The sequence below is a fragment of the Dissulfurimicrobium sp. genome (assembly GCF_049968175.1).
Classification (GTDB): domain Bacteria; phylum Desulfobacterota; class Dissulfuribacteria; order Dissulfuribacterales; family Sh68; genus Dissulfurimicrobium; species Dissulfurimicrobium hydrothermale.
In genome coordinates, this window is sequence record NZ_JBMFRG010000005.1 from 1 (window position 1) to 47,055 (window position 47,055).

Sequence of the window (47,055 nt, forward strand, 5' to 3'; positions counted from 1 at the left end):
TGGAGATTAAAGGCCACGCAGCGCCTCTCAGGATCGCCAGGATCGTCCTTTCTCGGGCGTTCAATGTCCGTGACAATAGTCGAGATCTTTTTTCTTATGACTGCAGGCGGATCGGTAATAAAGATGGAGTTTTCATAACTCTTGCTCATCTTTCTACCATCAAGGCCAGGCAGTTTTGGAACAGCGGTCAGAAGGGCGTCAGGCTCCGGGAACACCTCTCCATAGAGATAATTGAACCTCCTCGCGATCTCCCTGGTCAATTCCACATGAGGAAGCTGATCCACCCCGACTGGGACCTTGTGTGCCTTGTATATGATTATATCCGCCGCCTGAAGAACAGGATATCCAAGGAAACCGAAGGTCGAAAGGTCCTTATCTGTCAGCTGCTCACGCTGTTCCTTATAGGTTGGATTGCGCTCAAGCCACGGGACCGGGGTGATCATGGATAGAAGGAGGTATAGCTCAGCATGTTCTTTTATATCCGACTGTAAAAAGATGGTGGATTTATCAGGATCTATGCCGACAGAGAGCCAGTCAAGGACCATCTCGCCTATATTGCCATATATGGCGCTGGGATCTTCATAGTTCGTCGTAAGAGCGTGCCAATCAGCTACAAAAAAATAACACTCATAAGTCCGCTGAAGCCTTTTCCAATTCTCAAGCACCCCGTGCAGATGCCCGATATGAAGCCTGCCCGACGGCCTCATGCCGCTAAGCACCCTTTGCATAACAGTCCTCAACTAGATATAGGTATTTAGGGTATCACGCCCAGGAACAATCTGTTCAAATAGATGATCAGCGGGACTATAATGCGCCCTGTGACCCCTGTAAAGACAAGGATAAGTATGAGAATAAAGCCGTAGCGTTCAAACTGCTCATACCAGATTGCAAGTTTAAGGGGCAAGAGCCCTATCAGCACCTTGCTCCCATCCAAAGGCGGGATAGGGATCAGATTGAATATCGCAAGCCCTATGTTTATCTGGACGCTCACATAGGCCATATACACAAGGGGCCGGGCAAAATACAGAGAAGGGCCCCATATCCCTTGCAGAAAACCAGCCGTCTCCCTTAAAAGCAAGGCGCTAAGGGCTGCAAGGATCAGGTTGGCCGCAGGCCCTGCCAGCGAGACCCAGATCATGTCTCTTCTTGGCGACTTGAAATAGCGCGGATCAACCGGCACAGGCCTTGCCCAGCCTATGGTCTGGGTCATAAAGAAGACAAGGGTCCCGACCGGATCCAGGTGGCGGATGGGGTTGAAGGTAAGACGCCCCTGCATCTTGGCCGTCGGGTCCCCAAGGCGGTATGCCACCCATCCGTGGGCCATTTCATGCACTGTTACGGCCAGGAGTATGGGTGGGACAAGTATGGCGAGTTTTTGTATGATATTACTAAGATCCATAGGCAGATAATATAATCGGAATAATCCGGAATCGCTAGGCCGTTCCAGATGAATTGGTGTTGTATTTGATGTCTAAATCAGCACCAAATAAATGGGGTGGCAACAAATAATTAACAGGCATCAGCAATTTTCTGCCATTCTCCTGTGTACAGATGTAATACATCAATGACAGGAGATGCACTATGAATACAGCAATATCTGTTAGGCTTCCCAAATATCTCGTCGATCAGCTCGACAGCATAGCCAAAGAAACTGAGAGGCCGCGCTCCTTTATTATCCAGAAAGCGCTAGAGTCATACATTGAAGATTTTGCCGATCTTCAGATCGCACTCGATCGGCTCTACGACAAGGGTGATGCTATCATTTCCGGCAAAGAACTGAGGGAGTCACTTGGCTTATAACGTTGTCTACAAGAAGTCGGTACATCGCGATCTCAAGAAGTTGTCAAAAGCTGAGGCCAGCCGCATCCTTGACCAAATAGAACAAGGGCTTACGAAGAAACCTGAATCGCATCCGGTACTCAAAGGTCAATTTGCCGGGCTACGCAAGTATCGTATTGGTGACTATAGGGTAATTTATGCCCTTGTGGGCGCAGATATTCTTGTTCTCCAAAGGGGTTAAACAAAAACCCGCCCATGGAGTTTCCCGCGAGCGGGGTGGATAGGTGATGAAATGAAAATAAAAAAAGGCGGGGTAAAACCCCGCCTTTTCAGGTTGTTGCTCGAACGATGCGCTTCTCCCCCCTCATTGAGGGGGGCACAGGGGGGAGTTCCCTCAGCGCATCCTACGTTACTATGGAAGTAGAGTGGATGAGCCTTCGCCAGCAAGCATGGTCTGGGCGGCACCGATCAGGTTTGAGTCAACATAGCTGAAGACCAGCATGTTGTTTTTATCAGTATGACCAGGGGTTCCATTATACTGAACGTCATTTGTGCACGGATCATTTCTATCTGTGCATAGGTCAGCTGCTGTTGGCAGATAAAATCTAACAAACCCATCTATGAAGTTCGTTGGAAGACCCTGAAGTTTGCTGGGGTCAATCGTATTTAGCTCAGCGTTTTTGGCGTAGAAGTTTACAGATTTTCTGTTCTCATTATTATCATAGATTACCAGAGGATAGATAGCACCCGCTGGATTGTCGGGATTGTTCCACTGACCCTTGCTCATATCACCTACCGACCAGATTTTAATGGCTGTTGTTGCCTGGTATGCCGGGTCAATCCAGTAGCGGATATCAACTCTGTTGCCTGGTGCGCTGCCATTGGCTGCACTTATTACTTCAAATGCGGTGGTGCCAGGATTTATCATATCAGTCGTCTTAAGGGGCAGTACCGGTACGTAGATGGCGTCACGGGTAGTTGAGTCAACCATGAATGCGTTGGCTGAAATCTTAGCAGCAGTACTAGTGACAGTAAAGGCGATATAGCCCTCCGTATTTGCAAGTCCGATACCTGACTCATTCTGCCAGTTAAAGAGATACATATCATTTGATGTCATGGTGAAGCAACGATTAGTTATGTGCATGCTGTTGAAGTTAAAGAAGGCCCAGCAAACTGTTTGCGGGTTGCCTGCAGTGGTACCATCTGCCAATGTAATACCTACTACTGTATTTACATTTGATCCATTGTGTATCACTAACGGCACAAGCGCACCTGCCTCATACGTACCAAGCGTTATGGCCCCCGCCTGGCTTGACCACATTGCAAGCATCAATGCTGCAACAAGACTGAGTGAGAGAGAAAAAATCTTTTTCATCCTGAAATCCTCCTTGTTTTGTTTGTTTTTGACTTGTTTGAGAAACTTTTTTGAATCTTAGACCAAAAATCGAAATCTTACAACCTGTTAAACCTGTAAACCTTCGGACCTGCCTGTATCGGCCTGCACTCCCTCTTACCACCTCCTTTCATCGCTTTTCACCGCTTTCAATCCGTTTAAGATCTTTCATGATCCCTTCAGCGTGATGATACCAGTCTCCGTCTATTACAACCCAGACGTCTTTGGCGTCTGTATTAAACACATGCGAACCCATCGCAGGTATGATATAGCCGATCTTGACGTCAACCGTCGCCCTGTCACCCTCGATCTTTGCGCCGGTGACTTCGGCGGACTTATAGATAAGCCCGGCCTTTCTCACGTATGCACTTATGGGCTGGGCCCCTGTCTTTGAGACCTCTTCGTATTGATATGCAGAGACGTAATCACCCGCTGCCACTGCAGCCCAGTAGGACCTGGCCCTTGAAAGGAGACGTTCTTCAGAGGTCTTTTGTTGAAGACCAGCGCATGCCGAGAGGCAGACCCCTATCGCCAGGAGGCAGGTAAGCAGGTAAATTCTCGTCTTTCGGGCGTCGGTCGTCATCTTTGTGTTTTTTAATGTATTCACGTCGTGTTTGTTTTACGCCTTGATCGACACTGATACTGATTAATATTATTCGGTTGTCTGAACCCTTTAGTTTAAAATCGGGGGCCTTTCAGCCTGAATAACTGTAAAACCGTAATACAGCCACAAAACTATGTCAAACAAAACACGCTGTCAATATCTTTCTGATAGACCAGCAAAAAATCATCAACAACATCCCGACCCATTTATTGCCGGCGCGATTGCTTGTTTAGTTAAGTTATTATACAGGAACCTTTGAGTTGTCAATAAAAAATTGAGCAACCAAAGGCCCTTGACGCAATCTCAGCATCTTTACTATTTTAATACCATGTTTTTTTGTGTTGTCTAGGTGTAAAATAAAATCAAATATTGGACACGGGTGCGCGGAGCGCGATATCCCGAGTTTGTTACAGCGGTGGCCGATGAAGGAATCGAAACTTGCAGCGCCGTCCCCCGGCAGGCCTGTGGTCCTCGTGGCGGACGACGACCGGAGCCTGAGGGAGTTTCTTGAGATACTCCTTCAAAAAGATGGTTATGACGTGGTCCTTGCTGCTTCGGGTGATGAGGCCCTTGGGATATTGAAAGACAGGGCCGACGTCTCGGTGGTCTTGAGCGACATCCGCATGCCTGGCATGGACGGCGTTGCGCTCCTTCGGGAGGTCAAGAAGGTGCGGCCGCAGACGCCGGTCATCCTCATCACGGCCTTCGGTTCCATGGACTCGGCCGTCTCGGCCATGAAAGAGGGCGCCCTGGACTACATTACCAAGCCCTTCCGCATAGACGAGATACGCAAGGTGATAAGGCAGGCCGTTTCGTTCAACGCAGGCAATAAGGGCGGCACTGTTTCGGGGGGCGCAGAGGCTGTGGGGGCATATCTGCCTGAAAAGGCCCCGAAGGCGGCAAGGTGTGACCGGATGCTTGCCGCAAGCCCGGCCATGCTCAAGATCTTTGAACTCATACCAAGGGTTGCATCGAGCCCGTCGAGTGTCCTCATAACCGGGGAGAGCGGCACGGGAAAGGAGCTTGTAGCCAGGGCCATCCATAACCTTGGAAACCGGGCCGGGATGCCCTTTGTGGTGGTGAATGCGAGCGGTATACCTGAGAACCTCCTTGAGAGCGAGCTCTTTGGCCATGAAAGGGGGGCGTTTACAGGGGCGCTCGCGGCAAGGCGTGGTCTCTTTGCACAGGCCGATAAGGGTACGATCTTCCTGGACGAGATAGGTGAGCTCTCAATGGCGCTTCAGGCTAAGCTCCTGCGGGTCGTGCAGGAAAAGACCTTTACGCCCCTTGGCGGCGAGCGCGAGGTCCGGGTGGATGTGAGGATCATATCCGCCACGAACAGGGACCTCGAAGAAGAGGTCATGGCAAGGCGTTTCAGGGAAGACCTGTACTTCAGGCTGAATGTCATCCATATCCACATGCCCCCCTTGAGGGAACGCCAGGAGGACATCCCCATTCTTGTGCAATATTTTCTGGACAAGTACTCCAAAGAACAGGGCAAAGAGGTACAGGGCATCTCAAGCTATGCCATGGAGGCCCTGACAGGCTACCATTTCCCTGGAAACGTGCGGGAGCTTGAAAACATCATCGAGCGCAGCGTTACGCTTGCGGCCTCGAATCTCATCCTGCCGGACAGCCTCTCCATATCGAGATTTAAAGAGGGGGGCAAAAGAGACCCTGATACAAAAGATGCTGACACCCTGCAAATCGACCCTGATATTCCTGACGAAGGGCTGGATATGGAGGCCTTTCTGGCCGGGATCGAGAGGAGGCTCCTTTTGAAGGCCATTAAGAGGGCGAACGGCGTGAAGACCGAGGCCGCGGCCCTCCTTGGCATGAATTTCCGCGCCTTCAGGTACAGGCTGGCAAAACATGGCCTCTAGCGGACAGGCCCCGATTGAACCGCGCTGGTTTTACTGGCTCATTGCTGTAAGGGTGCTCCTGATCGTCTTTGCCGCCCTGATAGGCTATTTCATGCCTGGGCAGTTCGCCGGAGGGCAGGGTCGTCTCTGGGGGGTCATGCTGACAGGCGCGGCCCTTTTCCTTACCCTCTTTTATAACCTCTGGTACAGGGCTGGCAGGGGCGGAAAGTGGCTCTTCAAGGCCCAGATCGCGTTGGACGCCCTGATGGTGGGGCTTGCCATATTCTTGACGGGCCGGACCTCAAGCCCGTTCACCTTTCTCTATCCGCTGGTCATAGTCTCGGCCTGCCTAGTCGAGGGCAGGGTCGGAGGGACCATGGCTGCCCTCTTGAGCACCGTCTTTTACGCCATGGCATCCCTGTGGGGTGTCAGCGGGGAAAGGGATATTATTGACGCCGCACTTACCTTTTTTATCCACATGGCGGCCTTCAATCTTACGGCGTTTCTAGGGATACTCCTTGTCCAGCGCCTGATGCGCGCCGAGGCCAGGCTTTCAAGGGCGGTTGTTGACCTGAAGAGGATAGAAGAGGTCCACCGCCACCTGGCCGACAGCCTGAGCTTGGGCCTTATAGTTGTAGATGAAAACGGGTTTGTGCTTACCGTCAACCGCTCAGCCGTGCAGATACTCGGTAAAGACGTGCAGGACCGTCTCGGCGCGCCGCTTTCGGAGGTCTGGCCTGAGGGCGCGAAGAGGCTTTTCGACGACAAGGGCGCGGCTGTGAGGGGCGGGAGGCTTGAACTCGGGCACAAAGGGCCTGACGGCCAGGCGAAGATAGTGGGTATGTCGCCTTTCCCTCTCCTGGGTGACGGTGGGAGGCTGTTGGGCTTTGGCCTCATATTTCAGGACATCACAGGTGAAAAGGCCAGGGAAGAGGCGCTGAGGCGTATGGATCGCCTCGCCGCACTGGGCGGGATGGCGGCAGGGCTTGCGCACGAGATCCGGAACCCGCTTGCATCTCTTTCCGGGGCGGTGGAATTTTTAAGGGAACAGGGCCTTGTGCACCCGGACGGCGAACGGCTCTTTGACATAATAGCAAGGGAGGCGGAGCGGCTGAACGGACTTACCAGGTCATTTCTGCTCTATGCAAGGCCCGAGGGCAGGGAGAGCGCCAGTATAAATGTGCGGCGGGAGTTTGAATCGAGCCTCGCCCTGATAGGGCAGAGCCGGGCAGCGCCAGGGATCAAGGGGTCAAAAAACCCGGGGGTTGAGATTGAGATCGACATCCCGGATGACCTCGTGATGGATATTGATCCAGGTCAGTTCAGGCAGGTCATACTCAATATCATCTTGAACGCACATCAGGCTATACAGGGCAAGGGAGGCAGGATCAAGGTCAAGGCCATGGAGGAGGACGGCGTTGTCATGATAACCATCGAAGACAATGGCTGCGGTATTAAAAAGGATGACCTCATCCGGATATTCGACCCGTTTTTCACCACAAGGCCGGACGGAACAGGCCTCGGGCTTGCGATAGTCCACAGGCTCGTTCAGGGATGGGGCGGAGAGATAGGTGTTCAATCGGAAGAGGGCAAGGGGGCGAGATTCACCCTGTGCATACCAAAAAAGGCATGATAAGATAAAAATTATGCTATAATTTAAAATGTTGGAGGCGATATTATGCTTACTATTCATAAAAAAATTATAAAGGGCAGGCCTGCCGGGGTAATTATTTCATGGAAGGATTATAGAAATGGAAGAATTGTTGGGGTTGGATCTGGATAACGAGGTGACAGAAGACCTTAGACAGGCAAAAATGGATAGAGACAAGGGTAAAAAAGAGGCCTACATAGAACTTGATTCTCTATGAGATATAAACATATAGGCCCTAGAGGGGATGTATATAAAACTTAAAGGAGGCGTGCTGCAATGGATATAACCGATTACAAGGCCGATGAGGGCTTCATGTTCGAGATCATAAACGCCGTCCCGTCCGGTATATTCGTTACAGACCTTGAGCACAATATCCAGATCATCAACAAGGGCGCGGCAGCCATGGTGGGGCGTACGCCAGGGGACTGTTTTGACCGCAAGTGCAGCGAGATATTTGATACCCCCATGTGCGGCACGGACAAGTGCGCCTGCCTTGTCGCAACGGTCACAGATGATGTCTGTCACGGCCAGACGGTGCTCCGCCATGACGGAAAAGAGATCCCCATAGAATATGCGGCCAGGCCTTTAAAAAACCACGAAGGCAAGGTGGTGGGCTGTGTCGAGCACTTCATCGATATCTCGGACCGCCTGGAAAAGGAACACCTGATCCAGCGGCAGCAGGAGGAGATTATAAAGAAGCGCGAGGAAGACATCCGCCACCTACAGGATGAGATACTCGAGCTTTCCACGCCGGTGATAGAACTCTGGGAAGGTGTACTGGCCCTGCCGCTTATCGGGACACTAGATAGCCACAGGGCGCGTCTCGCCATGGAGCGTCTCCTGGAGGTCATCGAGCGCACAAGGTCCCCATTTGTCATCATTGATATAACAGGGGTGCCGACCGTGGATACGGAGGTTGCGAACCGGCTCCTGCAGACGGTGGACGCCGTGCGCCTGATGGGCAGTGAGGCCATACTTACAGGCATCTCCCCGCACATAGCCCTTACCATGGCGCACCTTGGCGTGAATATGTCCAACATTACGGTACGTAGCCGTATGAGCGACGCCCTTCATCTGGCCATAGTTGAGATACAAAAGAAGATGAGCTCCATAGACCTGGTCACCAATGGAAAGCTTGGGCGGGGTTAGCACGCAATGGAGCCGTTTTCAATCTTTTCGCTGGGTGACTGCCTTCTGGTTTCGGTCCAGGAGGAGATTGACGACCGGAGTATAAAGTCCCTTACCGGGCTCCTTGGCGAACGTGTGGCTGAAAAAAATGCAAGGGCTGTGATAATCGATCTCCATGACGTCGAGATAGTTGATACCTTTCTTGCCGAACACCTGGCAGGGCTTGTCTCGTTCCTCAGTCTTCTTAGGGCAAAGGTCATGGTGGCCGGGCTTCAGGCGCCGGTGATCCTCGCCCTTATCGACTTTGATATCAGGTTGAAAGGGGTGGGATTTGCACTTGATGTCGAACAGGCGCTTGCAAAACTGAACAGGTGACGGCGGCATATGCTTAGGTCCTTTCCATATTTAGTATAGTCTGCTGATGTTCGGGCTGGATATAGAGAAAGAGACCTGCGCCGTGGTTGATCATGCCCATGGGCTGAGCCTGATCCGGGCGGAGGCGAGGGGGTTTTTCAAGATATTGGGCATAAGGGAACCGGTGCGGACGGAGATATTTACCATTATAAACGAGCTTGGGCAGAATATCCTGAGACATGCTGGAGGCGGCGGCGAGATATGCCTGAGCGTTCTGAAAACGGGCAAAAGGACCGGCATTAGGATTGTAGCTAGGGATTCGGGCCCAGGGATAATTGACCTCGAAAAGGCCCTTGAACCGGGTTTTTCAGAGGACAAGGGCCTTGGTCTCGGGATGTCCGCCATCGGCAACCTCTCTGACGACGTCCGCATCTCGACACTGCTTCCGCACGGTACACAGGTGGAGGTCATAAAGTGGATCATCTGAAGACGCCGCCTGTATGGGCTGAAATCAGGATAACAGGGCCTGAAGATGTGGTCATCGCAAGGCAGCTTGCGGCCGTGGCTGCGGATCGGTTGTCTTTCTCTGGGGCAAGGATAAAAGAGGCTGTGCTTGTGGCGAGCGAACTTGCGCAAAATCATCTTGAACACCATACCAGAAACGGCCTGATCCGCATAAGCGGCCTGGTCCTTAACAGTACCCCGCAACTTGGCATAGCAAGCCTTGACGAAGGCCCTGGGATCCAGGATGTAAAGGAGGCCATGAAGGATGGTTTCAGCACATCAGGCGGGCTCGGGGTCGGGCTTGGGACGGTAAGGCGCCTTTCTGACAGGTTTTACATCTGCTCGACGATGGTCGGGACCTCTCCATGTCCTGACCTCGGTGTTGATTTTCGTTTCGGTACGGTGGCGATTGCGGTTCTCTTTGACCATGCGACCAAGACCTGCCTGGATGTCTGCCCGCTGAATGAAGAGACCAATGACTTTGCAGGGTCGCAGATACAAAAAATAGACGAGGTCGATGTCTCGGCACTGATCCGTCCTTATCCAGGCGAGACATATTCTGGTGACGCATTTTACTGCCAGGACGACGGCTGTTTCTGCCGCATGGCGCTTATCGATGCGACGGGGCATGGGATATCCGCTGCCAGGACGGCTCAGACGGTCATAGACGTCCTGGCAGCGCTTCCGTTGAATATTGGGCTGGATAGGGTCCTTGAGGCTGCCGGCGAGGCCCTTGCTGGCTCAGACGGGGCGTCTGTCCACGTCCTGGTGCTTGACCGAGGTCTTTCAAAGGTTGCTGCTGCGGGCATAGGCAATGTGAATTGCACATTATATCTGGACGGCATAAGGCGCGGGCTGACATCAAGACCGGGCGTGCTCGGAAACGGCCGTTTGGCTCGAAAGGGATTTGAGATATACAATTTCAGTTCACAGGTACTTTGCTTCATGCATTCGGACGGGGTCAGGCCCATGCCGGATCTCCCTCCGGAGATTGCGCTCAAGCCCATCCCGTCCGGCATATGGGCGCATCTTTTTTTCAATCCCGAATCATCCTCTGAGGATGACGCATCGCTGGCGGTATGGAAGTGGCGACGAACAAAGACAAAGACATAGACAAGATAGACAAGAGGCTCCATGTCCTTACGCTCGTCGTGAAGAGACAGGACGATATCCCAAAGGTTCGCATGAAGGCCAAATTGCTTTGCCGGATGTGTGGTCTGGACCGGGTGGCGACAGCACAGGTCGGGACGTCAGCGTCGGAGATGGCCCGCCTCATCGTTAGGATGTCGGGTGGAGGGATCGTTACTTTTAGGATCGTCTGTTGCAAGATCGGACCCCCTATAGGCCAGGACCAGGGTGGGATAGAGCTTTTTTTCGAGGGGAAAAGGGCTTGCGATCCATCGGCCTTCAGCGACGGGACGTGTCCGCTTGACATAGAAGATCTGGGCAAGCTGCGCGCCGTCTCCGGCCTCAAGCGCGTTCTTGATTATGTGGAGATCCAATCAGGCGTCCATGGGGCGCCGCTCAAGGTCAAGGCGATAAAATGGGGGATAAGACGGCCGTGGGAGGAGATAAGTCAGAAAGAGGTCTCCCTCAGAAATGAACTTTTCAGAGACACTGAGGAGTCTTATATTGAGAACCTGAGGCTCAAACATGAAGAGGTCTTGAGGCTTCTTGAACAGACCACCGTTCAAAACAGGGAGTTGGATAGGATGAATTCGGAGCTCCTGCAGCTCGGCCAGGACCTTGAAATAATGGCCAGGGAACACGCCACCATCCAGATGGCCCTGAGGATAGCCGACCGGATACGTAATCCTGTGACGGTGATCGGCGGCCTCATAAGGGCGATACTTAAAAAAGATCCGGCTGTCGGGCAGGAGACCAGGCGCAGGCTCGAGGTTATTCGACAGGGTGTTGTTGAGCTCGAGGAATTTGTAAAGAGTTTTGAGGAGCTGGCCGAGAAAGAAGTGAGGTCTTTTGCCAGGGAGGATTTAAAGGGGATTGTGAACGAGGTGTTGAATACCTGGCGGCCGAGTCTTTTGAAGAAGGGCGTAACCCTTATGGCGGACATGCCAGAAGACCGCATAGAGATCATGGCCAACAGGAGGGTTTTGAAGACCGCCCTTTTTCACATATTGAGAAACGCCCTTGAGGCGTCGCCTGGCGGTGGGGTTGTCCGTGTGGCAATCACGCGACAGAAGGGTAAGCCCGCGGTAGTAATCTCAGACCAGGGCCCAGGGATACCGCCTGACGTGCAGAAGAGGCTCTTTGCCGCCCCTGTTACCACCAAGCCTAGAGGTACAGGCCTAGGGCTTTTTCTGGTAAAGGAGATATTGGAAGAACATCAGGGTGATATCGAGATAGAGAGCGTTCAGGGCAAGGGGACTACGGTGACCTGCCGCTTCCCTATCAGATGGAGGGAAGACACGGGATGGAGGTCGACGGTCGCTCAGTGAGAGGGCATGTAGGTTTTGTTTCGTCGTCTCGCTGTCTCTTCGTAGAGATCAGCGCCTGTTGCATCGTTTATTACGACGGCTGGGAGGTCTCTTACCTGGAGACGGTACATGGCCTCAGGGCCGAGCTCAGGAAAGGCCGCGAGTTCGCATCTGGTTATGCAGTGTGAAAGATAGGCCCCTGCCCCGCCTATCGTGGCGAGATAGATCGCACCATGGCGTTTCATGGCCTCACGCACCTCCAGGGAGCGGCGGCCCTTGCCGATCGTGGCGACGATCCCCTCCTCCAGAAGCCTTGGCATATAGGCGTCCATGCGGTAGCTGGTGGTTGGGCCTGCCGAGCCTATAACCCTTCCAGGTCTGGCCGGAGACGGCCCGGTATAGTAGATAGTCTGGCCTTTGAGATCCACAGGCAGGGGTTGGCCCTGATCCAGGAGTTTGACAAGGCGCCTGTGGGTCTGATCGCGGCCAGTATAGAGCAGACCATTCAAAAGGACCCAGTCACCCGCCCTTAGACCGGAGAGTATCTCCTTCCGGGCTGGGAGTTCAATGCTTATGACCTTGTCTTGACTAAAGGGCGCATATCTGCATTCTACATCCGTTTGGTCGGCGGTGGGGCTGACATCCGTCCCCACGGTCCATCGGCCGTCATGCCAGACGGCCTTCGCATGTCTAGCCGCATGGCACTGGATGTTTACGGCCACGGGCAGGCTTGCAATGTGGCACGGACAGGCCTCGATCGCCACGCCAAGGGTGGTTATATGCCCGCCAAGCCCTTGCGGGCCAATCCCCAAGCGGTTTATCTCGTCCAGGAGTCTGGCTTCAAGCCTTGCAAGCTCGTCCCTCGGGCTGGGTGTCCCTATGGGTCTCAAAAGGGCCTTTTTGGAAAGGATAGCGGCACGTTCCATGGTCCCCCCGATCCCGATGCCAATCACCCCAGGCGGGCATGGATTCGGGCCTGCCTTTAAGACAGTGTCCACAACTGCCTTCACTATGCCGTCAACGCCGGTTGAAGGCGGCAGCATGAAGAGGGCGCTCATGTTTTCGCTCCCGCAGCCCTTTGGCAGGCACTCTATAACGAGGTCATCCCGGTCTGTAAGTTCAACGTGGATTACAGCCGGGGTGTTGTCGCCCGTATTCTTGCGTGTTATCGGGTCACAGACAGAACATCTCAGATATCCCTTGCGTGTGCCTGACGCCACCCCCTGGTTTATCGCATGGATGAGGCCGCCGTCGATCGAGATAGACCTTCCTATCTCAACGAAGAGTACGTTGATCCCTGTATCCTGGCAGATGGGGAGGTGGTCCCGCCTCGCAATGCGGCTGTTTTCAAGGATCATATTAAGGATGAGTCTGCCCGTAGGCGATGATTCCCTTGCAAGGGCCTGAGATAGCACGGCCAAGACGTCCTCGGGGAGGTAGAAATTTGCGAGCTGCACCAGCTCCTCTGCAACTTCCGTTATCTCTTTTGCGGGTATCTTCATAAAGCGATTGATGCTATTTTGAGGGCCTTTTCGACCACTCCGGCAGGGTCCTTCCCAAGGAGCCGGATCATGGGTTCCTTGCCCGCTGCGCCCCGGTCGAATATCAGATCAGGCACCCGGCCTGCCCTCTCTATGGCCGTTCTTACCCCCCAGGAGAGGGTCGAACCCTCTCTTACGCGCATGTCTTCCGGCTCTTCATCCCTTGAAAATTCTTGAACCGCAAGCCCAAGTCCGGCAGCCTTTTTAATATAATCCTCGTCGAAGCGGATATTCATGGCCGATCTGAATGCCGGATCAAAACCCATGGCGGTCAGTATTATGCGGGCGACATGGCTCGATGCCCCGAATTCAGGACATGAGACCACCTTGACACCGTTCTTGAAACCTATGATGCGCCCCGGAAACGCAGCCACATCCATGATGGAATCAGGCCAAGGGAGGCTATAGCCGATATTTATTTGCACCTCAGGCGCAAGCGCCCTGCATGGAATAGAAGAGAGGCGACTTGCAGCCTCTTCGAGACATTTGATGACATCAAACCTCTCAAGTTTGTTTTCAAGTGGGGCGATGGGGTTGGTGGGCCCGATACCGCGGCCTATTTTAAACGCCCCCCTGATTGCCGTTGTCACAAAGGCCTTGGCCTTTCCGGCGGCCTCAATCACGTTGCAGCCCTTGGCAAGGAATACAGCGAGCGCGGATGCGAATGTGCAGCCGGTACCGTGTGTGTGCGTGGTATGGATGCGGTCGTGCGGCAATTCAGTTACACCGTTTGGGGTTGCAACCACATCCAGCGCCATGCCGTCTTCAAGGTGACCGCCCTTCAAGACCACCGCGCCACCTTTTTTGACCAGATGCAGGAGGTCAAGCGCCGCCCTGGACATGGCTCCGGCATCCGGTATCCGTCTATCGAGCAGGGTCTCTGCTTCAGGGATATTCGGCGTTACGACATCAGCAAGGGGCAAGAGGCGGTCTTTCAGGGCGAAGACCGCACCCTTTTCAAGGAGGGCCGCACCGCCCTTTGCAGTCATCACAGGGTCAACAACCAGCATTGCATCCCTTGCTAATGACGAGACAGTGCGGGAGACGGCCTCTACAGTCTCCGGGTTGGCGAGCATCCCGGTCTTTATGGCGTCGGGCCTTATGTCTTCGAGTACCGCCTCGACCTGTCTTGCAACAAGGTCTGCATCTATGGGCACAACGTCCTTTACACCAAGGGTGTTTTGGACGGTCAGGGCCGTGATCACCGCTGCGCCGTATGCGTCCAAGGCCGTAAAGACCTTTATGTCCTGTTGGATGCCGGCCCCGCCGCTCGGATCAGAGCCTGCTATCGAGAGCAGGCGTTTTTTAGACCGCATCGCCCCCCTTTTTGTCACACCTTGAGATAGCCCGCCTGAATGTCTTTATGGCGCAGTACTCACCGCACATGGTACAGGTCGGACCCTTGTTGTAGGCCCTGCCTTCTTCCCAGTAGAGTCTGGCCTTGATCGGATCTATGGAGAGATCGATTTGTCTCTGCCAGTCAAGCCTCTGACGCGCCTCGGCCATCTCTCTATCTTTTTCAGTTGCCCCTGGCACCCCCTTTACGATATCCGCAGCATGGGCTGCAATCCGTGAGGCTATAACCCCTTCTTTGACATCGTCCAGGGAGGGGAGCTTCAGGTGCTCAGCTGGGGTGACATAGCATAAAAAGTCTGCGCCAGAGGCGGCGGCGATCGCCCCACCTATGGCACTTGTGATGTGGTCGTATCCAGGGGCGATGTCCGTCACCAGGGGGCCTAGGACATAGAATGGCGCCCCGTGACAGAGCCGCTTTTGAATAAGCATGTTTGCAGGGATCTGATCCATGGGCATGTGGCCTGGCCCCTCGATCATCACCTGTACGCCTTTTTCCCAGGCCCGCAGTGTGAGCTCGCCGAGGATGATGAGTTCGTGTATTTGTGCGCCATCGGATGCATCTGCGATGCAGCCCGGCCTCAAGGCGTCACCCAGGCTCAATGTGACCTCATGTTCCCTTGCTATGGCCAGGATGTCGTCGAAACGTTCGTAGAGCGGGTTTTCCTTCTTGTTGTGGACCATCCATTCGAAGACGAATGACCCGCCTCGGCTTACGATACCCATGGTGCGCCTGTCGGACTTGAGCCGGTCAAGCGCCCCCAAGGTGAGGCCGCAGTGGATGGTCATGAAGTCCACGCCTTCTATGGCCTGTTCTTCTATGACGCGCAGGATGTCGTCAGGTTCCATTTCGCGGATGGCACGCTTGTGGACCTCGACCGTCTCGACCGCCGCCTGATATATAGGTACGGTGCCGAGCGGCACGGGGCACGCCTCTCTTATGGCCTGCCTTATTTCCTTTATTGGGCCGCCGGTGGACAGATCCATGACCGCATGCGCCCCTGCCTCGAGCGAGACCTTGAGTTTTTCAAGTTCAGTATCGATGTCTGGATGATCTTTGGATGTGCCGATGTTGGCGTTTATCTTTGTCGAAAGGCCCCTACCGATAGCCGCTGGGCGCTTAAGGTTCGCGTGGCGGTTGTGTGGGATCACTGCAACGCCTGAGCCGACATCGCGGGCGAGATCTCTCGGATCGACCCGTTCATCTCTGGCGCATTGATCTATGAGTGGTAAGATGACGCCTGATTTTGCCTTGTCTTTTATAGTCATAAAATAACGTTATCATGGGCGGCCAGGCTTTTCAAGATGATTAAGGCGGGTTATTAAACAAGGGCTATGACGAATAAAGAGATCGGAACAGAAGGGGAGGGTTTTTTTAAGATCAAGGGGATCGTCAAGAGGCTCCGTGCGCCTGACGGCTGTCCGTGGGACAGGGAGCAGACCCCGCGGTCCGTGTGCAAATATATCCTTGAAGAGGCCTATGAGCTTGTTGAGGCCGTTGAAGACGGCGATGCCGAGGCGGTCAGGGAAGAGCTGGGAGACCTCTTTTTCATCCTCATTTTTGTGGCGGAGATGTATGAGGAGAAGGGGTGCTTCGGCATAAAAGACGCCATGGATTCCGTGTCGGTAAAAATGATAAGGAGACACCCGCACATATTCGGGGATGTCAAGGTAAAGGGGACCCAGGATGTCATTGACAACTGGCAGGTCATAAAGGCCGAGGAATCCAGACAAAAAGGCGGGACCGAGAGTGCGCTTGGAGGGCTTCCAAAGGTCCTTCCGGCGCTTCAGAAGGCGTTTCGAGTGGGCGAGAGGGCGTCAAGGATCGGTTTTGACTGGAAGGGGGTCGAAGATATCTGGAAAAAAATAGAGGAAGAGGAGACGGAACTCAAGGAAGCCATCGGCTCAGGAACGCATGAAAATATAAAGGATGAGCTGGGAGACCTTCTGTTTGCCGTCGCGAACATGGCGAGACTCCTTGAGATAAACCCGGAAGAGGCGTTAAGCGAAACAGTGGATCGCTTTATAAGACGTTTTAAGACCATGGAGGAGCTGGCAAGGATTAACGGAATAAAATTTTCCGGTCTGCCGCAGAACGAATTTGACAGGCTGTGGGAAGATGCGAAAAGGCTTGTTGATCCAGAAAAAACAGGATTAAGATAAATACCATGGCTCAACTGACCGAACAGGAAAAACAGGAGATTGTCCGCTTTATCGAGGCGGGCAGCCCCCTGCCGGACAAGTTTCGTTTCCTGCTGTTCGAGGATAGGCGCGAGGTCGAGCTGGTCTGGAACGGCAAGACCGGCGAGGTCTGCAACGTGGTGCTGCCCTTTCAGGTGATCGAGCAGGTGGACGAGCCGCGGGCGGAAAAGCCCGCCTCCCTGCAACTCGGGCTTTTCGATATGGACAACCGGGGCGGCCAGCTCAAGGGTTGGACCAACAAGCTGATCTGGGGTGACAACAAGCTCATCCTCTCTTCCCTTAAAAACGGCCCCCTGCGCGAGGAGATCGAAAAGCAGGGCGGTCTCAAGCTGATCTACATTGACCCGCCCTTTGACTTGGGCGCGGATTTCTCAATGGACATCGAGATCGGCGGCGACACCTTCACCAAGAAGCCCAACATCCTAGAAGAGATCGCCTACCGCGACACCTGGGGCAAGGGCGCGGATTCCTTCATCGCCATGATCTACGAGCGGCTCATCCTCATGCGCGATCTGCTGGCGGATGATGGGAGTATTTATGTCCATTGCGACTGGAGGGTGCATCACTATCTTCGTGGAGTGTTGGATGAAGTTTTTGCGTCAGACTGTTTTTTAAACGAAGTCATATGGTCTTACTTCTCATTTAAGCGTAAAACGGCCAAAAAGTTTCCTCAGAAACATGATGACATAATCTCATATCGTAAGACGAGAGACCGTTTCATTTGGCATACCCAATTTCGGCCTCATAGCGAAGAATATTTGAAGCGTTGGAAGACTGACACGGATGGACGTAAATACAGAGATGATGTCAATCCGACGGGCGGTGGTACTCGAATCATCTATTTGGACGAAGTAGAAGGCGACATTGTTGATTCGGTATGGGATGACATCCCGCCCGTCAATCCTCAAGCCAATGAGCGCGTTGATTATCCCACCCAAAAACCCGAAGCCCTGCTCGAACGCATCATCAAAGCCTCATCCAACGAAGGCGATCTCATAGCCGATTTCTTCTGCGGTTCGGGGACGATGGCGGCCGTGGCGGAGAAGCTGGGTCGCAAGTGGATCGTCAGCGACCTAGGCAAGTTCGCCATTCACACCACGCGCAAGCGGATGATCGGTGTCCAGCGCCAGCTCAAGAAAGAAGGCAAGGACTACCGCGCCTTCGAAATCCTCAACCTGGGCAAGTACGAGCGCCAGCACTACATCGGAGTCAACCCCAACCTGCGTGAGGCGGAAAAACAAAAACAACTGGAGGAGAAGGAGGCCGCCTTCGTTGACCTGATCCTGCGCGCTTACCGCGCCGAGAAGACTGATGGCTTCCAGACATTCCACGGCAAGAAGGCCGGGCGGCTGGTATCAGTGGGGCCGGTCAACCTGCCTGTTACGCGACTGTTTGTGGAGGAGATCATTCTGGAATGCCGCAAGAAGCACATAAGCCGCGTGGACATCCTGGGCTTTGAGTTCGAGATGGGCCTGTTTCCCAACGTGCTGGACGAAGCCCGCGCCAAGGGCATCGACATCGCGCCCAAATACATCCCGGCTGAATTGTTCGACCGGCAGGTGGAGTTGGAAGACCCTAATACCTTGCGCAATCTCTCGGAACTGGCCGCTACCAAGACCCTGATCGAAACCTTCAAGAAGGCGATCAATGCGCTGACCGTTCGGGACAAGGGCGACGCCGGGATTCGCGACACGATAAAACTCAGGCAGACGCGTCCCTTCGTGGTTAAAGATCAGGGCTACCTTATCTCGAAGAAGAGCATCTTCAACCGCATTATTGGCGACAGCCATTTTGAACTGCTTTTCGCCCGCTTCCTGGAAGACTGCGACGACGTGGTCTCCTACGCCAAAAATTATCTGGCAGTGAATTTCAATCTGGACTATGTGAATGCAGATGGCGACATCTCCAACTACTACCCGGATTTTATGGTCAAGCTGTCCGACAGGAGAATTGTCATTGTCGAAACGAAAGGGCAGGAAGACTTGGATGTGCCGCTGAAGATGGAACGGCTTAGGCAGTGGTGCGAGGACATCAACAGGGTGCAGTCGAATGTGACCTATGACTTTGTTTACATAGACGAAGAAAGCTTTGAGAAATACAAACCCACCTCATTCAGACATCTGGTTGAGGGCTTCAGGGAATATAAACACCAAATCTAGCACAAAAGATAAAACGGTATATCTGTGTCAATTCATCCCAAAAAATATGGCGTAATAGTTATCGGTGCAGGGCACGCAGGCTGCGAGGCCGCACTTGCGAGCGCGAGGCTTGGGGTTGAGACCCTGCTTCTGACTATAAACCTGGATACCATAGCCGCGATGAGCTGCAATCCGGCGGTCGGCGGGCTTGCCAAGGGGCATCTGGTCCGTGAGATAGACGCCCTTGGTGGTGAAATGGCCCGAAATATCGATGAAACTGGCATCCAATTCAGGAGGCTCAATACCTCGAAGGGGCCTGCCGTAAGGGCCACAAGGGCCCAGGCCGACATGCTCCGCTATCGTCTCAGGATGAAGTCTGTGATCGAATCCCAAAAAAATCTTTACATCTACCAGGCCATGGCAGGACACATACTCGTGCACGACAACAGGGTCAAGGGTGTGGTCACTACGATAGGCGAGGAGATATACTCAAGGGTCGTAATCGTCACCACCGGTACGTTCTTGAACGGTCTCATACACATCGGCCTTGAGCATTTCCCGGCCGGCAGGCTTGGGGACCCGCCGTCGAACAGGCTCGGTAGGTCCTTGAGGGGGCTGGGTTTCAAGATGGGAAGGTTGAAGACTGGCACTACGCCGAGGCTCCATAGGGATACGATAGATTTTGAATGTCTTGAGATCCAGGAGGGTGATCCGAAACCATATCCTTTTTCTTCTGTTACAAAAGAGATACCTCTGCCCCAGAGACCATGTTACATCACTTATACGAATGAAAAGACCCATGAAATTATCCGCTCGGCCCGTGACCGCTCTCCGCTTTTTACAGGCGTTATCGAGGGCGTCGGAGCCAGGTACTGCCCATCCATCGAGGACAAGGTTTTCCGTTTTCCTGATCGCACGAGGCACCAGATATTCCTTGAACCACAGGGGCTTGATACCGTCGAGATATATCCGAACGGCATACCAACGAGCCTCCCGATAGATGTCCAGTCCAAGATGGTGAGGAGTATAAGGGGGCTTGAAAAGGCCATGATCCTGCGCCCGGGTTATGCAATCGAATATGACTATGCAGACCCTGTCCAGCTCAAACCGACACTTGAGACACACCTTGTCAAAGGGCTCTATTTTGCAGGCCAGATAAACGGGACGTCAGGATATGAGGAGGCGGCGGCCCAGGGCCTCATTGCAGGGATCAATGCGGCAAGGGCGATCAAGGACGAGGGGCCTGTGGTCATCGGCCGTTCCCAGGGCTATATAGGCGTCATGATAGACGATTTGATCACGAAAGGCACAAACGAGCCTTACAGGATGTTCACATCAAGGGCTGAATTCAGATTGCTTCTCAGGGAAGACAATGCGGATCTGCGCCTTTCAAGATTGGGTAGGGCGATAGCGCTCCTTGATGACGACAGATGGGCCTCTTACAAGGCGAAAGAAAAGGCCTTGGGCAGCGCAATGGCCCTTTTAAGGGAAATAAGGCTCAGGCCTGGTCCGGAAGTGAATTCATGGCTTCGATCCATTGGATCGAGCCCGATCGGTCAGCCCATGACGCTTGAGGAGCTTTTGAGAAGGCCTGAGATAGGCATCGATGACATTGCGGATTATCTGCCTGCCGTAAGAGGTATCCCAGGGGAGGTTGCATCGCTTGTGGAGGTCGAGGCGAAATACTCAGGCTATGTGGCGAGACAGGAGGTCGAGGCGACAAGGGCTTCAAGATGGGAGTCCGTCGAACTTCCGGCCTTAATCGATTATTCCAGGATACCTGGGCTTTCGACAGAGATAAGGGAAAAGCTCATGAAGCAACGGCCCGGCACCCTCGGAATGGCCTCGCGGATCCCGGGCATGACCCCTGCCGCCATTACGGCGTTAAGGGTTTATCTAAGAAAATGTGGGGCGGATCCCTTGCAACAACAGTACGCAGTGGGCCGGACGGCGTCTGCGTCTATCTAGAGTTTTCCTTGACCGTTTTTGCGTATTCTGGATCCCTGGAGGGCATCCCTGACCCAGGGGTGTGGAGGAGAACAAACGCCAAACAAACGGAGAGCTACACATCTATACAGGTCACAGCTGGTCTTGCCTTGCACAGGCGGCAGCGAGTTTCAATTCAAAAGAGGTACCGGTTTGCCCGCTTTTTTTAAGGGTAAGCGTAGCCCCGATACGTTCGGCGAGATCTTTTGCAAGGAAGAGCCCGAGGCCCAGACCGCCTTGCCTTGTTCCGGTAAATGGTTCGAACAGACTTTGGCTTATCTGCGCAGGGATGCCACACCCATCGTCTTCAATCGAGATCACTATCCAGTCGTTTTGGAGGGCGGCCCTCAATGCTACCATACCGGCCCCGACCTCCGGCGCCAGGGCGTTTTGTCCGACAAGAAAGAGTATGTCCGAAAGGATCGCCGGATCTGTGAAGGCCTTGATTCCATGAGGGCAATCCACTGAGATGGCGGCCGTCTCGGTCTCGTTTTCAAGCCTTGCCTTTACCAGCTCCAGCGTCAGGCATATCTCGGTCAAAATCGGTTGTGCGGTGTTGCCGGCGTAAAACATTGTTATTTCGTTTACCTGTCTGGCAAGTGACTCGGCCTCCATGTAAAGGCCGTTGGCTTTTTTTTGGAGGTCTGGGCGGTCGTCGAGCTCCCTCGCTAGCATTTGAGCAGAGCCAGCGAGTACTGAAAGGGGTGTCTTGATCTGGTGTGCCATCCTGGCGCTCATCTTGCCGAGAAGGGCCAGCTTTTCCTGTCCTTTTAACCTATTGGCAGCCATAAAGGTCTCGGTTACATCCTGTATAAGAAAGATCTTGCAGTCGTTTCTCTGGAGGATCTTTGTAAACTGGAGGACCTTATTTGAAATCCGTCGGCTGACCGGTTCGTTTCCAGATATATCGTTGAGGAGACGGTGCAGCCCATCGTCTCCGTATTCAACGGATGGCAGGAGGTTTGAGCCGATTTTGTTTATTTTTTTTGTCTTTCTGCCCCTCCCGTCGCCGCGGATCTCAACAAGACCGACCCCGAGGGCGTCGGCCACGGCTAGGAGCCTTTCCGTTGCGTCTTTCGCCTCCTTGGACTTTTCCGTCGCCAGGGTTAATAATAGATCGACCGGTGTCTTTCTGTCCCCCAGGGCGAGATGACACCTGCGCCAATGCACAAAAAAGGCGATGGATGTCAGGAGCCAGCAGACAAGTATTACACTTATGGAGAATAGACACGTATCGGCCAAAGCGGTTTCCCTCTGTCCTGCCCTGCCGGCGCCAGGAGATCTTTGTCTGTGGCATCCGGATTGCTTTATTCTATCATAGATATAGATTCTAATTTAAGATGCCGATGTACGCAAAGATAGGGTTAAGGTCAAGATGTATCATGCATAGAGTATTGACAGGTCTTTTGTGCCTGGTTTTTTCTGTGACCGTCTGCCCTTGCAGGGTCTGTGCCGCATCGCCCGAAAAGGACGTGTCCGCACAAGGATCGCCAAGCGACCTCGGACGGGTCAGGGCGAGGATCAAGGCCCTGCAAGAAGAGATCGAGTCATCCCCTGTCTCTGACAGGCATAAGGCCTTTGAGCTGGTCTCCCTGCTTCGCAAGATACTTCCGGCGGTTGCAAACGATCCGGTTGAATTCGCCGAGACGAACTGCCTGCTTGGCGAGGCCTATTTCAAGGCCGGTTATCTCCCGGAGGCCGTGACCTATCTCAAGACTACGGCGAAACGTTTTCCTGATAGCCCGTGGGGACAAAAGGCCCTTTTGATACTTATGAAAAATTCCAAGCTGTTGAATATTAAAAAAGACGAAAATGATTATTATAAGGAACTTATACGTCAATTTCCTGACACCTTAGTTGGTAAAACGGCCTGGATAGCGCTTGCCGTCAAGGCGGTTGAAGGCGGGAATATCAACGAGGTGTCCGTAGAGATGGCAAGGCTTGAGGATGCAGACCCTGACATCGGCCTCAGTGTCCCTAAATTCCTTGATTTGAAGGCGAAGGTCTTGGCTGCCAAAGGGAAGGAGGCGGAGGCGAGGGCGACATGGATGCGTTATCTGAACCTGGTGCAGTCGCCAGATCAGGACGCTGAGGTGCTTTACAACATAGCTGAGTCGTACAGACGAGAGAAAAGACTGCTCGACGCCGTCCGGATCTATCTTCTTTTGAACAAGAGGTATCCTGATTCCTTGGAGTCTGTTTTTGCAAAATACAGGGTCATGGAGATCGAAAAGGGGACAGGGGCCTTGAATATCCTGTTGATGGCCGGGCCCAGGATAGCACGCCTTGGTTTAGATAAATACCCTGTAAAGGAACAGATATTATCAACGATCATCCGGGAGGCCCCTGGCCTCCCGATTGCCAAGGAGGCCATGATTGATTACATGTCGCTCAAGGTCGAAAACGGGAGATATCTTGATGTATTGAAGATGGTGGCGGATGCATCGAGACTTGGTGGAGACGATGCCTTTGTCAAGGCGGTCTCGAAGGAGGTCTCGATGGCCGCCGACGCTATCCTGGCAAAGGCCGATGTCTCGGGGCTTAAAGGCGGCCTGGATGCCGCAAGGGGGTTTCTTGACGGAAATGACAAGCAAAGTCCTTTTTGGCCTGTGATGTCAGATATCGCTCAGAGGGTCTGGGCAGGTCTCATAGACCAGTATATGGCCAAGGATGAATTTGTCGAGGCAGTGGGCGAGGCCAAGGCATTTGTCAAGATATTCCCTGACGGTCTCGGTGTTGGGCATGTAAAAGAGGCCGGTGCAAAGGCGGTCCTCGCCCTTGACAAGGCCTTTTTTGATGCGCATAGACCCCTTGCGCTCTTAAATTATCACTTTTCGTCTATAAACGGCTCGGATTGGCTTTCCACGTCCGAACATCTCATTTATGTCGGTCTTGCATGGGATAGTCTCGGATGTCCTGAGGCTGCCATGAGGGCGTTTTATCAGGCATGGAAGGCTGGTCCGTCGAACGGGCACAGATTATTCCTTGCGTGGGCCCGGACGGCTGTGGATTCAGGCGATATGGAATCGGCCGAGGCCGTCTATGCCGTCATGGAGGCCAGATATCCAAAGAGGCTTGAGCAAGACCAGGATGCCCTGTGGATCAGGTCTGCAATCGCCCAATCGAAAGGGGATTGGAATTTGGTCTGGCGGATGGCAAAAAAGGCCATCGGTCTCGGACCGTCCGCCCGTATGATGCAGGCGCTGGAGACAATGCTCTTCAGGGCCGACATCCATCTCGGCCGGTGGGACGAGGCATCGTCTTTGTGGCAGGGCATAAAGGGCAGGCTCTCTGGGGTCGAGAAGGCACGTTTTTTGACAGAATGGGGCGACGAGGCATTTGGACGCGGAGATTATACCCAGGCTAGGGCAATTTACAGCGAATTGACGACCCTAGAGCCGAACGATCCATCCTGCACCTTCAGGCTTGCCGTTGCCGAATACCGCGCAGGCATGACCGATGCCGCTATGAAGAGGTTGGGCGAGGTCTCGAAGGGCAAAGGACAATGGGCCGAGGCCGCCGCCGCTGTCTTGGGGGCCGATGATCTCCTGAACGGACCAGCCAAACACCTCTTTCATACAAAAAAAGACGCCCAAAGGGGGACTGGGCAGGACAGCGGCGGGGGCGGCAGATGAGCCAGGGGGTGTTTGCAGCCGAGGCGAAGCAAGGCGGCGTTTTGCTGGTCTCTTTTGGCGATGACGAGGTGCGGGATATGCGCGATCGCCTAAAAGGGCTTGGTTTGGATACGGTAAACGCTGGCGACGCTGCAGGCGCAGCGGATGTCTTGAGAAAAGCCCGGGCTGTACTGGTCATAATAGCCCATGATCCCAAAAGAGGGATAAATGGTATCGAGTTGCTAAGGGCCTTGCAGGATATCTATAGAGGGGTTGGCTTTATATTGCTTGCCAGGAACGCTGTCATCGAAGATGCGGTGGCGGCCATGCAGATAGGGGCCTCCGATTTTTTGTGTCAACCAGTTGACATGGAGGCGTTTGTCCTGGCTGTAAAGAGGGCGCTTGGCAGACCTTCTCCGGTTAAGTTGAAAGGCGTCGGTCAGAAAGGGGCCGGCTGCGGGCTGCCGGCGGGCAACGGCAATGTTGTCGGTTCAGGAGATTGCCACGAGATCATCACTGCAAATCCCAGGGTCAAAAAGATACTGTCCCAGGCGGCAAATATTGCCCCAAGCCGTGTCCCCGTCTTGATTATGGGGGAAAGCGGTACCGGCAAGGAACTGTTGGCCAGATATATACACCGCATGAGCCAAAGAAGCGGTCCGTTTGTGGCGGTCAACTGTGCAGCCCTGCCGGAAACGCTGCTAGAGAGCGAACTTTTTGGCCACGAGAAGGGGGCCTTTTCGGGTGCCATATACAGAAGACTGGGCAAGTTTGAGCTGGCGAATGGCGGCACCTTGTTGCTCGACGAGATAACGGAGATGGCGGCGCAGCTTCAGGCAAAGCTCTTACGGGTCCTTCAGGAGGGCGAGGTAGACAGGCTCGGCGGCACCGGTCCTGTAAAGATCGATGTGAGGGTAGTGGCCACCACGAACAGGGATGTAAAATCGTTCATATCCTCTGGACGATTCAGGGAGGATCTCTATTTTAGATTGAATGTTATCTCCTTCAAACTCCCCCCGTTGAGGGAGCGTAGAGAGGACCTCTTGCTGCTTGCCGGGTGTTTTTTAAGGTCTTTTTCTGAGCAATATGCAAAAGTTGGACTGGAATTTGCAAAGGATGCAATCAAGGCCATTACTTCGATGCAGTGGCCAGGAAACATAAGGGAGTTGAGGAATGCGGTGGAGAGGGGCGTGCTCCTTGCGTCAGGAGGCGTTGTGACGGCAGCCGACATGTTTGGCGATGAATCTGATGCCGATGTCATGATTGATACGACGGCCGGGGGCGTCAGTTCTTCCTTGGACGTTGTGGCGTCTCAAGGCGAGATCGTCAATCTCGGCGTCCTCGAACGCGAGATGATAAAGCGGGCCCTTTCAAAGACGGCCGGCAATAGGACGCATGCAGCAAAGCTCCTCGGCATCAGCGTAAGGACGCTTAGAAACAAGCTGTCAGAATACCGACAGATGGGGGTGGTGCTGTGAAGCAGCTTTTCGGCAGGATATTCAATACGTTAGAGCGGGCTATCGAGCTTGAGACCCTGAGGAATACGGTCATCACTTCAAACATAACAAATCTCGATACGCCAGGTTACAAGGCAAAAGATGTCCCTTTTAAGGAGATAATGGCACGTTATTTGGACAATCCTCCGGGCGGGTTGGCTATGTCCTTGAAGGCGCCATCGCAAGGTCATATGATTTCTATGGGGGGTTCTTCGCTGGCGGTTACTGACAAGGCCCATATCCAGACAGCAGGCGGTAGTTATGGCGCAGATGCGGTTGTTGTCCGTTCAGACGAGAGAGGGACGCCCAATAACGTTGACCTTGATAGCGAGATGGCTGAGCTCGCTATAAACAATATCCGGTTCCAGGAGACCGTACAGTCCTTGATTAAACAGTTTGAAATGTTAAAGACAGCTATTACTGAAGGAGGCAAGGTATGAATCTCTTTACAGCCATTAAGATAAGCGCCTACGGGCTTTCCGCAGAGAGGACGAGGCTTGGTGTGGCAGCGATGAACCTAGCCAACGCGGACGTCACAAAGACCGTTGACGGTGGACCTTACAGGCCCAAGTCGGTGGTCTTTTCGGCCGAGCCGTATAACAAGACGGGTCAGGGAGGCGGCGGGGTGTCTTTTGCCGACAGGTTCTCGCAAGGGCTTGACGCGCTTCAGGTCGTAAAGGTCGCCAAGATAGTAGAAGACAAAGATCCTTTCAGGGAGGTCTATGACCCCAACAATCCCGATGCAGATCAGAATGGCATGGTGAAGCTGCCGAATGTGAATGTTATGGAGCAGATGGTGGACATCATGACCGCTTCAAGGGCCTATGAGGCGAATGTCACCGCCATAAATACGGCCAAGTCAATGGCGCTTAAGACACTTGAGATAGGCAAGTAAGCAAGTAAGGAGGGAGGTTGCAATGAAAATAAGCGGTCCTGCCGAGATGTCGACGGGTGGCAATAAGGGCGCATCGGGGATTGGAAACGGGGAAAACGGTACGCAGAGACGCGGTGGATTTGGCGATATCTTGACCAAGGCCGTCGAGGGCGTAAATAGCGATATGGTCCGCGCACAAGAGCTCGCGGAACTGAGTGCAGCCGGTCAGCCTGTGGATACGGCACAGGTAATGATAAGCGCAGCCAAGGCCGACATCTCGTTTAATCTCCTCGTGCAAATGCGGAATAAGATCATTTCTGCATATGAAGAGGTAATGAGGATGCAGTTCTAGGGTAATCAGTGAAGAACTTCCCCCTCGCCTTGCGAGAGAGGGGGGGCAGGGCGAGGGGGATATTTCAGATGTATGTTTATGAATTCACAGATGAAATGTGAGGGTTGATATGCCTACTCCCCAGGAGGCGCTTGAACAGATAAAAAAACTTTCTCAGAACCTGACACTGCGCCAGAAGGTTGTCGCTGCGAGTGTTGTCGCCTTGGCGTTTGCGGTCTTCGGGGTCATCTTTTTTATTGCAAACCGCCCTGTCTACAAACCGCTCTACTCTGATCTCTCACCCCAGGATGCAGCTGAGATTACCGCATGGCTGAAGAAGGAATCCGTGCCCTATCAGTTGTATAACGACGGCACCGCCATACGTGTTCCAGAGGAAAAGGTCTATGATGTAAGGCTGTCTTTGGCTGGCGCCGGGCTTCCGAGGGGAAGTGTAGGTTTCGAGATATTTGATCTGACCAACCTCGGCGTCACTGATTTTGTGCAGCATGTGAATTACCAACGGGCGCTTCAAGGGGAGCTTGAAAAGACCATCTCGAGGTTTCTTCAGATACGCAGCGTAAGGGTACTGTTGGCCCTGCCGCAGGAATCGCTTTTTACAAGCGAGAAAAAGGAACCAACGGCCTCTGTTGTGCTCCAACTGAAACCAGGCGAAGAGCTTTCCAGAAATCAGATAAAGGGTATAGTCCATCTGGTGGCTAGCGCCGTCCCAAGGCTTAAGAAAGAGAACGTGTCTGTGGTCGATACAGATGGAGGCGTGCTTTATGACAGTAAAGATCAGGAAAACGACCAGTCTTTGATGACGAATACCCAGCTTGCATATCAGAAAAAACTGGAAGATTACTACAGGCATAAGATTCAAAGCATGCTGGAAGATGTTTTGGGGCCTAACAAGGCCGTCGTGAGGGTTGCGACTGATGTAGATTTTGACCAGGTCCAGACAAGTGAGGACCGCTACGACCCTGATCAGACGGCGGTACGAAGTGAACAAAAGATCAGCGAGATAGATACGTCGCAAGAAAATGCTGGCGGCGTGGCTGGCGTAAAGGGGGGGCTTGCGGACAAGCTGCAGGGCAACGTCACAGGCCCTGCCGCGACCAATACTGGCGCCGGTGGCGCGCCTCCCGCCTTGATCAGACAAAAGACCCAGGATACCTCAAATTATGAGATCACTAGGATACAGAGACAGATAAACGCCTCCATTGGCAAGCTCAAAAAGATATCGGTCGCCGTCATGGTCGATGGTTCTTACCTTCCAAAGGGCAAGGAGCTTGTGTATACGCCGAGGTCTCAGGAGGAGTTGGCCAATCTCGATCGTATCGTAAAGGCCGCCATTGGATTTGATCCCAAACGTGGGGACGAAGTAAGTGTTGTCAACGTGCCGTTCAAGGCCCAGCAGCCCGAAGGAAAGGCCCCGTCGAAGTTGTTCGAGCTGGCCTCGTACTTTGCGACGCCTTTCATGAATATTATCTTAGCTGTCCTCTTCATTGTATTTGTGTTGCGCCCGCTGTTCAATCGCTACGTCCTCAAACCCCGCGGCAAGGAAGAGGCGGAGGCCGTTCCGTCTGGTGCACGCACGGGCGAGGGTGAGACTGGAGAAGGGGAGTTTGAGTTTCCACCACCGCCGGTCATCCATCCGATACCAGACGCTAGAGAGAGATTGAGGGAGATGGCGCATGCATATCCTGAAAGGGCGGCCGCTTTGGTAAAGATATGGCTGAGAGAGAAAGCTGAGGCGGGTGGTACAAAAAATGCCTAGCAAGACGTCGGATTCCAATCAGATAGACCTGAGCAATCCGGCAGGTGCCGTCAAGGCCGCTATATTTCTCCTTGCAATGGGGGAGGAGTTTGCGGCCGAGGTGTTTAAACACCTCCACGAGGATGAGATCCGAAGGGTTTCTCGCCTTATGGCGCAGATACAGAATATCCCTGGGGACGCGGTCGAGAAGGTGATGAATGAGGTGCAGGAGAAGATGGGGCTTGTCCACGGCGAGGTGGCGGTGCCTGTGGAGGACTTCTTGAAAAAGGTCCTGTTTTCTTCAATGCCCTATGAGCAGGCGCAAAAGATCTACGAAGAGATCGTCAGGCAGCTCCATCCCTCTACGTTTCAAAAGCTTTCACACCTTGAGCCAAAGGCGATCGTCGCCTTCCTCAGAAACGAGCACCCGCAGACCATTGCTGTCATCCTGGCACACCTCGATTCCTCCCAGACGGCCGCCATATTGCGTGAGCTTCCTGAGAATCTGCAGGCCGACGTCATAATGCGGATCGCCAAACTTGACAAGATCAGCCCTGATATAGTGGCAGAGATAGACAAGGTCCTTGAGGAGGAGCTCTTTTCTGTAGAGATGAGTGATGCCAAGAAGGTAGGCGGGGTGGCTAAGGTCGCCGATATACTCAACAACCTCGACAGGCAGATGGAAGACACCTTGCTTGAGAAGATAGAGGCTGCGTCTGAGCCTTTGGCCGAGGAGATCAAGAAGCTGATGTTTAAGTTCGAGGACCTCATAAATGTCGATGACGCGGCCATCATCATGATACTTAAAGAGGTGAGCATGGATGAGCTCAAATTTGCCCTTAAGGTTGCCTCGGACGATCTGAAGGCCAAATTTTTCAAGAACATGTCGGAGAGGGCTGGTGCCTTGCTTAAGGAAGACCTTGAGGTAATGGGTCCGGTGAGGCTGAGGGATGTGGAGAAGAACCAGCAGGCCATCCTGAAGGTGGCAAAAAGGCTTGAGAGTGAAGGCAAGATAGTCTTGAGCGCAAAGGGAGGGGAAGACGTCCTTGTCTAGGGTGATCAAGGCCAAGGAGCGGCAGAAGGCGGGTTTGCATGAGATGTCTCTGTTGCGCTCAAAGGGCATACAGACGCCAAATGACGCTGGCGGTGCCTTCAGTCCATTTTGTGAGCTTGTCGGCGCCGGTCGGGAAGGAGTTGATGCGGCGCCGTTGGCGCAAGAGGGTACCCATTCCAACCCTAGCGTCGGGTTTGGGCGTGGGGATCTTGAATGTGAAAGGGACGTTGAGGCCGCAAGGCTTGAGGCTGAGGCCCTTAGAGAAGAGGCGAGGACCATCCTTGAAAACGCTAGGAAAATGGCCGCTGATATAGAGACCGAGGCCTATAACCAGGGCTATGCCCAGGGTCAAAAGGATGGCGAGGCGCTCGGCAGAAAACAATATGAGACCAGATGCGCGAGGCTCAAGGATGTTGTCAGCGCCATCCAGTCGCAGGCGGTTGCGGTGATTGACAAATATGAGCCTCAACTCGTCAGGCTCTGCATGGAGATATCAAAGGCCGTTATACACCGCGAGATAGAGACCAGACCGGAAACAATAGCCTTGTGCCTTAAGGAGGCCTTTAAACAGGTTGTGGAGGGGAGTCCGCTCAATATAAGGCTCAACCCGAGGGATGTCGAGATCGCCAGTGATTTTATCGAAAGAGAGGCCAGGATCGCAGGCGGCCATCCGGTAAACTTGACGCCGGACAGTCGGATAGATCCAGGCGGGTGTATTATTGAGACCGATTTCGGACTCATAGACGCAACGGTTGACGGCAAATGGCAGGTCGTGGCCGACGCCATCAAGAAGATCCTAGATGGACGACGGACAGGAGACGGCCATGCGGATTGATCTTGATTCTTACATAGATGCAGCAAGAAAGGTGAGATCGGTGCGCTCTTGCGGTCTAATCAACCAGGTTATCGGCCTTGTCCTTGAAGGTAAGGGGCCTGGCGCCCCGGTTGGTGCGATTTGCCGGGTGGATGTTGAAGACGGGGGGCGTCTGCCTGCCGAAGTGGTCGGGTTTAGACAAGGCCGTACATTGCTTATGCCCCTTGGCGAAATGAGGGGGATCGAGCCGGGCGGTAGGATATGGGTCGAGGCGAACAGGGCCGAGGCATGTGTAAGTCCTCGATTGATAGGGCGCGTGCTGAATGGGCTCGGCGAGGTCATAGACGGCAAGGGATCGATCAGGGCAGATGTATTGTATCCGCTATACGGCGAGCCGCTTAATCCGCTCGATCGCCCCCGCATCGATACGCCTGTGGATGTAGGGGTCAGGGCGATAAACGCCTGCCTTACCCTTGGCAAGGGGCAGCGTATCGGTATAATGGCCGGCTCCGGGGTCGGTAAAAGCACCCTCCTGGGCATGATCGCCAGACATACGACGGCCGACGTGAATGTAATAGCCCTCATAGGCGAGCGGGGGAGGGAGCTCAGGGACTTTATTGAGAGGGACCTTGGACCAGAGGGTCTCAGGCGTTCGGTGATAGTTGTTGCTACATCGGATCAGCCCCCACTCATCAGATTGAGAGGGGCTTACCTCGCCACTTCGATAGCGGAGTATTTCAGGGATCAGGGCAAAGACGTCATCCTCATGATGGACTCGATCACCCGATTTGCGATGGCGTATAGAGAGGTCGGGCTTGCCATCGGTGAGCCGCCTACCTCGAGGGGCTATACGCCGAGCGTATTCGCCCAACTTCCGAGGCTGCTTGAAAGGACGGGGAGAAAGAGAGGTGCAGGCAGTATCACCGGCATCTATACAGTGCTCGTCGAGGGCGATGATATGAATGAGCCCATTGCTGATGCGGTGCGTTCCATTGTTGACGGGCACATAGTTTTGAAAAGGGAGCTTGCCCATCAAGGTCATTATCCGGCGATAGATATACTCCAGAGCGTAAGCAGGATTATGCGGGATATTGCTGCGCCAGGACAGATCGAGGCGCACCGGGAGCTTATAAAGGTGCTCTCGACCTATCAAAGGGCTGAGGACATAATCAACCTTGGCGCGTACACCAGGGGTGCCAATCCAGATATCGATTTCGCCATTGAAAAGATACGGCCTGTCAAGGAGTTTTTAATGCAGGACATTGACGTCCCGGCGCCCTATGATTCAAGCATACAGGCCTTAATCGGTCTGTTCGGGTGAGGTATGGCCTATAGGTTTCGCCTCGAGGCGTTGTTACGGCTTAGACAGAGACAGATGGAGGCCGCCAGGTTCGAGCTGGCCCGTCTCTTGAAACAATATCGCGATGCACAAGCGGCCGTCTCTGCCCTGTCGAAGGCGAAAGAAGATGCTGACCTGAAGGCCAAGGCCGGTCTTGCAAAGGGCATGCCAGCCGGAAGATACCGGCTGGAGGTAGATTATATCGAGATGCTGACAAGTGAGATAGACCGGTACGAAAATATGCTTTTGGAGCTTGAACCGCACATTCAGCGGGCAAAAGAGGCCCTGGCCAGGCGGCATGTGGAAGAAAAATTAGTGGAGAGGTTTAAAAAGGATGATTTTGCGGCATACATGCTTCAGGAGCGGAATGCCGAACAGAAAAAGGCAGATGACCTGGCGGCGGTGAGATATGGCAGAAACAAGGCCTGAGAAACAGTCGGGTGCGCCGATTTATACCATGACCCGTCTGTTGTTGATTGCAGGCGTGGCGAAGCTTGTGCTTACAGGCTTTTTCCTTGTGGGTCTTGGGTTTGACAGGGCCTCGGCCGTTGAATCGGCAGGCCGGCCTGCTTCTGTGGTGCAAGGAGGTGGGGTGCAGGTGCCTGGATCTGCTGGCAGTCCAGCGGGTTTGTCAATGGGAAGCGGCGATGGAGGTGGGGTGCCGCAAGGCCTTGGACAAAATGCCTCAAGCGGAGCCGGTTGTCGCCCCGAGGTGATGCAGGTGCTGCGTGCGCGTCTGGATGAGCTCAAGGAAAGGCAAGCGGCACTGGAAAAGGAGTCGAAGGATATTGATTTTGAGAAGAATGAGCTTGATGAGAAGATCAAGGAGTTAAAAGGGCTCAAGGCAAGCCTCGAAGGGCCGCTCAATATGCTCAAGGATGCGGGCCGAGAAGGCATTCAGCATATGATAGGCGTATATAACTATATGGATCCACAGAAGGCGGCCGCTATGCTGGACAAGATGGACGACACAACCGTGATAGAGATTCTAAAGGGCATGAAGAGCAAGAAGGTGGCGCAGATCATGTCTTTTATGAATACGGACAGGGCCGCCAAGATCAGTTCGGAATTGACAGGGGCCCAAGTCAAAGGGCCTTGATGCCGCTTGACGGTGACTGCTGAAAAGGGTTGTTTTATTGGCGGAGAGGGTGGGATTCGAACCCACGGTACACCTTTTTGGGCGTACACGCGATTTCCAGTCGCGCCCCTTCGGCCGCTCGGGCACCTCTCCAATAGGCGTCTAAATGTAGCCAATTTGTCCTGATATGCAAGCATTAATTAGCCGGTTTCAAGAAAAGGCCATGATCATCCATTCGATGTCCATTCAGACCGTTTTTTGTCATATCCTGTTTGTAAAATTGACGGCGTCGCAAGAAGTCGCCAAGTGCTGTTGCTGTGTTGTGCTGCATCTTTTGTCGCTGAGGCGTACAGCAGGAAGTACGCCTCATTCTCCAGGATCCGCGCGCCTTGCATTGACGATTTTTTTTACAAGATCATAAAATTGTCTTTTGAATAAAAATAGTATATTGATTTTAAAGACGGATGGTTTAAGAACCGATATCTATATTGATTATGTTGATTGCCATAACTCTTAGAGAGCTTCCGGCTGAGGTCTTTGCGCGGCGCCGGACGCCGGGGTGATAAAGAGGAGGGTTAAATGCACAGGGGACTTTTTTCAAGATTGATCCTTATCTGTCTGGCCGCCGTATTTCTTTCCGGATGCGGACAGGTAGTGAAAGAGCCTTTTGAACCGATAAAAAGCGCTGAGCCGCCGCCAAGATCCTTGGGGAGAGGCATAGTCCTTCTGCCGTTGGCTGATTATACCCAGGGCTCAACCCCTGACGACGCGCTGAGACGCCAGATGAAACTGAACAGTGCGTTGTCTTATCAATTGGCTGCGCATGGGATCTATACCCCACTTGAGGAAGACGTGGTCCAGAACCTGGTGGACCTGGGCGTGATCAAGCCCATAAAGACATCCGCTGGGTCGGACTACAAGATGATAGCAAGGGAGCTGGGGACTGGCTGGTCGGAGGCGATGCAGGATGAGATTGGAAAGATCGTCTCACAAAATGAGGCCTTGCGCATATCAAAAGAACAGACCGGCTCTTTCACCACAGGTCTTAATCAAAAGATCGTCAATGAGATAGGCCGCCGCTTCCAGGCCGACTATCTGCTCCGCGGCAGGATCGTTGAATATGAGATCAGAGATGGTCATAACATGAACCCGCTCCAAAGGGGGGTGCTGCCGTTTTTCTTCGATTTCACGTCTAACGGGTTGTTCGGCATAGCGGAATCGAAGAGTTACGACCTCTGGCAGGACATGGCCGTAGGCGGGGCATTGGGTGCCCTTCTGGGGAGTCAGGCGCATACGCCGTTTAATGCCCAGGGCAAGGAGACGGAGATAGTCGGGGGGCCGAATCCGCGTTTCGCCACGGCGGTCACCAGGAACAGCGGTGGATACAGCGGCTATCGTGGTCTCAATGCCGCTACCTGGGGTGCGGCCGGCGCAGGGGCTGCATATCTCGCCTCAAAGGGCGGGAGGCTCCCTGAGGGCGTGGTTCAGGTGAGTTTGGCCCTTCAAGATGCCTATACAGGAAAGGTTGTCTGGGCCGATAGGGTGGAAAAGCAAGTGACCCCGCTTTCGATGTGGGCCGACCCTTCAACGCGTGTGCAGATAGACCGCGCCATTGAAGAGGCGTCAAAGACCCTTGTTGATGACCTGGCCGTGGCCTTGAACAGGATGCCGGCGCTTCCGCCTGAACCAGCAGTCGAGGTCCAGCCGTTGCCGCCGCCAGCCCCTGAACCGGCCCCTGTGATAGAGCAGCCGGCAAAGATGCCTGTATTCGAGAAGGCGAAGCCGAAGGCAAAGGCAAAGAAGAAGATCAAGAAGAAAAAGAAAAAGGCCGTAAATCCGGCGTTGAGAGGGTCTTAAAAGGTCCTTGGAAGGGCAAGCTTATTTATGAATGATTATGGGGGGCGTAATTATGTATAGTCGTCTGTGGAGATTTTTATTTTATGTCTTGGTATTGCCGGTTTTGTCGCTGCTCATTTTTAATGAAAACGCACAGGCGGATGTGGCTGCGTCGCCATCTGTAGTTGCGTCGCCATCTGAGGTGCAATTTTACATTGCAAAAGAACAGCTATCAAACCCTAACCCTGTAACCTTGACCGTTACAGCCACATCAGCCATATCGACTAATATTGGCAGCCTGACACAGACAGAGTGCATCCTTGCATCTACGAGCGATCCATGGATAACCGTGAGCCCTGGAACTTGTACTACTGTTACTCCAGGCCAGCCCGCTACATTTACTGTTGGAATAGATTTAACAAAGCTTCCATTTGTTAATAGCACCCCAATTTGCACAACAGGCACAAACACTGCCCCTACCTGTTCAAGTACTGGCACTGGCGCTACTTTTGTTCCCACCTGTTTAGGCGCAAGCACTACTAGCGCACCTATTTGTTCAAATTCCAACACTGTGCCTAACTGTATAAAAAATAGCAGCGGTAACATCGTCCCTACCTGTATAGATACAAATAATGTTACCAGGTTTACTGGTACGATTACACTTACGAACGAAATCGTAACCTATATAAATGATGGCTCCGGCGGGACCATCAATTCCCTTACTCCTAATGGAACGCCTGCTACCGTCAATGTCACCGTCTATCTGCAAAGTATTAAAAACAGCACGGGCGACATGACGCTCACCACCTCTGACTGGCTTGACCTCAATCTGGACATTCCGATTACAAAGGATTTGTCAGGCGCGCTCTATGTCCTGGTTGAACACAAAAGCCTTGCCCCTGGTCAGACCTTTGCCTATCGCTATGACCCGACAAACGGCCCGCAGTTTTACTACTTCAGCCAGTGGGGTCATCCTGTAAATAATGCGCAGCTCCTCTATTACGCGGCGGATGTCCATAATACGCCCATCGCTATACCTTTCACTGGCAGCGCTTCAGATAACACCATCCCTTACGGACAGACGGACGTGGTCTCCACCATCCCGATACGCTTCGGCGCCGGGATGCGGCTCATAGGCATGGAAGGGGACATGATCATCCATGTATTGATCGGGGACCCGAACAATATCCAGAATTATTCCTCATGGAGGGAGCTCCTCTACTATGTGCTCCATATCGAGCCCGTAACAGGCACATGGACGGTTACAGAATATTACAAGGGGCAACCATACACCTATACGAATTACCCCTTGTTTCTGTATGAAAAACGTGGCGTCTTGAACGGCATTTGGGACGACCCGCACGGCCGGCAGCAGCTCTATGTGTCATACGGCAACCCTTCCGATCAGGTCTGCACGAACTCCCTGGCCGTACAGGGCCATAGGTTCAACGCCCAGGGCTGCGAGATGACAGGCGGGTATCAGATATATTTCAACGAACCGACTGCGTTCGGGCAGATTGAATATCTCTATCAGATATCTAAACTGACGCGTGGTTCCCTGAGCGGCGAATACATGTACCGTATGCTTGGCGATACGGCATGGTCCATCCCTGAGACCTTTAGCGCAGGGAGACAGAATGCTGTAATTCCGTTGGACCCGACCACCAATCACTATATGGTAGGCGGCACTGTGAGTGGCCCCAGCGGCGGCCCCTATGCGGTCCAGTTTATTGTGGATACCGGGGCGAATTACGTTGTGCTTGATCAAAACATTGCGCCTTACATAGGCATCAATCTCACCGACACCACCCAGTGTACGCCTAGTTCCAGCATAGTGGCAGGCGGCGGGACCGTACAGGGTTATATCTGCACCGTCTCGAATATCACAGTGCAGGGGCTTTCAAGAAATAATGTTTCGGTTGTATTCCAGACCCAGCCTGGCCCAAACCTTTTGGGTATGACCTTCCTGGACAAGTTCCATATAACCACGGATCCAAACGACGGGACCATGACTATATTCCCGTAGTCTTTATTCTTGGTCTTTGATTGTGTACCGGCAGGGCTGTCTTTACATGAAAAGGCCGCCTTGCCTTTTTGTCTCTCCCATCACGCTGGGCGGCTGGCAGCTTGCCGCTCCATGCGGCATAAGTTTTCATCCATGAAGACAATATGCCGCTGGCGTCCGTCCATGGGCGCCTATTCCGCAGAGGCAAGCGGTCGGCTGCCTTTTGTCCTGTGCCGGAACTCCAGGTGTATCAAAGGCTGTTGTATAGCCCTGGGGGGCAGTCCAGCTCAAGGGAGGATGCCATTTCCTCTCCGGCATAAATGTCGGACCATGGTTGATAGATTAGATGGGGTTTAAGACGGAATGGTGTTTGTGAACATGTCACGGCATTCCCTGACCAGTCAGCATTAAAAATGTCTCGTGCATAAACTGCGTTACCGCGCAAAAGGCTGCTAGGAATACTGCCCATTTGACCATCTGCCGCCATGTCGGTTTATATTTGAACATCTTTTTTGTGAGGCCTATAATTATCAACACCGTGGCTATGCTATAGATGGCATATGCCCAGAGGTGACGGAGCATATCGACCGCTGCTTCTTTGGGTGGTCCGCTCCTGAGGGTGGATATGACGATGATTAGGAGGGCGATGGATATTTCTCCGATGTCCTTGCGCGTCCACTGTGATCCGGTTTTCATGTTTGACAGATCCTGAAATTACAAGGTGATTTTTTTATGAAATACTGCTTCGGTCCTGTACCATCAAGGCGCCTTGGTCTTTCCCTGGGGGTTGACATACTCCCGCTTAAGACCTGCAATTTAAATTGTATTTATTGTGAACTGGGCCGCAGCGCAAGCTACACATGCGAGCGCAGTGAGTATATCCCGGCTGAAGAGATAAAGAAAGAACTTGAGGCGGTGGTCTCCGGAGGGATAAAATTCGACACGCTCACATTCACCGCATCGGGCGAGCCCACCCTCCATCTGCGGCTTGGCGAGCTTTTGCGTTTTGCAAAGGGTATTACAGACTGTCCTGTGGCCGTTTTGACCAATGCGACACTGCTTTCAGACCCGGCGGTAAGGGCTGATCTCACGATCGCTGATATAATACTTCCATCGCTCGATTCCGTGATTCCAAGGCATTTCAGGAAGGTCAACAGGCCTGCCTTATGCGTGAAGCTTGAGGCCATAGTTGAAGGCCTTGTCAGATTGCGCAGGGAAATGACAGGCAGGATGTGGCTTGAGGTCCTTCTTGTGCAGGGTATAAACGACAGCCCCCAGGATATTGAGGCCCTGAAAGAGGTGATAAAATCAATAATGCCGGACAGGGTGCAGTTGAATACCGTCTCAAGGCCGCCTGCCGAGCATTGGGCAAGGCCTGTCTCAGAGGAGAGGCTTAGAGATATCCAGATAGAATTGGGAGAGACAGCCGAGGTGATCGCCGGTTTCAAGGGTAGCGGCGGTGTGCCTGAGGTTTGCGGCGTCCTTGAGGTCGAATTGATGGAGATGCTTAAAAGAAGGCCCCTTACGATTGAAGATATCTCCAGCCTTACAAGGTCTGGGGTGGATATTTTAAAGGAAGCGCTTCGCAGGATGGAGAGAGATGGGTCTATAAAATGCAAGATTTTTGGCGGCAGACCGTTTTATTTTCCGTCTGACCGTGTAGAATAGGCCGGTCGGTCATATCGGAGCTGGTTTTTGCATATGGAAAAGAGAAAAAACGACAGCAAAAAGGCGCAACTCAGGATCGTAATAAATGCGGATGCCCCTGAGGAGCGCCGTGTCGCACTCCTTGAAAACGGTAGACTTGAGGCCTTTCAGCTTGAGACCGTTACAAACATACAGACGAGGGGCAATATCTATAAGGCGAGGCTGGTAAACGTAGAACCTGCACTTGAGGCCGCCTTTGTGGATATCGGGCTTTCCAGGAACGGTTACCTCCCGTTCGATGAGATACATCCTGAATATTACGGCTATTCCGATAATAAAGAAAGATTGCCCGAAATACTGAAAAAGGGCCAAGAATTCCTTGTTCAGATAGTAAAAGAGGAGACGCCGGTCAAAGGTCCCGCGGTGACTACTTATCTTTCGATCCCTGGCAGATATCTAGTGCTCATGCCAGGTTCCGATCAGTCGGGTGTCTCAAGAAAGATAGAGGATGAGGCCGAGCGGAAGAGGGTTAAGGAGATATTGAGCGAGCTCAAGAGGCCTGAAGGCATTGGGCTCATTGCAAGGACGGTTTCGGCTGGCGCGACCAAATTGGATATCAGGAGGGATTTTGGTTATCTTCTAAGGTTGTGGCAGAGTCTTCGAAAAAAGGCCGGGGCGGCGCAGGCGCCGTCGCTTCTTTATACGGACAGGGACATAGTTACCAGGTTTCTGAGGGACTACCTGTCTTCGGACGTAAGAGATATAGTGGTTGACAACCAGCAGGTATTCAGCACAGTCAAGTCTTTCTTAAAGATCGTTTCCCCCAGGCATGTGGCTAATCTGTTCTTATACAAGGAAGACATCCCGATCTTTACCTCCTTTGGCATCGAGCCTCAGATAGAGGAGATATACAAACGAAGGGTCGAACTTCCATCAGGCGGCCATATAGTGATAGAGCCTACGGAGGCCCTGGTCTCGATAGACGTCAATTCAGGGAAAAATGTAAAGGAGAAGGATATAGAAGATACCGCCCTCAAGACAAATATCGAGGCTGCAGAAGAGATAGCGAGGCAGCTCAGATTAAGGGACCTGGGCGGGATCATTGTAATCGATTTTATTGACATGAGGACTAGGAGCTACCGCCAGCAGATTGAAAGGCGCCTGAAGGAGTGTCTCAAGAGGGATCGTGCAAGGACAGAGATCTCGAAGATCTCCAGTTTCGGATTGATGGAGCTTGTAAGGCAGAAGATCAGCTCCCCTGTCCAGATGGTGACTTTTCATCCTTGTCCATACTGCAAGGGCAGAGGCGTCGAGAGGTCTGTGGAGACGCTGGCCCTTTCCCACATGAGGACCATAAGGTCGTATCTTGTTGCGCATAGAGGTGAAGACATAAAAGAACTGGTGTTTGAGGCCCCTTCAAAGGTGTTGTTTTATATGTTTAACAACAAAAAGGGGGAGCTTTGCGAGCTCGAAAAGAAATTCAATATAGCAATAACTGCTGAGGAAAACAAGTCGCTTGACATGGAAGAAATAGCCCTTTATGCAAGGCTGGAGAGGAGTCCTTGAGAGTTCTATGACTGATAAGAGATGCACGGATGGAGTTCGTATCCCTGGATACATAAAGGAGCTGGTCCCATATACGCCTGGGAAGCCGATCGAGGAGCTTGAGCGGGAATACGGCATAAAAGATGCCATAAAACTCGCTTCGAACGAAAACCCTCTGGGTCCGTCACCCAAGGCACTCAAGGCTATTGAAGAGGCCATTGGGAGGTTGCACCGCTATCCCGACGGCAGTTCTTATTATCTCAAAAACCGCCTTGCAGAAAGATTCGGCGTATCGCCTGCGCAGATTGTGTTGGGTAACGGATCGAATGAGCTGATAGAATTTTTGGTACGGGTTTTTGTGCGTAGCGGGTGCGAGGTCATAAGCAGCGCCCCGAGTTTTCTGGTTTACACAAAGGTGGTTCAGGCAGCCGGCGGCAAAAATGTCATCGTGCCCTTAAGAGACGGCCGTCACGATCTCGGCGCTATCAGGGCGGCCGTCACGCCGGAGACGCGCGTTATCTTCCTTGACAATCCCAATAACCCAACTGGTTCGGTCATCTATCGCAGCGAGCTTGATGCCTTTCTTCACGCCCTTCCGAACGAGGTCCTCGTGGTCATGGACGAGGCTTATATGGAGTTTGTGCAGGGCGGCGTGACGCCGAGCGGTCTTGAGTATCTCGAAAGAGGCGACGGCCGTGTGGTTACACTCCGGACGTTTTCAAAGGCCTATGGGCTCGCCGGCCTCCGTGTGGGTTATGGTATAATGGATCCGGTTCTTGCCGGGTATATCGAGAGGGTGAGGCAGCCGTTCAATATCAACAGCCTTGCCCAGGCAGGGGCGCTTGCGGCCCTTGACGATAAAGAACACTTCAACAACACCCTCAAGATCACATTAGACGGGCGGTCTTTTCTTGCAGAGCGCCTTGCAGGGCTGGGCTGCCGCGTCTTTCCGAGCCATACCAATTTCCTGCTTGTCGATGTGCACCGGGACGCAAAGATGGTCTATGAGGCCATGTTGAGGCAGGGTGTAATCATAAGGGCCATGACCGCATACGGCTTCCCAGATCATATACGTATCACCGTAGGCCTGCCGTATGAAAATGAGCGGTGTATTTCGGCCTTGAAACTGGTTTTGACAGATTGATCCAGAGGTGAGATTATGCCCAGACCGCCCAAATGTAGGATCGTCAATCAGGAACCATTGGTCGTTTATTTCAAGCCGCGCGGCATACCTATGCGCAATCTCAAGGAGGTCGTGCTTTCGGTTGAGGGTCTCGAGGCCATCCGTCTGAGCGATGTCGAAGGGCTTGATCAGGAGGAGGCGGCCTTAAAGATGGGCGTATCCAGGCAGACATTCGGGCGCATCCTTGCCGCAGCGAGAAAGACTGTGGCTGATGCTATTGTCCTAGGTATGTGTCTGAGGATAGAGGGCGGAAATTACCAACTCCTGAAAAGGCAGGCCGGTGACGAGTCAGTGGACTGCAACGACTGCAACATGAAGGATTCGATTACCTGATGTCAGCGCGGATAGATATCGGTAATGGCCTGCATGGTCGCTATCCCGGTGTGGCCATAGCGATTCGAGGTCTTTCAAAGATCTATTCGACCAACGGCATAGTTGTAAATGTGCTGAAGGAGATCGATTGCGATATATTCGAAGGGGATGTGGTCGGCGTAGTCGGGGCATCGGGCGTGGGTAAGACCTCATTGCTCCATATACTAGGCACGCTTGAGCCCCCCAGTTCGGGCGCCGTTCTACATTTCGGGCAAAATGTCTTTACTTGGAAGGATTCCATGCTCTCAAGGTTTAGAAATGAACAGTTGGGTTTCGTCTTTCAGTTTCATTATCTGCTTCCGGAGTTCACTGCAGTTGAAAATGTAATGATGCCGTGTCTGGTGGCTGGTGTGGATAGAAAAGAGGCAAAGGAGGCGGCAATGGACATACTCATGGAGCTAGGCCTTGAGAATAGGGCTGAGTTCAAGATAGGACAGCTTTCAGGCGGTGAGCAGCAGAGGATCGCCTTTGCAAGGGCCATGGTGAGACGGCCCAGGTTGCTTCTGGCGGATGAGCCCACCGGCAATCTTGACGAGCACACAGGCGAGAAGTTGGCGGACCTGTTTTTTTCTTTGAACAGCCGGTATAACACCACGATGGTCATCGTGACGCACAATCTCGCCCTTGCAATACGGATGAAACGGTGTTTAGGATTGATCGACGGCAAGTTGGTCGAACTGGCATCTTCCGAGCTCAAGGATTTCGGGGTCGGGAAGGCGCGATCTGGGCGGATTTTATAAATCTTCGGTAGAGTTTTGATTATGACAGTCAAGCAAAGATTTTTTCTGGGGAAATTATCAACTTCTGGCAGCAGGTTTTTCACCTGCAAGGCCGTGTGCCCGGTCTGGATATCATGTCTTATTATGTTCCAGGCCTTTTTGCTCCCTGTTTTCATGGCATCTGGGGCAGCGGCTGCATCTCAAAAGGTGTTCTTTCTGAGGTTCTTATATTTCGGACCAGAGGAGAGCTCGAGTCTGGCGGATGAGGTCACGGAAGGCATGGTGAGGAGGTTCAGCTCTTCCGGAAACTCTATTGTCGAGGGGCGTGGTGCCGGGGCAGGTGCCAGCGTCACCGGGATAGCAAAGGAGGCGAAGGCTAAGGATGCAAGATTTGCTGTATGGGGAAGTGTAAGCCTGCTTGGAGGCAGGGTCAGTCTTGACATGCGTGTGCTTGACCTCAAAGATCCGGCGGCAAGTCCTGTGCCTCTATATGTACAGGGTGGACGGGAAGATATGAGCAGTATGCTGGATCAGGCGGAGAGGCGTATAAATGAGGTCTTTGCAGCCCCTGCAAAGGTCGGGCAGGTCCTGATAAGCGGCAATAGGCGGGTGGATACCGACGCAATCAGGGATTCCATAACCACCAAGGCCGGTGAGCCTTTTGACCCACAGAGGATTTCATCCGACATAAAGGCCATCTATAAGATGGGTTATTTTGATGATGTCCAGGTCGATGTAAAAGACGGTCCAAAAGGCAAGATCGTCACCTTTCTGCTGAAAGAGAAGCCAGCGATCCGTGATATCAAGATAAAGGGCAACAAGAACATCAAGGACGACAAGATCAAGGAGACGATAGGCCTAAAACCCTATACTGTCATAAATGAAAAGGCCCTCCAGGAGGCGGCCCAGAAGATAAAGGCCTTATATGAAGACAAGGGTTATCTGGGTACAGAGGTGGGTGTCTCGGTTGGGAATGTATCCGGCGAGGCTGCGGATGTCATCTTTGATGTCACAGAGGGTCAGAAGGCCAGGATAAAGTCCATTAAATTCCAGGGCAATAAGGCCTTTTCAAGCAAAGAATTAAGGGGTCTCATGGAGACCTCGGAAAAGAAGCCGTTTTGGTACCCCAGCATTAAAAATATAATGGCTTATATCAAAGGGGAGGAGGGGGTTTTGAAATTCGACGCCCTCGACAGGGATGTAGGCAGGATCGCCGCCTTTTATCACAACCACGGTTATGTTGATGCAGTGGTGGGTCAGCCGGTTGTGACAAGGAAGGGCGCTGACATCTATATAACCATTCCAATAGAAGAAGGGGATAGATACGGGGTCGGAAACATCGAGATAGAAGAGGATTATTTCCACGATCCAAAAAAACTCCTTGCCGATATGCAGATAAAGGGCAGATCGGTATTCAGCCAGGAGGTCCTGAGACAGGACATCCTAAAGCTTACGGATCTTTATGCTGATCAGGGGTTTGCCTATGCTGACATAACGCCTAAGATAACAAAAGATCCCAAGAAGAAGGTCGTGAATATCACCCTCGTGGTGAACAAGGGGCCGAAGGTGAAATTCGGACGTATCGAGATAACTGGCAATACCAGGACGAGGGATAAGGTGATAAGACGTGAGCTCAGGGTGAAGGAGCTTGATGCATTCAGCGCCACAGGCCTTAAAAAGAGCAAGGACAGGTTAAATAGGCTTGGATATTTTGAAGATGTGAGCCTCATTCCCAGCAAGGGGGATAGTGAAGACACGATGAACCTGGACGTCAAGGTGAAGGAGAGACCTACCGGCACCTTCAGTATCGGTGCAGGCTATAGTTCCGTGGATAAACTCATGTTCATGGGCGAGATAAGCCAGAGAAACTTCCTAGGTAAGGGCCAGACGTTGTCCTTCAAAGGCATATTAGGTTCTGTGACCAACCGTTTTGCGTTGAGTTTCATTGAGCCGTATCTTTTTGACACTAGGTGGTCCTTCGGGACCGATATCTACAATTGGCAGGTGAATTATGCCGATTATACAAAAGACAGCACCGGCGCGACAGTGCGCGTAGGGTATCCGCTTACAGACGAACTCAGGGTATTTGTTGGTCTGAGGGGGGACAACACCACCCTTTCCCATGTTTCAGCCAACGCCTCACAGATCATCCGGGATTCTATAGACATAAAGGCCACGAGGTCCATAAGTCTCGGCTTTGGCTATGATACGCGCAACGATTTTTATTTCCCGTCAAGAGGCTGGAACAATTCGATCTCCGTGGAATACGCAGGCGGCCTCCTCGGTGGGGACAGTGCCTTTGTAAAGACGGAAGGGGTTGCAAGCTACTATCATCCTATTTGGAAGCAGCTCGTCGGCCATATAAGGGGGGGCGCGGGGTATGTAACACAGAGTTCCGGCGGCAAGCTCCCAATCTATGAAAGATTCTTTTTGGGTGGCATAGATACCATAAGGGGTTATAAATATGAATATGTAAGCCCTATAGACCCCAATACCGGTGAGAGGATCGGCGGCGACTATATGGGTTTTGCGCAATTTGAGGCCATCTTCCCCATTGTAAAGGATATGGGTCTCAACGGGGTCACGTTCTTTGACGCAGGCAACGTCTGGAACAGTCACAATGCATACGACCTATCAGATCTGAGGAAATCGGTCGGTTTCGGCATAAGGTGGCTTTCTCCTATGGGTCCACTCAGGATTGAATGGGGTTACAACTTGGACAAAAAACCAGGGGACAGCAGCAGCAACCTGGAGTTCAGGATGGGTGGGGTGTTTTAAATACGGTGGTTTCATGGGCACCAGGACCATTAAATTAAAAGATATAGCCTCGGCTGTAGACGGGCGCTTGGTTGGATCAGGCAGGCTGGAGATCAGGGGTATCCGGTCATTGGATCTGGCTGGACCTGATGAAATAAGCTTTGCAGTAGGTACTTATCTTGAGGAAGATGTGAGGCGAAGCAGTGCAGGGGCGCTTATCCTGCCTGAAAAATGGCCGCTGTCCATTGACAGGCCGGCTGTCTTAGTCAGAGATCCCTATCTTGCTTGTGCGATTGTTGCATCGCTTTTCAACAAAAAGGAATTTGAGGCAACCGGAATAAACGCCGACGCCCGCATTGGCACTGGTTGTTCGATATCGGATAATATAAGCATACATGCCCACGCCTATATTGGCGACAGGGTTGTGATCGGGCCTTATGTCACGATCTATCCAGGTGTCTATATCGGTGATGATGCGGCTATAGGTGAAGGTTGTGTCATATATCCTAATGTGGTGATTTATAAGGGATGCCGCATAGGGAAGAGGGTGACTATACATGCGGGGGCTGTAATAGGGAGTGACGGATTCGGTTATGCAAGGCGCGGTGACGAATCGGTCAAGATACCGCAGATCGGCATCGTGGTCATAGAAGATGACGTTGAGATAGGGGCTAACGTAACTATAGACCGTGCTACATTCGGCGAGACTAGGATAGGGCGTGGTACAAAGATCGACAACCTTGTTCAGATCGGCCACAACGTGACCATAGGTCCTGGCGCTGTAATTGTGGCACAGGTGGGGATTGCCGGCAGTGCCAGGCTTGGCTCGGGGGTCATGCTCGGGGGACATGCCGGTATCTTGGGTCACATAGAGCTCGGTGATGGTGTGAAGGTGGGAGCGATGTCCGGTGTCGCAAAGAGCGTGCCTGCCGGCGAAGCGGTCTCGGGTATACCAGCCATACCCCATAAGCAGTGGCTGAGGGTGATGAATGTCTTGAAAAGGCTGCCTGAGATGGAGAAGGAGATAAGGCGGCTCAAGGAAGGTCTAGAGACAGGCCGTGATGATCGCACGGTCATGGATACAGGGGGTCAGGATGATGCATAGCCAAGGACGGTTTGATATGGATGATATCATGTCTTTTTTGCCTCACAGGTATCCCTTTTTGCTGGTTGATCGGATATTGAGTCTGGAACCAGGCAAATCTATAACCGGGCTCAAAAACGTGACCATGAATGAGCCTTTTTTTCAAGGTCATTTTCCCGGGTTTCCCATAATGCCTGGTGTCTTGATCCTTGAGGCCATGGCCCAGACGGGGATTATATTTGCAAAGGCCAGCGACCAGGCCGGGCTCAATGATAAATTTGTCCTGTTTGCAGGATTGGATGAGGTAAGGTTCAGAAGGCCCGTGATCCCTGGGGATCAGCTTATAATGGAGCTTACGCTCTTGAAACACAAGGCCTCAATCTGGAAGATGGCTGGCAAGGCCACTGTCGGCGGGGAATTGGCCGTAGAGGCCCAATTAATTGCATCCATGTCCGACGGATTGCCCGATAAACTAAAAGGAAGAGCCTGATAAAAATATGGATATATTGGATGAAGATGTCTTTATTCACCCCTCAGCTATAGTCAGGACAGGCGCAATAGGCGAGGGGGTGAAGGTCGGGCCTTATTCTGTCATAGGGCCAGAGGTGACCCTTGAAAGCG

Annotated in this window: 44 protein-coding genes, 1 tRNA gene and 1 pseudogene; 34 read left to right on the plus strand and 12 right to left on the minus strand. The window is 52.8% G+C overall.

Going from position 1 to position 47,055, the window contains the following annotated elements:
• Both trpS and ACP5SG_RS01035 read right to left on the minus strand, forming a co-directional pair.
• Positions 1–728: tryptophan--tRNA ligase (gene trpS / locus ACP5SG_RS01030; protein ID WP_428121174.1), on the minus strand; the 728-nt coding region annotated here is incomplete at its 3' end.
• 26 nt (positions 729–754) lie between these two features.
• Positions 755–1,399, minus strand: a complete 645-nt coding sequence (locus ACP5SG_RS01035; RefSeq protein ID WP_424661232.1) for a site-2 protease family protein — start codon at positions 1,397–1,399, stop codon at positions 755–757.
• 182 nt (positions 1,400–1,581) lie between these two features.
• On the opposite strand from ACP5SG_RS01035, the gene ACP5SG_RS01040 reads away from it, so the two are divergent.
• Positions 1,582–1,800, plus strand: coding sequence for a ribbon-helix-helix protein, CopG family (locus tag ACP5SG_RS01040; RefSeq protein WP_237888728.1), 219 nt, complete (start codon positions 1,582–1,584; stop codon positions 1,798–1,800).
• The gene (locus ACP5SG_RS01045; protein WP_330873297.1) at positions 1,790–2,020 is read left to right on the plus strand and encodes a type II toxin-antitoxin system RelE family toxin; all 231 of its coding nucleotides are present in this window, start codon (positions 1,790–1,792) and stop codon (positions 2,018–2,020) included. Before ACP5SG_RS01040 ends, ACP5SG_RS01045 begins: the two co-directional genes overlap by 11 nt.
• 171 nt (positions 2,021–2,191) lie before the next feature.
• Here the strand turns inward: ACP5SG_RS01045 and ACP5SG_RS01050 are convergent, their stop codons facing one another.
• The gene (locus tag ACP5SG_RS01050) at positions 2,192–3,154 is read right to left on the minus strand and encodes a hypothetical protein (protein WP_428121181.1); all 963 of its coding nucleotides are present in this window, start codon (positions 3,152–3,154) and stop codon (positions 2,192–2,194) included.
• A gap of 148 nt (positions 3,155–3,302) precedes the next feature.
• Positions 3,303–3,755: a hypothetical protein gene (locus ACP5SG_RS01055; protein ID WP_428121184.1), complete on the minus strand. Its 453-nt coding sequence runs from the start codon at positions 3,753–3,755 to the stop codon at positions 3,303–3,305.
• 443 nt (positions 3,756–4,198) lie between these two features.
• Here ACP5SG_RS01055 and ACP5SG_RS01060 point away from each other — a divergent pair, with 443 nt between their 5' ends.
• The 7 genes from ACP5SG_RS01060 to ACP5SG_RS01090 all read left to right on the plus strand — a co-directional run bounded on the left by ACP5SG_RS01060 (position 4,199) and on the right by ACP5SG_RS01090 (position 11,731).
• Positions 4,199–5,659: a sigma-54-dependent transcriptional regulator gene (locus tag ACP5SG_RS01060; RefSeq protein WP_428121187.1), complete on the plus strand. Its 1,461-nt coding sequence runs from the start codon at positions 4,199–4,201 to the stop codon at positions 5,657–5,659.
• Positions 5,649–7,271: an ATP-binding protein gene (locus ACP5SG_RS01065; RefSeq protein ID WP_428121190.1), complete on the plus strand. Its 1,623-nt coding sequence runs from the start codon at positions 5,649–5,651 to the stop codon at positions 7,269–7,271. The genes ACP5SG_RS01060 and ACP5SG_RS01065 overlap by 11 nt, the downstream gene beginning before the upstream one ends.
• 294 nt (positions 7,272–7,565) lie before the next feature.
• Positions 7,566–8,438, plus strand: a complete 873-nt coding sequence (locus ACP5SG_RS01070) for an STAS domain-containing protein (RefSeq protein WP_424661859.1) — start codon at positions 7,566–7,568, stop codon at positions 8,436–8,438.
• A gap of 6 nt (positions 8,439–8,444) precedes the next feature.
• Positions 8,445–8,792: an STAS domain-containing protein gene (locus ACP5SG_RS01075; protein ID WP_428121194.1), complete on the plus strand. Its 348-nt coding sequence runs from the start codon at positions 8,445–8,447 to the stop codon at positions 8,790–8,792.
• A 46-nt stretch (positions 8,793–8,838) separates the two neighbouring features.
• Entirely contained in the window at positions 8,839–9,258 is a 420-nt protein-coding gene (locus tag ACP5SG_RS01080) for an ATP-binding protein (RefSeq protein WP_237888721.1), read from the plus strand.
• Entirely contained in the window at positions 9,246–10,388 is a 1,143-nt protein-coding gene (locus ACP5SG_RS01085) for an ATP-binding protein (protein ID WP_237888720.1), read from the plus strand. Before ACP5SG_RS01080 ends, ACP5SG_RS01085 begins: the two co-directional genes overlap by 13 nt.
• On the plus strand, positions 10,361–11,731 hold the full coding sequence (locus ACP5SG_RS01090; protein WP_428121200.1) for a sensor histidine kinase: 1,371 nt from the start codon (positions 10,361–10,363) through the stop codon (positions 11,729–11,731). Before ACP5SG_RS01085 ends, ACP5SG_RS01090 begins: the two co-directional genes overlap by 28 nt.
• Here ACP5SG_RS01090 and ACP5SG_RS01095 read toward each other — a convergent pair.
• From ACP5SG_RS01095 to thiC, 3 genes are read right to left on the minus strand one after another with little or no spacing between them, the layout of a single operon-like run.
• Positions 11,725–13,212 carry a fumarate hydratase gene (locus ACP5SG_RS01095; protein WP_237888718.1) on the minus strand — a complete coding sequence of 496 codons (1,488 nt, stop codon included), beginning with the start codon at positions 13,210–13,212 and terminating at the stop codon, positions 11,725–11,727. The two genes, ACP5SG_RS01090 and ACP5SG_RS01095, sit on opposite strands and share 7 nt — an antisense overlap.
• The gene (gene thiD / locus ACP5SG_RS01100; protein ID WP_237888717.1) at positions 13,209–14,567 is read right to left on the minus strand and encodes a bifunctional hydroxymethylpyrimidine kinase/phosphomethylpyrimidine kinase; all 1,359 of its coding nucleotides are present in this window, start codon (positions 14,565–14,567) and stop codon (positions 13,209–13,211) included. The genes ACP5SG_RS01095 and thiD overlap by 4 nt, the downstream gene beginning before the upstream one ends.
• The gene (gene thiC, locus ACP5SG_RS01105) at positions 14,557–15,873 is read right to left on the minus strand and encodes a phosphomethylpyrimidine synthase ThiC (protein WP_424661597.1); all 1,317 of its coding nucleotides are present in this window, start codon (positions 15,871–15,873) and stop codon (positions 14,557–14,559) included. The genes thiD and thiC overlap by 11 nt, the downstream gene beginning before the upstream one ends.
• Before the next feature lie 66 nt (positions 15,874–15,939).
• On the opposite strand from thiC, the gene mazG reads away from it, so the two are divergent.
• Genes mazG through mnmG form a run of 3 tightly spaced genes read left to right on the plus strand, consistent with a single transcriptional unit; the run spans position 15,940 to position 20,912 of the window.
• A complete protein-coding gene (gene mazG, locus ACP5SG_RS01110) occupies positions 15,940–16,767 on the plus strand; it encodes a nucleoside triphosphate pyrophosphohydrolase (protein ID WP_424661596.1) in 828 nt (275 codons plus the stop codon).
• Between the two features lie 5 nt (positions 16,768–16,772).
• Entirely contained in the window at positions 16,773–18,965 is a 2,193-nt protein-coding gene (locus ACP5SG_RS01115; RefSeq protein WP_428121207.1) for a DNA methyltransferase, read from the plus strand.
• A gap of 18 nt (positions 18,966–18,983) precedes the next feature.
• Positions 18,984–20,912 carry a tRNA uridine-5-carboxymethylaminomethyl(34) synthesis enzyme MnmG gene (gene mnmG / locus ACP5SG_RS01120; protein ID WP_237889955.1) on the plus strand — a complete coding sequence of 643 codons (1,929 nt, stop codon included), beginning with the start codon at positions 18,984–18,986 and terminating at the stop codon, positions 20,910–20,912.
• 111 nt (positions 20,913–21,023) lie between these two features.
• Here mnmG and ACP5SG_RS01125 read toward each other — a convergent pair whose 3' ends face one another.
• Entirely contained in the window at positions 21,024–22,172 is a 1,149-nt protein-coding gene (locus tag ACP5SG_RS01125; RefSeq protein WP_237888713.1) for a sensor histidine kinase, read from the minus strand.
• 140 nt (positions 22,173–22,312) lie between these two features.
• Between ACP5SG_RS01125 and ACP5SG_RS01130 the strand changes: the two genes are divergently transcribed.
• The 11 genes from ACP5SG_RS01130 to ACP5SG_RS01180 all read left to right on the plus strand — a co-directional run bounded on the left by ACP5SG_RS01130 (position 22,313) and on the right by ACP5SG_RS01180 (position 33,307).
• The gene (locus tag ACP5SG_RS01130) at positions 22,313–24,565 is read left to right on the plus strand and encodes a tetratricopeptide repeat protein (protein ID WP_424661594.1); all 2,253 of its coding nucleotides are present in this window, start codon (positions 22,313–22,315) and stop codon (positions 24,563–24,565) included.
• Complete coding sequence (locus ACP5SG_RS01135) at positions 24,562–26,022, plus strand: sigma-54-dependent transcriptional regulator (RefSeq protein ID WP_237888711.1); 1,461 nt, start codon at positions 24,562–24,564, stop codon at positions 26,020–26,022. Before ACP5SG_RS01130 ends, ACP5SG_RS01135 begins: the two co-directional genes overlap by 4 nt.
• The gene (gene flgB, locus ACP5SG_RS01140; protein WP_237888710.1) at positions 26,019–26,480 is read left to right on the plus strand and encodes a flagellar basal body rod protein FlgB; all 462 of its coding nucleotides are present in this window, start codon (positions 26,019–26,021) and stop codon (positions 26,478–26,480) included. Before ACP5SG_RS01135 ends, flgB begins: the two co-directional genes overlap by 4 nt.
• A complete protein-coding gene (flgC, locus tag ACP5SG_RS01145) occupies positions 26,477–26,935 on the plus strand; it encodes a flagellar basal body rod protein FlgC (RefSeq protein WP_237888709.1) in 459 nt (152 codons plus the stop codon). The genes flgB and flgC overlap by 4 nt, the downstream gene beginning before the upstream one ends.
• A gap of 22 nt (positions 26,936–26,957) precedes the next feature.
• Positions 26,958–27,266, plus strand: a complete 309-nt coding sequence (gene fliE / locus ACP5SG_RS01150; RefSeq protein WP_237888708.1) for a flagellar hook-basal body complex protein FliE — start codon at positions 26,958–26,960, stop codon at positions 27,264–27,266.
• 109 nt (positions 27,267–27,375) lie between these two features.
• Positions 27,376–29,022 (plus strand): flagellar basal-body MS-ring/collar protein FliF, encoded by a 1,647-nt coding sequence (fliF, locus tag ACP5SG_RS01155; RefSeq protein ID WP_428121216.1) that lies wholly within the window; start codon positions 27,376–27,378, stop codon positions 29,020–29,022.
• Positions 29,015–30,055, plus strand: coding sequence for a flagellar motor switch protein FliG (gene fliG, locus ACP5SG_RS01160; RefSeq protein ID WP_424661592.1), 1,041 nt, complete (start codon positions 29,015–29,017; stop codon positions 30,053–30,055). Before fliF ends, fliG begins: the two co-directional genes overlap by 8 nt.
• A 1-nt stretch (position 30,056) precedes the next feature.
• Entirely contained in the window at positions 30,057–30,890 is an 834-nt protein-coding gene (locus ACP5SG_RS01165; RefSeq protein WP_237889951.1) for a FliH/SctL family protein, read from the plus strand.
• Positions 30,856–32,190: a FliI/YscN family ATPase gene (locus tag ACP5SG_RS01170; RefSeq protein ID WP_424661591.1), complete on the plus strand. Its 1,335-nt coding sequence runs from the start codon at positions 30,856–30,858 to the stop codon at positions 32,188–32,190. Before ACP5SG_RS01165 ends, ACP5SG_RS01170 begins: the two co-directional genes overlap by 35 nt.
• A gap of 3 nt (positions 32,191–32,193) precedes the next feature.
• The gene (gene fliJ, locus ACP5SG_RS01175; protein WP_424661590.1) at positions 32,194–32,637 is read left to right on the plus strand and encodes a flagellar export protein FliJ; all 444 of its coding nucleotides are present in this window, start codon (positions 32,194–32,196) and stop codon (positions 32,635–32,637) included.
• Positions 32,618–33,307 (plus strand): MotE family protein, encoded by a 690-nt coding sequence (locus ACP5SG_RS01180; protein WP_237888703.1) that lies wholly within the window; start codon positions 32,618–32,620, stop codon positions 33,305–33,307. Before fliJ ends, ACP5SG_RS01180 begins: the two co-directional genes overlap by 20 nt.
• A gap of 38 nt (positions 33,308–33,345) precedes the next feature.
• Here the strand turns inward: ACP5SG_RS01180 and ACP5SG_RS01185 are convergent.
• Positions 33,346–33,439, minus strand: a tRNA-Ser gene (locus ACP5SG_RS01185).
• Positions 33,440–33,865: 426 nt separating this feature from the next.
• Between ACP5SG_RS01185 and ACP5SG_RS01190 the strand changes: the two genes are divergently transcribed.
• Positions 33,866–35,143 (plus strand): hypothetical protein, encoded by a 1,278-nt coding sequence (locus tag ACP5SG_RS01190; RefSeq protein ID WP_424661589.1) that lies wholly within the window; start codon positions 33,866–33,868, stop codon positions 35,141–35,143.
• 189 nt (positions 35,144–35,332) lie between these two features.
• Here the strand turns inward: ACP5SG_RS01190 and ACP5SG_RS01195 are convergent, their stop codons facing one another.
• Entirely contained in the window at positions 35,333–35,689 is a 357-nt protein-coding gene (locus ACP5SG_RS01195) for a hypothetical protein (protein ID WP_428121222.1), read from the minus strand.
• A gap of 4 nt (positions 35,690–35,693) precedes the next feature.
• Here ACP5SG_RS01195 and ACP5SG_RS01200 point away from each other — a divergent pair, with 4 nt between their 5' ends.
• On the plus strand, positions 35,694–37,148 hold the full coding sequence (locus ACP5SG_RS01200) for a retropepsin-like aspartic protease family protein (protein ID WP_428121225.1): 1,455 nt from the start codon (positions 35,694–35,696) through the stop codon (positions 37,146–37,148).
• Here the strand turns inward: ACP5SG_RS01200 and ACP5SG_RS01205 are convergent.
• Both ACP5SG_RS01205 and ACP5SG_RS01210 read right to left on the minus strand, forming a co-directional pair.
• Entirely contained in the window at positions 37,135–37,335 is a 201-nt protein-coding gene (locus tag ACP5SG_RS01205) for a hypothetical protein (RefSeq protein ID WP_424661587.1), read from the minus strand. The genes ACP5SG_RS01200 and ACP5SG_RS01205 overlap by 14 nt on opposite strands.
• Positions 37,336–37,508: 173 nt before the next feature.
• A complete protein-coding gene (locus ACP5SG_RS01210; protein WP_237888699.1) occupies positions 37,509–37,823 on the minus strand; it encodes a hypothetical protein in 315 nt (104 codons plus the stop codon).
• Between the two features lie 36 nt (positions 37,824–37,859).
• Between ACP5SG_RS01210 and ACP5SG_RS01215 the strand changes: the two genes are divergently transcribed.
• The 9 genes and pseudogenes from ACP5SG_RS01215 to ACP5SG_RS01255 all read left to right on the plus strand — a co-directional run.
• Entirely contained in the window at positions 37,860–38,795 is a 936-nt protein-coding gene (locus ACP5SG_RS01215) for a radical SAM protein (protein WP_237888698.1), read from the plus strand.
• 33 nt (positions 38,796–38,828) lie between these two features.
• Positions 38,829–40,340, plus strand: a complete 1,512-nt coding sequence (locus tag ACP5SG_RS01220) for an Rne/Rng family ribonuclease (RefSeq protein ID WP_424661586.1) — start codon at positions 38,829–38,831, stop codon at positions 40,338–40,340.
• A 7-nt stretch (positions 40,341–40,347) separates the two neighbouring features.
• Entirely contained in the window at positions 40,348–41,463 is a 1,116-nt protein-coding gene (gene hisC, locus ACP5SG_RS01225; protein ID WP_237888696.1) for a histidinol-phosphate transaminase, read from the plus strand.
• A 15-nt stretch (positions 41,464–41,478) separates the two neighbouring features.
• Complete coding sequence (locus ACP5SG_RS01230; protein WP_237888695.1) at positions 41,479–41,835, plus strand: DUF134 domain-containing protein; 357 nt, start codon at positions 41,479–41,481, stop codon at positions 41,833–41,835.
• Positions 41,835–42,614, plus strand: a complete 780-nt coding sequence (locus ACP5SG_RS01235) for an ABC transporter ATP-binding protein (RefSeq protein ID WP_237888694.1) — start codon at positions 41,835–41,837, stop codon at positions 42,612–42,614. Before ACP5SG_RS01230 ends, ACP5SG_RS01235 begins: the two co-directional genes overlap by 1 nt.
• Positions 42,615–42,737: 123 nt before the next feature.
• Positions 42,738–45,371 carry an outer membrane protein assembly factor BamA gene (gene bamA / locus ACP5SG_RS01240; protein WP_428121233.1) on the plus strand — a complete coding sequence of 878 codons (2,634 nt, stop codon included), beginning with the start codon at positions 42,738–42,740 and terminating at the stop codon, positions 45,369–45,371.
• Positions 45,358–46,455, plus strand: a complete 1,098-nt coding sequence (lpxD, locus tag ACP5SG_RS01245; RefSeq protein WP_237888692.1) for a UDP-3-O-(3-hydroxymyristoyl)glucosamine N-acyltransferase — start codon at positions 45,358–45,360, stop codon at positions 46,453–46,455. The genes bamA and lpxD overlap by 14 nt, the downstream gene beginning before the upstream one ends.
• A complete protein-coding gene (gene fabZ, locus ACP5SG_RS01250) occupies positions 46,445–46,924 on the plus strand; it encodes a 3-hydroxyacyl-ACP dehydratase FabZ (protein WP_424661698.1) in 480 nt (159 codons plus the stop codon). The genes lpxD and fabZ overlap by 11 nt, the downstream gene beginning before the upstream one ends.
• Before the next feature lie 7 nt (positions 46,925–46,931).
• A pseudogene (locus tag ACP5SG_RS01255) lies at positions 46,932–47,055 on the plus strand (acyl-ACP--UDP-N-acetylglucosamine O-acyltransferase); the annotation flags it as partial.

Excerpts from the sequence above, each read along its gene's own strand:
- ACP5SG_RS01035 (WP_424661232.1), bottom strand. The coding sequence starts at position 1,399 with ATGGATCTTAGTAATATCATACAAAAACTCGCCATACTTGTCCCACCC.
- ACP5SG_RS01040 (WP_237888728.1), top strand. The coding sequence starts at position 1,582 with ATGAATACAGCAATATCTGTTAGGCTTCCCAAATATCTCGTCGATCAG.
- ACP5SG_RS01050 (WP_428121181.1), bottom strand. The coding sequence starts at position 3,154 with ATGAAAAAGATTTTTTCTCTCTCACTCAGTCTTGTTGCAGCATTGATG.
- ACP5SG_RS01055 (WP_428121184.1), bottom strand. The coding sequence starts at position 3,755 with ATGACGACCGACGCCCGAAAGACGAGAATTTACCTGCTTACCTGCCTC.
- ACP5SG_RS01060 (WP_428121187.1), top strand. The coding sequence starts at position 4,199 with ATGAAGGAATCGAAACTTGCAGCGCCGTCCCCCGGCAGGCCTGTGGTC.
- ACP5SG_RS01065 (WP_428121190.1), top strand. The coding sequence starts at position 5,649 with ATGGCCTCTAGCGGACAGGCCCCGATTGAACCGCGCTGGTTTTACTGG.
- ACP5SG_RS01070 (WP_424661859.1), top strand. The coding sequence starts at position 7,566 with ATGGATATAACCGATTACAAGGCCGATGAGGGCTTCATGTTCGAGATC.
- ACP5SG_RS01075 (WP_428121194.1), top strand. The coding sequence starts at position 8,445 with ATGGAGCCGTTTTCAATCTTTTCGCTGGGTGACTGCCTTCTGGTTTCG.
- ACP5SG_RS01080 (WP_237888721.1), top strand. The coding sequence starts at position 8,839 with ATGTTCGGGCTGGATATAGAGAAAGAGACCTGCGCCGTGGTTGATCAT.
- ACP5SG_RS01095 (WP_237888718.1), bottom strand. The coding sequence starts at position 13,212 with ATGAAGATACCCGCAAAAGAGATAACGGAAGTTGCAGAGGAGCTGGTG.
- thiD (WP_237888717.1), bottom strand. The coding sequence starts at position 14,567 with ATGCGGTCTAAAAAACGCCTGCTCTCGATAGCAGGCTCTGATCCGAGC.
- thiC (WP_424661597.1), bottom strand. The coding sequence starts at position 15,873 with ATGACTATAAAAGACAAGGCAAAATCAGGCGTCATCTTACCACTCATA.
- mazG (WP_424661596.1), top strand. The coding sequence starts at position 15,940 with ATGACGAATAAAGAGATCGGAACAGAAGGGGAGGGTTTTTTTAAGATC.
- ACP5SG_RS01115 (WP_428121207.1), top strand. The coding sequence starts at position 16,773 with ATGGCTCAACTGACCGAACAGGAAAAACAGGAGATTGTCCGCTTTATC.
- ACP5SG_RS01130 (WP_424661594.1), top strand. The coding sequence starts at position 22,313 with ATGCATAGAGTATTGACAGGTCTTTTGTGCCTGGTTTTTTCTGTGACC.
- ACP5SG_RS01135 (WP_237888711.1), top strand. The coding sequence starts at position 24,562 with ATGAGCCAGGGGGTGTTTGCAGCCGAGGCGAAGCAAGGCGGCGTTTTG.
- flgC (WP_237888709.1), top strand. The coding sequence starts at position 26,477 with ATGAATCTCTTTACAGCCATTAAGATAAGCGCCTACGGGCTTTCCGCA.
- fliE (WP_237888708.1), top strand. The coding sequence starts at position 26,958 with ATGAAAATAAGCGGTCCTGCCGAGATGTCGACGGGTGGCAATAAGGGC.
- fliF (WP_428121216.1), top strand. The coding sequence starts at position 27,376 with ATGCCTACTCCCCAGGAGGCGCTTGAACAGATAAAAAAACTTTCTCAG.
- fliG (WP_424661592.1), top strand. The coding sequence starts at position 29,015 with ATGCCTAGCAAGACGTCGGATTCCAATCAGATAGACCTGAGCAATCCG.
- ACP5SG_RS01170 (WP_424661591.1), top strand. The coding sequence starts at position 30,856 with ATGGACGACGGACAGGAGACGGCCATGCGGATTGATCTTGATTCTTAC.
- fliJ (WP_424661590.1), top strand. The coding sequence starts at position 32,194 with ATGGCCTATAGGTTTCGCCTCGAGGCGTTGTTACGGCTTAGACAGAGA.
- ACP5SG_RS01180 (WP_237888703.1), top strand. The coding sequence starts at position 32,618 with ATGGCAGAAACAAGGCCTGAGAAACAGTCGGGTGCGCCGATTTATACC.
- ACP5SG_RS01190 (WP_424661589.1), top strand. The coding sequence starts at position 33,866 with ATGCACAGGGGACTTTTTTCAAGATTGATCCTTATCTGTCTGGCCGCC.
- ACP5SG_RS01210 (WP_237888699.1), bottom strand. The coding sequence starts at position 37,823 with ATGAAAACCGGATCACAGTGGACGCGCAAGGACATCGGAGAAATATCC.
- ACP5SG_RS01215 (WP_237888698.1), top strand. The coding sequence starts at position 37,860 with ATGAAATACTGCTTCGGTCCTGTACCATCAAGGCGCCTTGGTCTTTCC.
- ACP5SG_RS01220 (WP_424661586.1), top strand. The coding sequence starts at position 38,829 with ATGGAAAAGAGAAAAAACGACAGCAAAAAGGCGCAACTCAGGATCGTA.
- hisC (WP_237888696.1), top strand. The coding sequence starts at position 40,348 with ATGACTGATAAGAGATGCACGGATGGAGTTCGTATCCCTGGATACATA.
- ACP5SG_RS01230 (WP_237888695.1), top strand. The coding sequence starts at position 41,479 with ATGCCCAGACCGCCCAAATGTAGGATCGTCAATCAGGAACCATTGGTC.
- ACP5SG_RS01235 (WP_237888694.1), top strand. The coding sequence starts at position 41,835 with ATGTCAGCGCGGATAGATATCGGTAATGGCCTGCATGGTCGCTATCCC.
- bamA (WP_428121233.1), top strand. The coding sequence starts at position 42,738 with ATGTTCCAGGCCTTTTTGCTCCCTGTTTTCATGGCATCTGGGGCAGCG.
- fabZ (WP_424661698.1), top strand. The coding sequence starts at position 46,445 with ATGATGCATAGCCAAGGACGGTTTGATATGGATGATATCATGTCTTTT.